Raw genomic sequence first — 57,671 nt, forward strand, 5'->3', positions numbered from 1 at the left:
TTTAAGTTTGTGGGATAAGTTTGTGCAAAATTCGATATTTGCTCATTTATAGTAAAAACAAAGAATAAGTAGTTTTGCATGGTAAAAATGGAGAGGGTAATTGTCGAAAATATAATTATTAATAGCGAAATACCATATGGATACGTGACCACATTTTTGCTTATTGAACAAAATAACATATACAGATAAAATGATGCTTGTAACAAGACAAGAACAATATAACGAGAAAGAAAGATGAATAGAATATGTCTGCAGAAAAAAATATTACTAGAAAAGATGTGGCAGAAAAAGCAGGCGTATCGGTGTCTGTTGTTTCAAGAGTACTTAATAACAGTGGATATGTCGACAAAGAAAAAAAGAAAAAAATTATTAAGATAGCAGAGCAACTGGGATATATTCCAAATCCGATAGCTATGGCTCTTCAAACAAGAAGAACATATCAGATAATATTTTTTTGCAATGATCTGACAGGTGCCTATTATAATCAAATGTATCATGGAATGGCGAAGACAGCGAAAGAAAGGGGATATCATCTTTTACTTCAAAAAGATTATGATTTTGAATCAGTAAAAAAAATCTTGGCAGATGGAATTATATTTCCGACAGAAAATGTAGCACAGGATTATGCTGAAACAGTAGGAAAAAATTATCGTCTGCCTACGGTAACAATATCTTTTGACCCGTCGGCGATATTTGCTAAACCAATGCCTTCGGTAGTTATTGAGAATCAAAAAATAATTAATGCCAGTATTGATTATCTTATACAGAAAGGACATAAAAAGATAGGAATGCTCCTTCCGTTTGATTACGGATATGCAAATTCCAGATATAAAGCCTGGAAGGAACGTATGAAGATGGAATCAATTTTTTTAGGGGGAGGGGTAGAGACTAACTATGAACACTATATTATAAACTGTGGAAAACCAGAAGAGGAAAACAAGAAAAAAGATTACAGATATTTAGGTCCTTATCAATCGGAATCAGAAGGATTTGTATATTATGATCTTTTCAAAGTTGGATATGAAGCAGCAAATTTGTATAAAAGTTCAAAGTATAAAGCAACGGCACTTATATGTTTTAATGATGATTTAGCTCAGGGATTTATTGCTGGCTTACAAGCAATAGGCTTGAGAGTGCCCGAAGATATATCGGTTATGGGAATTGATGGTATTTTTACAAGAAATCATTTTAAACCTAAGTTGACCACAATGTCCATTTATCCTGAAAGACAAGGAGCAAAATGTGTAGAAGTATTAATCGATATGCTGGAAGGGAAAAAATATAAATATATGAATTATTCTCCCTACGGTATTTTAGAGGGGGAGACAGTAAAGGACTTAAAGTAGAATATTTGCCGGAAAAAGCGCGCAGTTTCGGCTGATATAGAGAAAATAAACACTAGGAGGAAGGAAAATGAAGTTAAAAAAAGTACTCGCATTGACACTTGCAGGGATCATGACCGTAGGTCTGGCAGCATGTGGAGGAACCAAAGAATCTAGTGAAAAAACAGAAGCAGGAAAAGAAAAACAGAAACTTGTTATCTGGTCATGGGGAGCAGATGAGGAGAAGAAATCAAGGGAAGCAGCTGTTGAAGCATTTCAGAAAGCACATCCTGAGATCGAAGTGGAACATTCTGTCATTCCTACAGCCGATCATGTATGGGATCAGAAGATGACTGCAGCCCTGTCAGCAGGAACAGGTCCGGATGTCATCCAGATGTCACCGGATTATTACGGATTATACACCGATTATTATGAAGATTTAAATCCATATGTGGAAAAAGAAGGGGTGGATTTAGATTCTGTAGTTACAGAGGGCATGATGGATCCTTATTACCGCCCGGATGGAAAACTGGAAGGTATGCCTCTGCTCCAGAACTGTTTTGTACTGGCATATAACAAAGACATGTTCGATGAGTTTGGCGTAGAGTATCCGACAGCAGAATGGACATGGGATGATGTGGCGGAAGCAGCGAAGAAATTTGCCGGAGGCGAAGGCGCAGATGCTACATTCGGTATTGTTAACCACTGGATAGATCCGCCGCTGTCTATCATCTGTAAAGGCGGAAATGCATACTCAGATGATTTATCAACATGTGAGATCGATTCACAGGAAGTCAGAGATGGTCTGGATTTATTCGGAGATATGATCCAGAGCGGTGCAATGCCTGATGATACAGCAGCCAAGAGTCTTCCGAAAGAACAGCTTTTTGTATCCGGCCATGCGGCAATGTATACATTAGGCGGATTTGAGACAAAGCTGATTGCAGAAGAGATCGGTGAAAACTTTAACTGGGATGTTGTATCCATGCCGAAAGTTCCGGACGGTGGAAAAAACAATCTTTTATACGCAACAGGATATGCCATGCTGAAGGATTCTGAAAATAAAGATGCTGCATGGACATTCTTGAAAGAGGCATCTTATGAAAATGAAGACATGGCAAAGGAAACATGCCGTGCAGGAATGACAGCTTGTAAGAGCGTTGCAGAGGGTTACTATAAAGAACTGACATATGGTCCGATTGATAACAGCGCATACCTAGAAGGGCTTTCTGATGCAAAACTGAATATCTGGGGCGGTGCATATGCAGCACCTGGAGATGTATGGACCCAGATCTGGCAGGCAGTAACCATTGATGGTAAGAGTGCTGATGAGGCGATCAATGAATACTATCCGGCACTGGAAAAAGCATTTAATGAAGCAAATGGAAACTAAATGTTAAATCACAAGAAGGTGTTGCGAACGATATGCAGCACCTTCTTGTTCATTCAGCTACTGGCAGATTCTATTTACGGAGGCGAAGAAGAGTGAAAAAACCAAAAGGAAAAAAAGTATATTCAGCCATGAAACGGCGGGAGGCCAGAAATTTTTACTTATATACAGCACCATGGCTGATTGGATTTTTTGTGCTGACATTATACCCGATTGTATATTCTTTTTATCTGATGTTTACAGATATGAATTTAACCGGGGTAGGGAAGTTTATTGGATTAGAGAACCTGAAGTATGCATTTACGGATGATCCACTGTTTATAAAAGCATTTATAAATACCCTGAAATACGTGGTGATGTTTGTACCAAGTAGTATTATACTTGCTTTTTTTGTGGCACTGCTGCTTAGCAAGAAAGTAAAAGGACTGGGATTTTTCCGGACAGCATTTTACATTCCATACATCACCTCTGGTGTGGCAGTAACAATCTTGTGGGGATGGATATATCAGAAGGATTATGGAATTATCAACTACGTGTTATCACTGTTTGGAATAAAAGGTGTGAACTGGCTGGGAGATAAAAATATTGCAATGATATCAATCGTGATCCTGTCCCTGTGGACGATAGGAAATAATATCATCATCATGCTGGCGGGAATTCAGGATATTCCACAGTCTTATTATGAAAGTGCACAGATCGACGGCGCAGGTGCGATACGCCAGATCTTTTCCATTACCCTGCCGTTATGTACCCCGACGATCTATTTCAATCTGATCGTAACGATCATTGCAGCTTTCCAGGTATTCCAGCAGCCATTGATTTTGACTAATGGAGGACCGCTTAACAGTACTTATACAGCAGCGATACATATGTATAACAACGGATTCCTTTATGGAAAAATGGGATATGCATCCATGATGGCATGGAGCTTATTTGTTGTAATTATGGTGATTACACTGGTAGTGATTTCAACATCCAAGTACTGGGTGTTCTATGATGATTGATGAAAGGAAGAAATATATGCGAACAAGATCACAAAAACAAGCAAAACTTATAGGAAGAATTATCACATACACGATTCTGATTGCGGCAGCTATTGTTTGTTTGTTTCCTTTTATATGGATGATATCCACTTCTTTTAAAGAAACATCCGATATCTATAAAATGCCGCCGTCATTGCTGCCAGCGAATCCGACGCTGGAGAATTTCATCGAGGGATGGAAGGGTGCAGATTTTGGTATGTTCTTCCAGAACTCAGCAGTCGTAACATTTTTGGCTACGATAGGGACTGTATTTTCTTCCTCAGTAGTAGCGTATGGTTTTGCGAGATTTAAATCCAGATTATCACCGGTCTTATTCATGATTCTTCTTGGAACCATGATGTTGCCTTCCCAGGTGACTCTGATTCCACAGTATCTGCTGTATTATAAACTGGGAATGGTTGATACATTCTGGCCGTTGATTATTCCAAGTTGGCTGGGAGGGGGAGCTTTTAACATTTTCCTTTTTATTCAGTTCTTTAGAACGCTTCCGAAGGAATTGGATGAAGCGGCTAAGATTGATGGGGCGAATTCCTGGCAGGTATTTACGAAGATATTGCTGCCAGCGGTAAAACCGGTCATGCTGGCTGTACTGGTAATGGCACTGGTATATAACTGGAATGATTTCTTTAATCCATTGATCTATCTGAATTCATCTGAGAAATTCACGATAGCAGTGGGTCTGCAGTTCTTTAAGGGATCACAGGGAAATGTACAGATTGGACAGATGATGGCAATGGCACTGGTATCTTTGACACCGGTACTGTTTGTATTTGCAACCTGTCAGAAATACTTTATACAGGGTATTAAAATGTCAGGCTTGAAAGGATGATGTTACAGAAATGCCAATGAAAAAGACTATAGAGATTAAAAAAGATGAAAAGGGTTTTGGAACACTTTATGTAAATGATGAACCTTTTTTAATTCTTGGAGGTGAGCTTCATAACTCGAGTTCCAGTAATCTACAGTATATGGAAAAGCAAGTATGGCCCAGATTAAAAGAACTAAATCTAAACACAGTTCTTCTTCCTGTAGCATGGGAAAATATAGAAAAAGAAGAGGGAGTTTATGATTTTTCTTTGTTAGAAGAACTGATTTTCCAGGCGAGACGAGAAAAAATGAAGTTGATACTACTGTGGTTTGGCCTTTGGAAAAATGGAGAAAGTACTTATGTTCCAGGTTGGGTAAAAAGAGATAGCGGGAGATTTTTCAGAGCAAGATATAAAGGGGGAGAATTGTCTCAGACGATATCACCTCTTTGTAAAAATGCAGTAAAAGCGGATGCAAGAGCATTTACGGTTTTTATGAAAAAATTGAAAGATATTGATGCAGAATCACAGACAGTTCTCATGGTACAAGTGGAAAATGAAATTGGTTTTTTGAAATCAGATAGAGATTATTCAAAAGAAGCAGAGAAGCAATTTAGGAGTAATATCCCAGAAGAACTGGAAAAAATATATGGTATATCAGGGACATGGAGTGAAGTGTTTCAGTCGGATGCAGCAGAGATGTTTATGGCATGGAATTATGCACAGGCAGTAGAATACATAGCAGCAGCAGGAAAAAGGGCATATGAACTTCCGATGTATGTGAATGCCTGGCTGAATCAGTTTCCGGATAGACCTGGAAATTACCCATCAGGAGGACCTATAGCGAGAAATAAAAAAATATGGAGAAATATTGCAAAAAGCATAGATGTTTTTGCTCCGGATATATACCTTTCTGATTTTGAAGGGGTATGTAAAGAATATGCAACGGAAGGGAATCCATTGTTTATACCTGAGGCAAGGCGAGATCCGGTAACAGCTAGCAATGCTTTTTATGCTTTTGGGAAATATGGGGCAATTGGTTTTTCGCCTTTTGGGATAGAAGGACTTATGGAAGATACACGCCAAAAACAGGATAAAGAGCTTCTTGAACAACTTCAAATAGATGTACTGGCCTTCACAAGCATAGAAACAGGAAAATACCTCAAAGAAACATATAAAATTTTGAAAAATATGCAAAAATTATATTTTCGATTTAAAGGAACAGAAAATATACATGCATTTATGTGTAGAAATGAGCATGAAAGAGGTACGATTGTTTCTTTGTCTGGCTGCGATTTGGAACTGACTTACAGACCAAAAGGAAATGAAAGGCCAGGGTGTGCAGGGATGATTATAGAAGAAAATGAAAGTGAATTTTGGGCTGTAGGATATAATACTGACATTAGACTTTTGCCGAAAAAAAGTAGTCATGACTGTATTACCATTATATGTCTCGAGGAAGGTTTTTTTGATAATGGAAAATGGAGTTCTGGACGTGTGCTGAACGGGGATGAAAGAAGTATGTCTGGATTTGGACAATATGCAGAAGTACGCCATTATATTTATTGTAAAGAAACTACAGATGAGAAGGAGGGTTAGTAGTGGAAATCGGAGAATTAAAAAAACTATTTGACGATATGACAATAGAAGAAAAAGCTGGTCAATTGTTTCAGACGGTTGGTGCTATGTATGATGATGAGGCCGTAATATCAGGTCCTATGCAGGAAATGGGAATTACAGAGAAAGATATTCAGCTTGCTGGAACTGTGTTAGGTACTATGGGGGCGGAAAAGATAAAGAGGATTCAAAAAAAATATATGGAAGCTCATCCACACCATATTCCACTTGTATTTATGTTGGATATTATTAATGGGTATAAAACAGTATATCCAATTCCATTAGCTCAGGGAGCAACTTTTCAGCCGGATCTTGTGAAAGAATGTGCGGCTATGGCGGCAAAAGAGGGCGCTGCAGATGGACTTCATATAACATTTTCACCTATGGTAGACTTGGTAAGGGATGCTAGATGGGGCAGGGTAATGGAATCCACTGGAGAAGATGTATATTTGAACGGATTATATGCAAGGGCAATGGTGGAAGGATATCAAGGTGCAGACATCAGTGGCGGGGAGAAACTGGGGGCTTGCGTAAAGCATTTTGCTGGGTATGGCGGTGCAGAAGCAGGAAGAGACTATAATACAGTGGAAGTATCAGAAAGGACTTTTCGTGATTTTTATCTTCCAGCATATAAAGAGGCTGTGGAGGCGGGAAGTGCGTTAGTGATGACGTCTTTTAATACGATTAATGGAATTCCTGCAAGTGTAAATAAGTGGCTTATGAGGGATATCCTCAGAGAAGAGATGGGGTTTGATGGTGTATTGATTTCTGATTTTGGTGCCATTGGGGAGTGTGTAAACCATGGGGCAGCAGAAGACAGGGCAGATGCAACAAAAAAGGCTCTTGAGGCAGGAGTAGACATTGATATGATGTCAGGTACTTATCCGGAAAATATACCTGCACTTTTAAAAGACAAAAGTATTAGTGTGGAACTAATTGAAGAATGTGCGTGGCGTATTATGAAGTTGAAAAATGACCTTGGGCTTTTTGAAAATCCATATAAGGGTGCTGATGAAATTAAGGCTAAAGCTTGCATACTTAGTGAAGCACACAGAGAATTGGCTCAAAAAACAGCAGAAAATTCTTTTGTTCTATTAAAGAATAAAGATAATATTCTGCCATTGGATAAAAAGAAGAAAATTGCAATGATTGGACCGTATATAGACAGAAGATATATGTTGGGAGGATGGTCTTTTACAGGAAATCCGGAGGATGTAATAACAATAAAAAATGCGGCGGAAGAGAAACTTGCAGATTATGAAATTGTTTATGCTCAGGGATGCCCAATTCTTTCCGAAGATGTAAAATTAGAAGGGTTTGCAAATTATACAGAAGAAAAATTCTCACAGGAAGATTGTGAAAAAATGAAGGAAGAAGCACTGCGGGCGGCTAAAGAAGCAGATGTGGTTGTATTGGCTATAGGAGAACATTTTCTGCAGTCGGGCGAAGCTACCAGTAAAGGAATTATAGAAATTCCTAAGATTCAGCAGGAATTATTTGAGGCACTTTCGGAGGTGAATTCTGAAATTGCCGTAGTATTATTTAATGGAAGACCATTAGATATTCGCATATTGGAAGAAAGAGCGAAGGCAATATTGGAAGTCTGGATGCCCGGAACTATGGGAGGAGCTGCTATTGTGGAAGTATTAAGAGGTGCAGTTTCGCCTGCAGGAAAGCTGCCAATGAGCTTTCCATATTGCGTGTCACAGGTTCCTGTCCATTATGATGAGTTTCCTACCGGACGTAGACATCATCCTGGAAAAGATAAGGATCGCTATGTCTCGAAATATCTGGATATGCCGAATAAACCACTGTATTCTTTTGGATATGGCCTTACATATACCCAATTTGAAATATCAGATTTAGAGCTAAGTAAAACGGTTATGAAGCCGGGTGAATCTGTTACGGTATCTGTAAAAGTAAAAAATACCGGTGACAGAGAAGGTACAGAAACTTTGCAGCTTTATATTCATGACATTGCAGGAAGTGTAGTGCGCCCTGTAAAACAGCTGAAGGGTTTTGAAAGAGTAATATTAAATGCCGGAGAAGAAAAAGAAGTGTGCTTTACAGTGGACGAAAAAATGCTTCGCTTCCTAAGAGCGGACAATACATTTGGAAGTGAACCGGGAAAATTTGAGGTGTTTATCGGAAATAGCAGTGAAGTGGAAGAATGTAAAGTATTTGAATTATTGAAAGGTTAAAAAGAGGTGTATTATGCAATACAGAAATCCTATTATTTCCGGTTATAATCCGGATCCATCTATATGCAGAGTTGGAGAAGATTATTATATTGTGAACTCATCTTTTGAGTATTTTCCGGGAGTGCCGGTTTATCACAGCAAAAATTTAGTGAATTGGGAATTGGAAGGATATTGTCTGACGGATGAAGAACAGCTTCCGTTGGAAGAGAGCAGACCTTCAGGGGGAATTTTTGCACCAACGATTCGTTATCATGACGGAACATTTTTTATGATAACAACAAATGTTACATCAAAGGGAAACTTCATCGTACATACAAAAGATATGAAGTCAGGATGGTCAAAACCGGCATGGGTAGATCAGGGAGGAATAGATCCGTCGTTATTGTTTGATGGTGATAAAGTATATTTTGTATCTACAACTTCAGATGAACAGGGGGCTGGTATATTTTTATGTGAGGTAAATCCTTTTACAGGAGAAAAATTGACGGAGAGTGTGTGTATTAACCGTGGATGCGGTGGAAGATATCCAGAAGGACCGCATTTATATAAATGGTTTGGAAAATATTACCTTATGTTGGCGGAAGGCGGCACGGAATATGGACATATGGAGACAATGCAAAGAGCAGATAGTCCTTATGGTCCTTATGAACCATGTCCACATAATCCGATTTTATCTCACAAGGAAGACATGCGAGAGGAGATTTATTGTACAGGCCATGCAGACATAATGGAAGATCACAATGGAAATTGGTGGTTGGTGTGTCTGGCAGTGAGAACCTGTTCAGATGAAAATAGGAGGGTATTGCTTCATAATCTTGGAAGAGAAACATTTCTTACACCTGTCGTTTGGACAGAGGCTGGCTGGCCGGTTGTAGGAAATCATGGTTTGATTTCAACTGTTATGGATGGTCCGCTTCCGGGTGGAGAAGTGCAACCGGTAAATAGAAATTTCCATGATAATTTTTCGGATGGTAAATTTAAACTGCAATATAATTTTCTGAGAAATCCCGAAATGAAGAATTATAAATTGTATCCGGAAGAGAAGATGTTATGCCTGGAAGGTACAAAGGTAACTTTAAATGAAACTAAGAGCCCTACATGGATTGGAATTCGACAAAAGGGGTTTTATACTGAAACTGTAGTAAAAGTTTCAGCAGAAGATGTGCAAGGAATGAGAGCTGGATTGACAGCATTTTATAATGATTCTTATCATTATGAAATATATCTGACAAGGGAACAGGAAAAGTATAAAGTCTGTCTTGCAAAGCATATTCATGACATTTTTGTGGTTACAGCAAGTGCGGAAATTCCAAGAGGAGAAAATATTACGCTTAGGCTTGAAACAGATAAAACTTATTATACATTTTCATATAGTCTGGATGGAGAAAATTTCCAGATGCTAGGAACAGGATTAACGGTAGGACTCTGTACAGAGAGCACGAAAACCATGACGTTTACGGGAACATATATTGGTCTGTTTGCAGAGAATGGACGTGGTACCTTCCAGGAATTTAATGTGAAGGTATTGGATGAATAATTAAAAATAAAAACACAGCGTCGATTGTTAAGAAACAGTCGATGCTGTGTTTTAGTTTATAGAAGATTACTTGTTTAAGAGTCTTTCCATTTCCCTGGCAGATAAGTAAGTGTATTTCGTATCATCTCTTTCAGAAGAAGATCGCCTTCCTTCTCTGTAATTCTGCTATAGAGCGTCATGGATTTTGGTACGGTGACAGTATGGACAGTGATCAAAAGATTTTTATTCGGATGGATTGCGGCCGGAGGTCTGCTGGTAATTGTCAGTTGTGTGAAGTACAGAGAATTTATCATTACGGCATTTTTAAATAATACCTGGGCATGGATCAATGCACTGATGCCTGTGGTGATTATTCTGGTTGGGATAAGATATATGATCAGGGCAGTATTGAAATAAAGGGGGGATGCCATTTATAAAAAAACAGTAAATTCGCCCACTTAGGACTAGCCGCCGCGGCTGTAGATTGATACAATAAAAGAAATAGGAAATATCGATTTTTTACATGGGAGGAACACGGCGACATGGCGGGATATGTGAGTCTTCAGGATGTAACCAAGACCTATCAAATGGGTGAGGTTACGATCAAGGCTGCGGATGGGATCAGCTTTGATGTGGAAAAGGGTGAGTTTGTGATTGTGGTCGGACCGAGCGGTGCGGGGAAGACGACGGTGTTGAATATCCTCGGTGGAATGGATACGGCGACTTCGGGGAAGGTGCTGGTGGACGGAGCGGAGATCAGCAAGTACCGCGGCAAGAATCTGATCCAGTACCGGCGGGAGGATATTGGGTTTGTTTTTCAGTTTTATAATCTGATGCAGAACCTGACGGCGCTCGAGAATGTGGAGCTGGCGATGCAGATCTGTAAGCATCCGCTGGATGCGTCGGAGGTACTTGCGGAGGTTGGACTGGAAGAACGGATGAATAACTTCCCGGCGCAGCTTTCGGGCGGGGAGCAGCAGCGTGTGGCGATTGCGCGTGCGCTGGCGAAAAATCCGAAACTGCTGCTCTGCGATGAGCCGACCGGCGCGCTCGATTATGTGACGGGAAAAGCGATCTTAAAGCTGCTGCAGGATACCTGCCGGGAGAAGGGGATGACGGTCATTGTCATCACTCACAACTCGGCGCTGACACCGATGGCGGACCGCGTGATTAAAATCCGAAACGGGAAAGTGGCGGGCATGAAAACAAATGAGAACCCGACGCCGGTGGAAGAGATAGAATGGTAGGTGGATGATGAGAGCATTTCGAAAAGACTTTATCCGGGAAATCACAAAGAACAAGGGGCGGTTTCTGTCAGTCTTTTTCATCGTGCTTCTTGGCGCGGCGTTTTTCTCGGGCATCCGGTCGGCGGAAGGAGATATGAAGGTTTCGGCGGACCGGTATTATGATGAAGTAAATTATATGGATTTGAAAGTTCTTGGAACGCTGGGGCTGACGGACGATGATCTGGCGGATATCGCGAAGACGGACGGTGTGAAAGCGGTTTACGGCGGAAAGACGGTGGAAGTGCTGCATGACATCGGCGAGAGCGAGCAGGTTGTGAAACTGATTGCGCTGACGGACGGTGTGAATGAGCCGCGCGTGGTCGAGGGACGGATGCCGGAGAAAGAGGATGAAATTCTTGTTGATACGCAGTTTCTGAAAAGTTCCGGCTGTGAGATCGGGGATCAGGTAACGTTCACTTCCGGAACGGAGGATCCGCTCTCAGATTCGCTGACCGGGGATACGTTTACGATTGTTGGTTCGGCGACGCTCCCTTATTATATGGATCTGAACCGCGGAACGGGCTCGATTGGAAATGGAAGCATCAACAGTTTTGCACTGCTGCTTCCGGAGACATTTACCTCGGATCTCTATACAGAGATTTACGTCCAGGCGGACGGCGCACAGGAAGAGGCGAGCTACAGCGATGCATATGATGAGACGGTGAAGGCTGTACAGACGAAGATTGAAGCGCTCGAGGATGCGGCGTGCGACCGGCGGTATACGGCAGTCAAAACCGAAGGACAGGAAAAGATTGATGATGCAAAACAGCAGGTCGCTGATGCAGAGCAGAAATTAGCGGACGCAAAAACAGAGCTGGATGACGGTGCACAGCAGCTTGCCGACGCGAAAGTGACGATTGCGGACAAAGAGCAGGAACTTCTCGACGGCGAACAGACGTTAAAGGACAAAGAACAGGAGCTTCTTGATGGAAAGCAGACGATTGCTGAGAAAGAACAGGAACTCCTTGACGGAAAACAGACCATTGCAGACAAAGAGCAGGAACTTCTCAGTGCGAAAACAACCATCGCCGATAAAGAGCAGGAACTGGCATCCGGCAAGGCAACGCTGAAAGACAAAGAGGCGGAACTTGCGAGCGGAAAAGCGACGCTGGAAGCAAAGGCGGCAGAGCTGGAAAGCGGAAAAGCGGAGCTGAATCAGAAAGCCGATGAACTTGCAAGTGGAAAAACCACACTTGAGGCAAAAGCGAAAGAACTTTCCGACGGAAAAGCACAGCTTGCAGAGAAAGAAACAGAACTGGCATCCGGCAAAAAAGAGTTAGAGGAAAAAATGACGCAGCTTTCGGCGGCAAAAACCGAACTGACTCGGAAGCAGACAGAGCTGAATACTGCAAAAGAGCAGCTTTCCGAAAAAGAAACGGAATTGAATATTGCAAAGGAGCAGCTTTCCGCTGCACGCGAGGAACTGGACAACAAGAAAGCAGAAACCGCTGCAGGACGCACACAGTATGAAGCGCAGAAGGCAGCGTATGAAGAACAGAAGAGTCAGTATAAGACAGCCAAGGATCAGTTAGCCCAGATTTCCAGTCAGCTTCCGATGGTGGAGGCTGCGCAGACAGAAGTGACTGGTCAGATCGAGGTGATTGAGGCTCAGCTTGACGGACTGACGGAGGAAGATGAAGCATATGTATCTCTGTTGGAACAGAAAACTGCACTGGAAGCAAAGCAGACAGAGTTAGCACAGCAGCTTTTCACGATGCAGGAGCAGAAAACATTTCTGGAACAAAACATCGCAGCGTTTGAAGCAGCAAGCGCTGATGCGGAAGCCCGGCTTGCGGCTGCAGAAGCTCAGATTACCGACGCAGAAAGTCAGCTTGCCGCTGCAGATGCACAATTAACAGAAAAAGAGCAGGAATGCACCGCAGGCGAGGCACAGATTGCTTCTGCAAAAGAAGAACTGGAAAGCGGCGAAGCTCAGATTACAGAGGCTCTTGCCCAGCTTCAGGATGGAGAAGCACAGGCAGAAGCTTATCAGAAACAGATTGAGGATGGCGAAGCCCAGCTTGCATCCGCCAAAACAGCGATTGCCGACGGAGAAGCTCAGATTGAGACGAACCGCAGTAAATTAAAAGACGGAGAAACTCAGCTTGCGGCTGCCAGAGCCCAGCTTGCTGATGGGGAACAGCAGATTGCATCGTACCGACAGACGATTCAGTCGGGTGAGGCCCAGCTTGCCGCTGCAAAGCAGACAATTTCCAGTGGAGAAAGTCAGCTCGCCGACGCGAAACAGACGATCGCCGACGGCGAAACCCAGTTAGCAGAAGCAAAGCAGACGATCGCCGATGGAGAAAGTCAGCTCGCCGAAGCAAAGCAGACGATTGCCGACGGTGAAACCCAGCTTGCCGACGCGAAACAGGAAATCGCCGACGGAAAAATCTCCCTTGCGGATGCGAAACAGGAAATTGCCGATAAAGAAAAAGAACTTGAGGACGGCAAAGCCGAATACGAAAAAGCAAAAGCCGACGCCGAACCAGAAATCACGGATGCGAAGCAGGAAATTGCGGACGGTGAGAAAACACTCGCAGACCTGAAAAAACCAACGTGGTACGTCTGGGGACGGGATAAGGTAACGTCAACTGAGAGCTTCGGTCAGGATGCCGGCCGTATCTCGAATATCGGAAAATTCTTCCCGGTTATCTTCTTCCTCGTGGCTGCTCTCGTCAGCCTGACGACGATGACACGAATGATCGAGGAACAGCGTCAGCAGATCGGAACGTTAAAAGCCCTCGGTTATTCCGACGGCGTGATCGCCTTTAAATATTTCGCATACGCGATGCTCTCCACCGTATCCGGCGCTCTCGCGGGCGTGGTGGTTGGAGAAAAAATCCTGCCCTGGGTTATTATGAATGCCTACGGCATGCTGTATACCGGACTCCCGTATTACATGACCCCGCTGAATTGGGAGCAGGGAGGCCTTGCGATTCTGGCGAGTGCAGCCTGCACCGGCGTGGCGACGATCGCGGCATGCTACAAAGAACTCGCCGCAGGTCCGGCAGAGCTGATGCGGCCGGAAGCACCGAAAAACGGCAAACGGATTTTCCTGGAACGTATCGGCGTACTCTGGAAACATCTGAACTTTACGCAGAAATCAACCGTGCGGAATCTGGTACGGTATAAAAAACGATTCTTCATGACCGTTATCGGAATCGGCGGATGCATGGGTCTGATCCTCGTCGGTTTCGGCCTTCAGGATTCCATCACCGCGATTGCGAAAAACCAGTTCGTCAGCCTCTTCACCTATCAGGCGAATGCTGTGCTGAATTCAGATGTGGATGAATCCGAAAAAGAAGCATTGCAGACCGATCTGGAAAACCACAGCGGCATCGATGAGCTGCTGGAAATGTACTGCCAGAACATCGAACTGCAGACCGACAAAAAGACCGTGGATGCAGTGCTTGAAGTGCCGAAAGAACTGACGAATTTCAATGACTTCTATGCCTTCCGAGACCGGAAAAGCGGAGAAGTTTACGAATTCCCGACCGACGGCGGCGCAGCCATCAGCGAAAAGACAGCAACGATGCTCGGCGTAAAAGCAGGCGACACGGTTCAGCTGAAAAAAGGCGACGATATTGTGGACGTAAAGATTTCGATCATCGTCGAAAACTACGTGCGCCATTATCTGTATCTGGCCCCGGATCTCTACGAGGAGCTGTTCGGCGGAGCGCCGGATTACAACCAGCTTCTGATGAAATATCAGGACACGTCGAGCAATTATGAGACAGCACTCGGAGAAAAAATCATGACGTACGACGGTGTAGCGGCAATCTCGTTCACATCCGACCTGATTGATCAGATTGACAACATGCTTCGTTCCCTCGACATCGTCATCGTGGTGCTGATCGTATCGGCGGGCCTGCTGGCGTTTGTGGTGCTGTACAACCTGAACAACATCAACATCACCGAACGACAGAGAGAGCTGGCAACGCTGAAAGTGCTCGGCTTCTTCGACGGCGAGGTGGCATCGTACGTGTACCGGGAAAACATGGTGCTGACACTGTTCGGCGTTATCGCGGGCATGGGAATTGGAACGTTTTTACATCATTGCGTAATTCAGACCGTCGAGGTCGATATGATGATGTTCGGACGAAACGTGTTCCCGCGGAGCTACGGCTGGAGCGCCCTGATTACCCTGGCGTTTGCCCTGTTCGTCAACTTTATGATGTTCTACCGGTTAAGAAAAATTGATATGATTGAATCGCTGAAAAGCGTGGAGTAAACAACAGAAAAAGGCCGTCCGCGGTGATGCAGAGAATCTGCAGAAACCGTGGGCGGTTTTTTTATTTTGAAGTGAAATATGAGCCGGAATGCTTGTTTTTTCAGACATTTCGTTGTATAAAAAAGATAAGGGTTTTTATCAGAACAGAATCAAAAAACAAAGAGTAAAGGGGATTTTTACAAATGGGAACAACAGAAACGAAAAAAATGAGAGTCGGCGTTGTCGGCTGCGGAGCGATCAGTGATATTTATCTGACGAACATGATTCATAACTTTGAGAATCTTGAGGTAGCAGCATGCTGCGCAGGCCATCTTGAACATGCGAAAAAGAAAGCAGAGCAGTATGGCATCAAGGGCTGTACCTACGAGGAAATTCTGGCAGACCCGTCGATTGAAATGGTAGTCATTCTGACACCGGCACCGACCCACGAGGGGCTGATCCGTCAGGCACTGGAAGCCGGAAAACACGTTTACACTGAAAAAACAATGACCCTCGCACCGGAAACGGCAGCGAAACTGATCGAGCTGGCAGAGGAGAAACATCTCTATCTCGGTTCCGCACCGGACACCTTCCTTGGATCGGCACTGCAGACCGCAAGAAAAGCGATCGACGACGGGCTGATCGGCGAGGTGACATCTTTCGAAGCATGCGCAAACCGCGATCTTGATTTGCTGGCGAGCATCTTCCGTTTTCTGCGGATGCCGGGAGGCGGTATCTGCTACGATTTCGGTGTTTATTATCTGACCGCCATCGTCAGCCTTTTCGGCCCGGTGGACCGTGTCGTTTCCTCCGTGCGCAACCTTGCGCCGAAGCGCGTCAATGTCGTCCCGGACAGCCCGGAATACGGCCAGGAATTTGACTACAGCAATGAGAGCCAGGCTTTCACGATTCTGGAAATGAAAAACGGCGTGACCGGCACATTCTGTGTCAATGGCGACAGCACCATCAACGATCAGGCGGTATTCACAATTTACGGCAAAAAAGGTATTTTAAAGCTGGTGGACCCGAACAATTTCGGCGGCGATATCGTCTACATTCCGGGCGTGAAGGACTGGACACAGCAGGCAGTTCCGGAAGTGCTGGATTATGGCTTTGCCTACAGCGAAAACAGCCGCGGCCTCGGTCCGTCCGAGATGGCAGAAGCAATTGCAGAGGGCAGACTAAACCGTGCGAATGCCAAAATGGCATATCACGTACTCGATACGATCGATCAGATTATGAAGAGTGCGGAAACGGGTGCATTTGAGAAGGTTCCATCCACCTGCGAAAGACCGGAGGCCATGCCGAATTCATAGCCTATTTCTGATAGGATTGCAGGTACATCTGACGGAAGTCGGTAGGGCTTACATTTTTTGATTTCAAAAAGACTCTGTTAAACGTAGAAATACTGTTAAAACCGGATTCGAGCGACACTTCGGTGATCGTGAGATCCGGTTTTTTTAACAGGTTTTCGGCGATATGGAGCCGTTCCCTGGTGACGAAATCCGTGAAGGAGAGGCCGGTGTATGCGCGGAACAGCTTGGAAAAATGGCAGCGGGAGAATCCGGCGACCTTTGATGCTTCTTCCAGGGAAACCGGTTCGGTGCAGTGACTCGAGATCCAGGTACATGCAGCAATCATCTGGCGGTGTACCTGTGCGGAATGGCCTGTTTTTTGCGGTGCGGCAGTTTCGGTCGGCACGGAGAGATTTTCGCCGAGCAGAATAAAAAACTGATACAGCAGAACGCATCCGCGCAGCTCGGAAAAACTGATACCGGAGAGGGAGAGCCTGCGCAGCTCTGTCAGAAATCCGCGGAGTTTTTCGATTTCCGGGAAGTTGTTCTGATTTAGAAGACGGATCTGATAAAAAAGATAAGCAACAGACTGGAAATCCACGCGTTTTTCCAGAAAATCTGCATCGAGCTGAAGCATGATCAGGCGATGTTCTCTGTTGATTGTGGAAACAGCGTGCAGCTCGCCGGGCCAGATAAAAAGAAGATCACCGGGCTTTAGCGGAAAGGTTTCTCCATTTACTTCATAGATAATGCCGTCATCCTGTGCAAGCACAATTTCAATATAGTGATGCCAGTGCAGACCGAAATAGGCGGGGACATGCGAAATAGAGATATCGTAAACATAGCTGTTAGCAAAATGATTGTTTTCGAAAAAAGAAGTCGAATCGTTTTTCATGGCAAAAGAATCCTCCGTATCTGATAAACGGTATTATACAACAGAAGAGAGAAAAAATATAGAAAAAATCGAAACATCTGGGCAATGATCGGCAATATATAAGTAGTGTTTTACTAGGATCTGTATTATGGTTAAGATATGAAAATTGTGAAGAACGGCAGAAATCGGAAAAAGAGTGATGTGATTTTGGCGAAAATTCACAAAAAACAATAAAAGTTTATGAAGAGTGAAGAAGTGAGAGGTAAGCGAAAAATGCAGATTTATGTAGATGGAAATGCTGTGCGAAGCGGAAATGGGCAGAAGGAATATCCATTTCGGACGATTTCCGAGGCGGCAAAAATTGCAAGGCCCGGCGACGAGGTGCTTGTAGCGCCTGGCGTATATCGGGAATATGTAGATCCGGCGAATGCGGGATGTGAGGATGCAAGAATTGTGTACCGTTCTGTGGAACCGGGAAAAGCTGTGATTACCGGTGCGGAAATTGTGGATAACTGGGAGCATTTGGAAGGTGATGTGTGGACAGCGCGCGTTTCGAACGGATTGTTTGGGGATTACAATCCATATACGACACTGGTCAGCGGTGACTGGTTTATCGCATCCTACACGGCACATACCGGAGAAGTGTATCTGAATGGAAAATCCATGTATGAGGTGACAAGTCTGGATCAGGTGAAAAAGCCGGAGATCTATAAAAAATCCTGGGATCAGGCATTCACGGTTTACACCTGGTATGTGGAGCAGGACGAAGAGAAGAATGAGACCGTTTTCTATGTGAATTTCCAGGGGAAAAACCCGAATGAGGAAACGGTGGAAATTAATGTGCGCGAGAATTGCTTTTATCCATCGAAGGAGGGCATCGGTTGTATCACGCTGTCCGGCTTTGTTGTAAAACAGGCGGCAACCCAGTGGGCTCCGCCGACGGCATATCAGGAAGGAATGGTCGGCCCGCACTGGTCAAAGGGATGGATCATCGAGGATTGTGAGATTTCAGATTCGAAGTGTTCGGGCATTTCCCTTGGAAAATACAGACAGCCGAACAATGACAATAAATGGCTCAAATGGAAATTCAAAGATGGTACACAGACGGAGCGTGACTGTATCTGCCAGGCGCAGCGAGAGGGATGGACAAAGGAAAACATCGGAAGCCACATCATCCGCCGGTGCAACATCCACGACTGTGGACAGACGGGTATTGTAGGCCACTTAGGTGGTGTGTTCTCGATCATTGAGGACAATCATATTCACCATATCAACAACAAACAGAACCTTGCGGGTGCGGAGATCGGCGGCATCAAGATGCATGCGGCGATCGATGTGATCATTCGAAGAAACCATTTCCATCACTGTACGAGAGGCCTCTGGCTTGACTGGCAGGCACAGGGCACACGTGTTACGCAGAACCTGTTCCATGACAATACGCTGCCGAACGAGGAGAATGCAAATCCGGAGGGGATGGACGGCATCGGCGAGGATATCTTTATTGAAATTTCCCACGGACCAACGCTGGTGGACAATAACGTACTGCTTTCGGACCGCGCGATGAAGCTGGCAACACAGGGTGTTGCGGTAGTACATAACCTGATCGCGGGATCGTTTACTGCTGTCGGCCGAGGTGTCAACAATGGCTCCGACAAGCTGCCGTCGCCGCGCTACACACCGTACCATGTGCCGCATCGCACAGAGATCAACGGATTTATGACGGTTCTTCACGGTGACTGCCGGTTCTACAATAATATCTTCATCCAGAAGCCGGTTCGTGCGGGAATGGAAGAAATCCGTAAACTGACCGGAGATAATGAGTGGGATGACGGAAATCTGACAGCAGGAACCGCACCGTACAGCGGATATCCGACGCTGGAGGAGTACGTGGCAAGATTTGAGGGCTACTGCGGAATGGGCTCCGGAAAGTCGCCGGATCTGTATTACGAGAAGCTGCCGGTATGGCTTGGCGGAAACGTTTACTTCAATGGGGCGAAGCCGGCGGAGCAGGAACAGGACGCTGTAGTGGATACCGAGCATGAAATCACCATCGGTGTAAAAGAAGAGAACGGAAAATGGAAACTGGAGACCAATGTTTACGATTATCTGCCGCAGAATGCCTGTGCAGTGATCTCAACGGAGACGCTTGGCATGGCATTTGAGCCGGAACAGAAATATGAGAATCCGGATGGAACGCCGATCGTGTTCCGATATGACTACTTCGGAAACCGTCAGGGCATTCATCCGCTGCCGGGCCCGTTTGCATCAAAAGAGGCTGCGGAAGAAGCATTATCATAAAGAAATTCTATAGACCCGCAAAAAAATAGCGTAAAAAATTCAGCGCCGCAGAGAGTGAATGATTGCGTCACAGCCTTTTTTGCAGGGTTTTCGGGTTTTACTATAACAAAAAGGAGTATAGAGAAATGATTTACTATGTCAATAATTCCGCTCCGAAGAATGGAAACGGAACAAAAGAGATGCCGTTCAAGTTCATCAACGATGCGGCAAAAATTGCAAAGGCAGGAGATGAAGTTCTGGTTGCACCTGGTATCTACCATGAATATGTCGATCCGGTCAACGGCGGAACCGAGGATGCGAGAATCGTCTATAAGAGTGAGAAGCCGCTCGGCGCAAAGATCACCGGTGCGGAAACGATGAATGACTGGGAGCATTACAAAGATAATGTGTGGGTATGCCGTGTAGACAACGGAGTTTTTGGCAATTATAACCCATACACGACAATGGTCGGCGGTGACTGGTATTTTGCACCGGTGGTACGCCATACCGGCGCGGTTTATCTGAATGACCGCCAGTTATACGAGGCAGAGACGCTCGAGGAGTGTATCAAAGGCGAGGTTTATGCGCCGTCCTGGGAGCCGGAGTGGTCGGTTTACAAATGGTATACCGAGCAGGACAAAGAGAAAAATCAGACGGTCATCTACGCAAACTTCCAGGGTAAAAACCCGACGGAGGAAAAAGTAGAAATCAACGTGCGCCGGAACTGCTTTATGCCGTCGAAAACAGGCGTAAATTACATTACGTTCAGTGGATTTGATGTCAGCAAGGCAGCAACGACATGGGCGCCGCCGGCTGCTTATCAGGACGGTATGATCGGCCCGCACTGGTCGAAGGGATGGATTATTGAGGACTGTGAGGTCAGCAACAGCAAGTGCTGCGGTATTTCGCTCGGAAAATATTACGATCCGGAGAACGACCATTACTTTACCAGAAAACACGTAAAAAGCCCGACCCAGATGGAGCGTGATGCTGTCTGCCGCGGCCAGTATCATGGATGGACGAAGGAGAACATCGGAAGCCATATCATCCGCCGCTGCCACATCCATCACTGTGAGCAGACCGGTATTGTCGGACGGATGGGCGGTGTGTTCAGTATCATTGAGGACAACCACATTCACAACATCAACAATATGCAGCAGCTTGGCGGAGCCGAGATTTCCGGTATCAAGATGCATGCAGCGATCGATGTTGTGATGAGAAGAAATCACATTCATCATTGTACGATGGGCATCTGGTGTGACTGGGAGGCACAGGGAACACGCCTGACCCAGAACCTGCTGCACGACAACTGCCCGCCGGAGGGAACACCAAAGGCAGAGGGCGCAATGATGAGTCAGGATATTTTCATCGAGGTTGGCCATGGTCCGACACTGATCGATAACAATATTATGCTCTCACCGGTCAGCGTTCGTATGGCGACCGATGGTATTGCCTGCGTACACAATCTGATGCTTGGCTCATTAACTGCAGTTGGCGGCGGAACAGGAGACCGTTACACGCCGTATCACATCCGTCACCGTACCGAGGTTGCCGGATTCATGACATTCCTGCATGGCGATGACCGGTTCTACAACAACATCTTTATCCAGAATTACCCGGTTGAGGAAACAGAAACGGTTGAGGACATGGGCTTCAAGATGGAGGATAACCAGGAGGTCGGAACGCATGTGTTCGACGAGTATCCGACCTATGACGAGTGGATCAGCCACTTTGAGCTGGACAAACCGGCCGACATGAGCAAGCTGGAGCCGTATCACAATAAATGTCATCTGCCGGTTTGGGTAAACGGAAACGCTTACTTTAACGGAGCAAAGGCGTGTGTGAATGAAAAAGAGAATCTTGTGGATAACGAGAACCAGGTTAAGGTGGAACTTGTGGAAAAAGACGGCCACTATTCCATCAAGACGAACGTGTATGAGTTCCTGAAGGATTTCCGGACGGGAATTATCAACAGTGATATTTTAGGATACGCCTTCGAGCCGGAGCAGAGATTCGAAGATCCGGACGGAAGCACGATTATCTTCGATCAGGACTATCTTGGCGAGCACCGCGGCGTGGCAGCAATGCCGGGACCGTTTGCGGATGGAGCTGAGGCAGAGAAGATTCTGTGGTAGAAAAAATCAGAACTTACCGGTTGATATGAAAAAAACAGGGCGCTGTGCAGGAAATGGCACAGCGCCCTGTTTTGGTAAAAGGAAAGTCAGGATGCCTTTGCAGAATCTTTTGCCGTCGGCATTTTCGCGTATAAGATTTTCAGCATAATCGGTGTTGCAATACTCGAGAAGAGAATCAGCAGAATCACAGCACTGAAGAAATCGCCGGATAAAAAGCCTGCATTCAGACCCTTTTGCGCAACGATCAGACAGACTTCACCACGGGTCATCATACCGACACCGATTTTCAGGCTGTCGCCCCAGGTAAAGCCGCATCCCTTTGACATCAGGCCACAGCCGATGATTTTTGCGGCAAGGCCGACGATGACGAAACAGATGGCAAAGAGTACGAATTTCTCGTTCATGCCGCTGAGCGTTGTTTTGAGTCCGATACTTGCAAAGAAAATCGGTCCGAAAATCATATAGGAGCTGATATCCATTTTTTCTTCGATGTAATCGGAAGAATCGAGGGAACACAGGATAACGCCCGCAACGTATGCACCGGTAATATCGGCGATGCCGAAATATTTTTCGGAAATGTAGGACAGTCCGAAGCAGAGCGCAAGACCCAGAATCGGAAGACGGCGGGTGTGCGGAAATACGGAGTTCATGCGGTTGAACAGCTTAAAGCAGAGAAAACCGAGCACAATCGCAAGGGCAAAAAACAGAATGGTGGAGGCTGCTACTTTCAGCGGATTGGATGTCGGATCTTTAAAACCGATGACAACAGTCAGCACAATGATACCAATGACATCGTCGATGATGGCTGCATTTAAGATGGTTGTTCCAACCTCTGTTTTCAGCTTGCCGAGTTCTTTCAAGGCCTGTACGGTGATGCTGACCGATGTCGCAGTCAGAATAACACCGATAAAAACAGCGTGGTAAAATTCTTCCGTTCCGACAGCAGAGAAGCCATAAAAGCTCATGTATAAGATGGCTCCAAGAACGAGAGGAACAAAAACACCGGCACAGGCGATCAGCAGGGATTTCACTCCGGTGCGGAGCAGATCCTTCAGGCTGGTGCCAAGACCTGCGGAGAACATCAGCAAAATGACACCGATCTCAGCCATCTGTGCGAGAAAGTCAGACTGCTGAACAAGTCCCAGCACACTGGGTCCAAGGACAATACCGGCAATCAGCTCGCCCACAACCTGCGGAGCCTTGCATTTTCTGGCAAGAATACCAAACAATTTTGCGAATACGATAATGATTGCCAGGTCTTTTAAAATGACATACGTATCCATGAAAAAGATACCCCCTTTTATGAAGTTTATGTATGTGTCGGCAGCTTGAAAGAGCAATGCCGGAGTTTGATACGCATACATTTTCAGTATAACAAAAATTGAGAAAAAATACTATCGGCAAGAAAGAAAAAATAAAGTAAAACGGAAAAAGAGATATAGAAAAGAGCATGTAGATATAGTATGATCAAAGCAGCAAATAAATTTTACATGGAGTTCAAAAAGCGGGATCAAAAAAACGAAAGGGGAAATAAAAAATGAGAGTTGGGAACGTGAAAGAAATTGTATTTTCCAAAGATCCAAAACAGATGAACTGGCTGCGGGAGGATTTCCCATACGCCGAGGTGAAATGCCCGCCGGAGTTTTCGGCTGAGGTGCAGAATGAGAAAGACGGAGATGTGCTGACAACGAAGATTGTGGTTTCTTACAACGGTGCGCATCCGTATTTTACAAATGCCGGAAGTATTGGGGTTTCATTTCCGTTGCAGGATCGCTACACGGACAGTGTGACCTGCCGGGATTACCGGTGCCATGCACATATTTTCTGCGGGGAAAATACCAGTTATATCATGGCACTCCGCATGGGCGGTGCGGCTCCGCATCTGGGAATGGTACTCACAAAAGGCAGTCTTTCTGCTTACAGTATTGAGCGCGATCTGAAACTGCAGAGCAATGACAGAGGCTGCTTCTGGCTGCACCCGTCCGCACAGGAATTTGCGCCGGGAGACACGATGACGCTGGAGTGGAAAGTATTTCCGCATCAGGGACGCGAAGATTTCCGGGAGAAATTAAGAGCATTTTCCCAGGTGATTCTGGTGGATGCGGAGCAGTATGTGATTTATCCGGGAGAGACGAGTAAGGTAACCATTGAACCGGTATTTCCGGCGGAAAAAGTGACGGTAAACGGAACATCGCTGGAAAAGACGGAAAATGGTGTTTATGAATATCTGTTTGAAAATGAAAAAACAGGGGAGTATGTACTTTCGATCTGTGCCGACGAGGTGAAAACCACCTGCCGTCTTCTCGTGCAGGAGCGGCCGGAAACACTGGCGGCAAAACGGTGTGCGTTTATCGTCGATCACCAGCAGTATCATGGAAAGATCAAAGAACTGCAGGGTGCCTATCTGCCGTATGATAACGAAGAAAAAATTCTCGTCTGCACGCCGGAAAACGATTTCAATGCCGGACGGGAGCGTACCGGTATGGGTGTGCTGATTGCACGGGCACTGCAGCAGAATCTTTTAAAAGACCGGGAAAAAGCGGAGCAGAGTCTTCGTGAGTACCATGCATTCTATCTTCGCGAGCTGGTAAATGCAGCAACAGGTCTTGTTTGCAACTGTTCCGGAAAGGACAACAGCTATTTCCGGCTTTACAACTACCCATGGGCAGTGACATTCTTTCTTGAATGCTGGAAGCTGTGGGGAGAAAAAGAAAATCTGAAGACAGCAGTTCGTATCACAGAAAAATTTTATGAACAGGATGGATTCCGTTTTTATCCGATTGAAATGCCGATTGTGATGCTCTGTCAAGAGCTGAAAAAAGCAGGAGAACAGGAGGATCTGAAAACAGTAAAAGATCTGTTCCGACGTCATGCCGACCAACTGATTGAGATCGGAACGGCTTATCCGGCTTCGGAGGTAAATTACGAGCAATCGATCATACAGCCGGCGGCCGAAGTCATTCTTCAGGTTTACGAGGTGACCGGGGAAGAAAAATACCTGCGCGGAGCCGAGCAGCAGATCGCCGTCCTCGAACTCTTCGACGGCCAGCAGCCGGACTACCATCTGCATGAAATTGCAATCCGCCATTGGGACGGCTACTGGTTCGGAAAACGCAGAGTCTTCGGAGACACCTTCCCGCACTACTGGAGTGCAGAAAACGGTCGAACCTTCAAGCGTTACGCTCGCCTGACCGGAAACGAAGAATATAATATCCGCGGTGAGCATTCCCTGCGCGGCGTGCTGTCCATGTTCTTTGAGGATGGAACAGCGACCTGTGCGTACCTGTATCCGTATTCCGTCAACGGACAGAAAACCGATTTTGCCGATCCGTATGCCAATGACCAGGATTGGGGATTATGCATGAACCTGGAATAAAGAATGACCAGAACCTTCAAACTGAAATCATACAGAGTGATTCAGTTTGGAGGTTTTTTGAAGGTTCAGATTGCAGCACGGAATCTGGCGGATGATTTGCAGAAGATATTACAGGCCAAGGCAGTTTTAAAAGAAGAAACCGGCGCGGAACTATTTATGTAATCTATGATTTCTGCCGCTTCGCAGGCGTTTCCCCATGGTATTACTGAGCAGATGTGCCGATAAAAGAAAAAGAAGAACTTTGCCGGAAAGAATCGGATGTGCGGACAGATTTTCCATCGGTAGAATACAGGAGCGTTTTTATCAAGGATAAGGAAGAACCGGAGCACTGGGCGCAGCTTCATATGAAGGAAGATACCATGGATTGTATGTGACAGAGAACGACGATTAAAGAATTTGAAAAAGCAGAAAACAGACACTTGAAAATAAGAAAAAATTTTAAAATAGCGTATGAAATTTTTGCGATTTGGAGTAGAAAATTTCATGCGTTATTTTTAATAATATCCCAAAACACATTAATCCAGTGGTCACAACCTTAATTTTGTGGTGTGTTTTTCGGCACTATGACGGAGATATAATAAAACCACAAAGAAAAAGAAACAAATTCACGGAACTATTGAGAATCAGATATGGCAGCGAAATGTTTTTTGCGGAACTCCTGATTCGGAATAGGAAAGAAAGAGAGGGAGAGCTGTAATGAAAAAAGCAGGAAAAGGAACGGCGTTGAAGCAGAAGAGAACCTGGAAGCAGGAAGTTCAGCATAACTGGCCGCTGTATGTACTGATTTTACCATCGTTCGTGCTGGCAATTATTTTTTGCTATGTGCCGATGGGCGGTCTGGTGATGGCATTCCAGGATTACAAGCCGTGGCTTGGCATCACCGGTTCACAGTTTGTAGGAATGGATAACTTCCGACAGATCTTCGAATTCAAAGAATCGTATCAGGCGATCATCAATACGCTGATCATCGCTGTCAGCAAAATTATTCTGGGACTGATTGTTCCGATTATCATGGCACTGCTTCTGAATGAAGTACATAACATAGGACTGAAAAAAGGAATCCAGACGCTGGTTTACCTGCCGCATTTCCTTTCCTGGGTTACTGTAGCCGGAATGCTCCGCGATATCCTCGGAACCGACGGTATCGTCAACATGGTACTTCAGAAATTCGGTATTGATCCGATTTTCTTCCTCGGCGAGGCGGGCATGTTCCGACAGATCGTCGTTGCGTCCGACCTGTGGAAGGGCTTCGGATTTGGAATGATCGTTTATCTGGCAGCCATCTCCAACATTGACCAGAGCCTCTACGAGGCAGCCGAGATGGACGGCGCTAACCGCTGGAAACAGACATGGCACATTACACTTCCGGGCATCATGCCGATGATCATCGTCATGGCAACGTTAAGCCTTGGAAACGTCCTGAATGCCGGGTTCGACCAGATCTTCAACCTGTATTCCCCACTGACTTACAGCACCGGTGATATCATCGACACCTACGTTTACCGTCAGTCACTGATCAATGGACAGTACAGCTTTGGTACCGCCGTCGGCCTGTTCAAATCGGGAATCAGTCTGCTGCTTACTGTTGCTTCTTACCGCATCGCCTATAAGGTAGCGGGATATCGAATTTTCTAAGAGGGAGGACATAAACATGCGTCATACATCGACAAGCAGAAAAGTATTCGTTGTCTGCAATACGATTTTTCTGGTAACCATGGCACTGCTTTGCATCCTTCCGCTCTGGAACCTGCTGGCAATCTCTTTCAGCGGAAAGAGTGCTGCAAACAGCGGAGCCGTTACCTTCTGGCCCATCGATTTCACACCGCTGGCCTATGTAAAAACTTTTAACAACAATAACTTCATCCGGTCCATGATCATTGCATTCCTCCGAACCTCATTTGGAACACTGCTCAGCATGTTCGTCATCACGACAGCAGGCTATGCACTTTCCAAAGAATTCCGCGGCAGAACACCGCTCATGTGGTTCTTCGTATTCACGATGCTGTTCGGCGGCGGTTTGATCCCAAGCTACATGGTCAATGTTTCTTTAGGACTGAAAAACAACTTCCTGGTTTACATTCTTCCGGGAGCGTTCGGATGCTACAACCTGATTCTGATCATGAACTTCTTCAAGTCGATTCCGAAATCCCTCGAAGAGGCGGCACTGATCGACGGAGCGAGCTTCTTTACCGTACTTCGAAAGATTTACCTTCCGCTCTCCAAAGCAGGTCTCGCAACCGTAGCACTGTTCATCATGGTTGGTTACTGGAACGAGTGGTTCACCGGAATCCTTTACATGTCCGATACGAAAAACTATCCGCTGGCATCCTTCCTGCAGGTGATCGTTGTGCAGGGAAACAATCAGGATCTGTCGCTGGATCCGGCATCTGCGCTGGCTATGTCGGAACGTACCATTAAAGCGGCACAGGTATTTATCGGAGCGCTTCCGATTCTTCTGGTTTACCCGTTCCTGCAGAAATACTTCGTAAAAGGTATCGTTATGGGAGCAGTCAAAGAATAATTTTATGAGAGAGATTTTTCTGAAAAAATCCGGTTTGAAAAACGTGCTGTAACATTATAAAATAAATGATGGAGGAAAAGAGGCATGAAAAGAAAACAGAGTACAGTAATCTTATCAGCGGCAATGGCAGCAATGATGTTGATGAGTGGGTGCGGCAAGGATGGTGGATCTGCGCAGCAGGAAACCGCAACGAAAAATGCAGATGGAAAGTACGAGCCGACACTGACAATTACCATTGCAAAACAGCTGGACGAGAACACAGGAAGATATGGTGATGGAGAGGACATCAACAATAACCCGATGACGCGTCTGACCGAGGAAAAACTGGGATTAAAGATGGAAACAACGCTTCTCGGCGGAGATGCCAGCAACTATGACACCAAGCTGCGTCTGGCACTGACAGGTTCTGAAAAACTTCCCGATATATTTCCTGTTTATGGAACACAGATGATTTCCGATATGATTGAATCCGGACAGGTCAAAGCAATTGATGACGATATCGAAAAATATATGCCGGATCGTCTGAAAGAGATCTATGATAAATATCCGGAAACCTTCTATCCGGTTACGAAGGATGGAAAAACGTATGGAATTGCCTGCACACCGTGCATGGATGCAGAAGAAATCATGGTCATCCGTCAGGACTGGCTGGACAATCTGGGGCTTCAGGCACCGACCAATCTGGACGAGTTTGAAGCTGTCATCAAGGCGTTTACAGAAGACGACCCAGATGGAAACGGCAAAGATGATACGTATGGATTCACCTATTCCGGAAATGATATTTACAATACCGGATGGGTTTCTGATCCGGTCAACGTGTTCTCTGCGTATTCCGGGAAATTCATTCCGGGCGTATGGCAGGAAGATGAAGATGGAAATTTGCAGTATGGCTCCATCAACGAGGAAAATAAAGAAGCACTGACCCGTATGGCCGAATGGCATAAAAATGGCTGGATTTTCCAGGAAGCTGCAGCAACGGGTGCGTGGGATGCCATGACACAGTTTACCGAAGGAAAAGCAGGTATCTTTGTTGGAAGACCGTGGACAATTAACTCTGTTGCAGATGTTACTTCTGCTGATCCAAATGCGGTTGTAAAAGGATATCCGAATATTCTGCAGGAGAATGGTGAGCCGACTTATCAGATGGGACAGATCCACGATGGCTGGCTGATGTTCAACAAAAATTTTAACAACATGGAAGCCTTCTTTACTTATTATGATTGGTTGTATGACGCTGTATTCGGCACAGGAGATTTTGTGAATGGCTATCTGGAAGGTTATGATTACGATATTGTAGACGGTGAAGTTGTGTATGATACAACCAAATTTGATCCGCCGGTGACAGATCCATTTATGCCTGGAAAATCTACTGTACTGAAAAATTCACCTGGTGAAAGCGTAGAAATGTATCTGAAGCTTCAGGCAGGGGAAGAACCGACAACAGGTGCTGAGAGAACGGCATTATCGTATTTTGAGAGCGCACCGGCGATGGCAGAAGGTTATGTTATTGCAGCAGAGCATCAGGATGAACTTCTGACCAGTCTGTTCAATGCGGCTCCGACCGATACTATGAAGAAAAAATGGGAGCAGCTCCAGACCATGGAGAAACAGGTTTACACAAACATTATCTATGGAAAAGAAGATCCGTCTGCATTTGATCAGTTTGTAGAAGACTGGAAAGCACAGGGCGGCGATGATATCACAAAAGAGGTTAATGAGTGGTATCAGTCGGTAAAATAAGAGCTGCCTGATCGAAAAGATCCGAAAAGTCAAAAATAAAAAGCAGGGAGTTGTCAAAACATGGCGATTCCCTGCCTTTGCATCTCACAATGGTTTGCGTCAGCAGAAAAATTTGATAAAATAGGGGCAGAAAATGAGAGGGGAAGCATATGAAAAGAGTACGTTCAATTTTTGGAATTTTTACCGTTTTTCTGTTGATCATTCTTGCCAGCTTTCTGCTTCTGTCCTGGCAGAGCACGGCAAATTTGAAAGCATCTTTGATTCAGACGGCACAGCTTCAGACAAAATATGCAGCAACGCTTCTGGAACAAAAGGGGAAAGAGATTGAAATTGAAGCAGATGGTATTTTATATGGAGAAAATATGCAGAATCTCTATGCGGCAATTGAAAACAACGATGTTTATGAATATGTACAGCAAATTAATAAAATGAAAAGCTTTTTTCAGGAACGTCAGGGAAGAACGGTCGGAATGAGTGGTATGACGCTGTACTGGCCGAAATCCGGGCGGGAGATCAGCACGCTGCGGCAGGGATATTTTGAGGATTCTTTCTGGGAAAACAATAAGGAAAGTCAGTGGAAATCAGCCAATAAACAGGAAATTTTTTATATGCGAAGACGAACTGTGGAATGGAGGGGAGAAGATCAGGAGGTCTGGCTGGTGCTCCGAATGGATCAGGATTTTCTGTATGAAATCAAGGAGATGGCTGCGGGAATGGACCAGGGAGGCAGTATTTTAATGTTTGGTGGAGAAATCAATGTGCTTTCGCAGAAATCTGTGGAGCAGAATATTGCAGGAATCATACGACAGAGTAATGAAAAAGTCTGCGAGGTGCGTGTGGGAAAACAGAAATATCAGATTGTGCGTTCAGATGAAACAAAAAATGGAATGCAGCTGGTTTCCTATTATCCGACAAGGCAGATGATGCGGCAGGTGCGGAATATTATGACGATCTCAGGCATTATGCTCGGGGCAATTCTGATTTTTGGAATGATTTACATTTCTCTGTTTGTAAAAAATATTTTGATGCAGATGAATCTGCTGACTGAAAAACTGAAACAGGTGGAAGTGGGAGATTTGACCGTGCAGATTTACAAAATGCCGAAAAATGAATTCGCCTATGTATTTCGTCAATTTAACCATATGGTGCGCCGCACGCATGAATTGCTGGAGGCAACGGTAAAAGAACAGGAACTTCGAAACGAAGCAGAAATGCGGCAGTTGCAGCTTCAGATCAACCCGCATTTTCTGTACAACAGCCTTTCCTTCATTGTCACCGCGGCGGACAATCCCGATGCCGTGACAGAGATGGCAGTGCATCTGTCGCAGTATTACCGTTATTGTACACGGAAAAAGTCAATTACGACGATTCAGGAGGAAATTGACTATGCGCGGTCGTATCTGGAAATCATGGCGATGCGAAAAAACATCGAGTATGAAATAGAATCCGATCCAGAACTTGCTGCATGTAAAATTCCACCGCTGATTCTGCAGCCGATCATCGAAAATGCAATTGAGCATGCGATCGAGGAGCGGGAAAATGCAAAGCATATTTATGTAAAGGTGTATCAAAAAGTAAAAGACGAAATTTGTTTCGAAATATCAGACGACGGGAATGGACTGACAGAGGAACAGATTGCGGCACTGAAAGAACGGCTGGCAAGGAAAAACCGCGATGAAAAAGAGGGTGTCGGCCTCTGGAATGTAAATCAGCGGCTTGTCAATTATTATGGGGAACAGAGCAGCCTGCAGTTTGGAGGAAGTATTTGGAAGGGATTGTGCGTTTCCTTTGTGATTGACGGGAAAGAAAGACTGTAAAGAGGCTGTGAGAATCTGGAGTTTTTGCGGAGAAAAAAACAAAAGGTTCCGGAGCACAGAGAAAAAGATGGGGGAATTACCTATGAAAGTATTGTTGGTGGACGATGAGTCCTATATGACCGAGTATCTCAAAAAACTGGTGGACTGGAAAAGCTATGGCTTCGAAGAAGTACTGACGGCGTCGGGCGGCTCTATTGCGCGCGATCTGATTGAGCAGAAAAAGCCGGAACTTCTGGTGACAGATATCCGCATGCCGCGCGTGTCAGGGCTGGATCTGGTGAAGTATATTGACGAGAAAAATTATCCGACGAAAACAATTATTCTGTCCGGCTACAGTGAATTTGAATATGCTCAGCAGGCGCTCCGCTATGGAGTGACAGAATACCTCGTAAAGCCTATCCTGAAAAAGGATTTCCAGATATCACTGGAACATGTGATGGAAAAATTTTTCGAAAAAGAAGAAAGTTTTCCAGACGACGGTATTTCGGCCGTGAAAAAGTATATCGCAGAGCATGTGGGCGAAGATCTCTCACTGGAAATTTTAGGAGAAGTGGCGCATCTGCATCCGGCGTATCTGTCAAAAACATTTAAAGAAGAGACAGGGAAAAATCTTTCCGCGTATATTACGGATGTGAAGATGGAAAAAGCGGCAGAACTGCTCAGCGGAACAGATCGATGGGTACATGAAATCATGGAAAGCGTAGGATATCAGAAGAGCCAGTATTTTTCAAAAATTTTTAAAGAAAAATATGGCGTGACGCCGAATGAGTACCGGCGGACGCACAGAGGATAACAGAATGAAAGAAAAAATATCTTTATTTTTTTACCGTACGACGGAGAGAAATATGGTTCCCTGCAATGCCGTTGAGCTGACCGAATTCGAAACGGTGGGACCTGAAATATCGAATTTCGTTTTTCGCGGCGGAAAAATTCACGGTACGATTTGTATGAAAAACTGCAGAAATATCCAGTTTACAGATGCAAAAGAAAAGGAGAGATAAGATGTTTAAAAACGGAACCTTATGGAATGATATTGATGGAAACCCGATTCACGCGCACGGAGGATGGATGCTTTCATACGGCGGCTATTTTTACTGGTACGGTGAGGACCGGAGAGAGAATTATTATGTGAGCTGCTACCGTTCGAAAGACCTGCGGAACTGGGAATTTCGGAACCACATTCTGACGACGGAATCGAAAATGGAGCCGTACCGCGTGCGAACGAAACTGCAGCTTATAAGCGAGACTGGCGGAAAAGTAAATCTGGAGCGGCCGAAGGTGCTCTACAACAAAAAGATGGAGAAATTTGTATTATGGGTACATTTTGAAAACGGAAAAGATTACACAGACGCTGCCATCGGAATCGCAGAGTGCGACACACCGGACGGAGATTTTGTATACCATGGTCACTTCAATCCATATGGCTATATGTCGCGAGACTGCACACTGTTCCAGGAAGAGGACGGCACCGCGTACTTCATTTCCGCAGCACGCGATAACGCGGATCTCCACGTATACCGCCTAAGTGAGGACTATTTAAACGTCGAAAAACTCGTCCACCGTCTATGGCAGGGCGAATACCGCGAGGCACCGTCAGTCATCAAAAGCGAAGAAAAATACTACATGATCACCTCCTTCTGCACCGGCTGGGCGCCGAACCAGGGAAAATACGCCGTAGCAGACAGTATGGAAGGCGACTGGGGCATGTTGAAAAAAATTGGCGACGAAACTACCTACCAGAGCCAGGCAGCATTTCTGCTGAACTTAAACGGACAGCTCCTCTACATCGGAGACCGCTGGAATGCGGAAAATTACTTCGAATCGGGGTATGTGGCATATCCACTGAAGGTGGAAAACGGGGAACTGGTGATGGAATATTGTGAGGAAACTGATTTAGGAAAATATCTGTAGGAATACAGGAAAGACAGGTTGCATGGGCGCATGGAATTTCTACCAATCCAATCGTTTACCACGGAATGCGTTTTCTGCCGGAGGATTTCTGACCGTCAGAGGAAGGGGATGAAATCCAGACATGAAAGAGCTGCATTATTCGGTTTTTTCCGCAACTGCAGCGAAACCCTGATTTCATCGGATGTAAATCGGGAAGGATATGCCTACCGTGCGATTGAATCGGCAAAAATTGACGGAGCAGGAGAATATACCATTTTCTTTAAAATGGTTCTTCCATTGTCCAAACCGGTTATTTCTGCACTGGGTATTTTTACCGCAGTCGGAACATGGAACGATTATACCCAGACGTTGTATTATACAAAGTCTGCAGATATTCAGACACTGTCGTATTATATGCTCTCGATTACCAAGGCAAGTGCTTCTGCAGCATCTCTTGGGGAGACCATGAGTGCCGGCGCATCGAGTGTCCTGACAACCATGTCAAATTCTGCGGCAAACTACAAAACCATTGAGCTTGCCTGCATGGTTCTGTCAGCATTGCCACTGATTATTGTGTATCCGTTTGCACAGAAATTCTTCGAAAAAGGTGTGATGGTCGGAAGCGTAAAAGGCTGATCGACTGGTCTGTGATCATTTGAAAAGCCCGCTTGGTTGCCGCTGTATCTGTGGTATGCCAGCGGGATTCTTTTTTTCGGCGGTCAGCGATTCGAAGTCCGTGCCTGCACGCGAACTTGCGGAACGTTGCCATAGGTGCTGAAAAATTGACAAAAACAGATGAAAATATTCCATACCCAAAAGAGAGTGAAACTTTTAAAATAGAAACAAACAGAAGAGTTTGGATGACAGTTTTCCGGAAATCCATAAATCAGAAGGAATTTTGAACGTGAAAGGGAGAAACAAAACAATGAACATAAAAGCAGAGCAGAAACAAAAAGTCACATTACCATCCCCGTTATTCCGGGATCCGATTTACGACTGCCCAACCGATCCGACGGTCATCTGGAATGAAAAAGAAGAACAGTGGTACCTGCTTTACACCCAGCGCCGTGCCACGGATGTTCCGATCGGTGTGTCCTGGGTGCATGGAACAGCCCTTGGCGTTGCAACAAGCCGGGATGGCACAAAATGGCTGTACCGCGGAACACTTGAGGGACTTGATATTGAGCCGGGACACAATACGTTCTGGGCACCGGAGATCATCGAGGCAGAGGGTTTGTATCACATGTATGTCTCCTACATCACCGGCATTCCAAACGATTGGGAGTATCCGAGATGGATGCTGCATTATACTTCGACAAACCTCTGGGACTGGAGATTTGAAGGACGGGTTGATCTCGATTCCGAGCGCGTGATTGATGCCTGCGTTTATGAAATTGCACCGCATACATACAAGATGTGGTACAAGGACGAGGACAAGGAAAGCAGGACATACGCAGCAGTCAGCTACGATTTGTATCATTGGGATGCAGTTGGAGAAGAGGTTGCGGACTGCGGTCAGGAAGGACCGAATGTGTTTGAACTCGGCGGAAAAATCTGGATGATTTCGGATTTCTGGAACGGGCTTGCAGTTTATACATCGGAAGATTATACGCACTGGACACGGTGTGAGGATATTTTACGGGAATCCGGCACAAGAGCGATGGACACCGGAATGGGACATCACGCGGATGTTCTCGTGAAGGATGGAAGAGCGTTTATCTTTTATTTCTGTCATCCGTATGCCGGTGAAAATGAAGGCGACTTTACAGACGAAGAGAAAGCACGTTTTACGGAGCGCGATCGAAATAAAGCGGTTGTACAGGTGGCGGAACTGAAAGTAGAAGGAGAAAATCTTGTCTGCGACCGCAATGCAGCAGTAACATGGGAGATGTGAGAAAAATTTTAAATACCTTAAAAGAGTGGACAGAATCTTAAAATTTCGGTGTAGAAAAAAAGTACGCGGGTTCTAAAATGAAGGTAAAACAATGTAGCGATGACAGTTCAGGCAGTAGTAAAACACTTGCTGCCTGGCTGCGTGAAAAGTGATTCAGATATAGAAGATTAACCGGAAAGAGAGGGACGGAAAAATGAGTTTTTGTATTGGGAAAGACAGACTGACAAACGGCGCAAAAATTCTGGAGACAAACGACAGAGGTGCGCTGCTGGAGCTGGACAAAGAGGGAGCCGGCATTTTGATCCCGGAGTTCCTTTCCAGAAAAGAACGATATTTTATATTTAAAGTAAAAGTACTGGAGGAACATAGTGTTTCCATGAATCTTCTCATTTACGGAGAGGATCCGGCGGAGCCGGTCATGAACATCCGATTTGGTATTCTGCCGAAGTTGGAAACACAGATGTGCATTGACCGCACATGGTTTGAAGGCAACGTTCTGTTCCCGGAAAACCTGGCGGGCGATTTAAAAATTGTGTGTCACGGACGAAGAATTGCGCAGGAAGAGATCACCAGAGTAGAACTTTCTTCTTTGCAGGCGTTTCATAATCAGAAGATTGTGTTGACAGATCTGGACTTCGTAAAAGAAGCGCCGGAGGTGAATCTGACGGATGAAAAGCTGGTAGATGCCTTCGGACAGAACAAGCGGAAAGAATGGAAAGAAAAAATTCATTCGGAAGAGGAATTAAAAGAGAAAATGAATTGCCAGCTTGCGGAACAGGGAAAACCGTTCCCGTTTGCGGACTGGTCAAAATACGGTGGTTGGACGCGCAAAAAACTGACGGAGGGAACCGGTTTCTTTTCAAGGATCAAAGAAGACAACGGCAAGTGGTGGCTGGTTGATCCGCTTGGCTATGCATTCTTAAGCATTGGTCCGGACTGTGTCGGCCCTGAAATTGACTGTCGGATCGATGGTCTGGAAAAAAATCTCGACTGGCTGCCGTCCGAAGACGATAGTGACTACGGAGTGTTTTTTCAATCCCAGCATGTGATCCCCGGAAGAAGACGGAATTTTAAGAGCTTTTCGTATTCTAAAGCAAATCTGTACCGCGTCTGGGGAGAAAAATGGAAAGAAAACTGGCGACCAATGATTGTTGGACAGCTGAAAGCCCACGGAATGAATACCCTTGGCAACTGGAGTAGCGATGAGCTGTTCGGAACAACGGAAATTCCTTATGTAACATCACTTCCGGAATTCCCAACAACAAAGCAGAACATTTTCCGTGATTTCCCGGATGTGTTCAATGAGGAATACGAAGAGACGGCAAAGAAAAATGCACAGGAATTAGCACCGCGTGCCAACGATCCGTGGATGATCGGTTATTTCCTGCGGAATGAGCCGAGCTGGGCATTCGTTGACAATCTGGTACTGGCAGATGAGACTCTGTACAATCCGGCGCGCACCAGCTGCAAAGAAAAGCTGATTGCGCGGATGGAAGAAAAATATCAGTCCATCGATGCTTTAAACAAGGCATGGAACACCGATTTTGTAAGCTTCGCCGATCTGTACCGCCCGCAGAAAGAGATTTCCAAACGGTCTGATGCGGCAAAAGAAGATATGCGGGCATTTTCAAGAGACATGCTGCGGCGCTATGTGGAAATTCCGGCCCGTGCCTGCAGAGCAGTCGATCAAAACCATATGATCCTCGGTATGCGCTGGGCCTGGATTTCTGATCCGGATCTCGTAGAAGGATGGGAGAATTTCGATGTCTTTTCGATCAATTGCTACGCGGTTGACCCGACGAGCGCGATTCAGAACATTGTAGACCTTGGTGTGGATCTGCCGGTGATGATCGGAGAGTTCCATTTTGGAGCGCTCGACGCAGGACTTCCGGCAACTGGTCTGGAAGGCGTACTTTCACAGAGAGATCGTGGAATTGCCTACCGCCATTACTGTGAAAAAGCTGCGGCTCATCCAAACGGTGTCGGCTGTCATTATTTTCAGTGCTATGATCAGTTTGTGCTGGGACGTTTTGACGGAGAAAACTATAACATCGGCCTGTTTGACATCTGCTCACAGCCATACCCGGATATGATGGAACAGATTAAGCTATGCAGCAGCGAAATCTACGAAGTCGCAGACGGACAGAAGGAGCCATGCGAAGAAAAAGCAGATTCAATTCCGATGATTGCATATTAAAAAAGAGAAAAGAAATACAAGGAAATAAGAGTAAGAAAAAGCAAGGAGTGATGTGCTATGAAAAACATGAACATTTATTTAAATACACCAGAAGATGCTATCAATTTTGTTTCCACTGTGTCGAAAGTACCGTACGAGGCAGATTTATCTTATGGACACTGTATGGTAGATGCGAAATCTATTTTAGGAGTGCTTGGCATGGCAGTTCGTAAAAAGGCAAAGCTGACTATTTACGGAGAAAAAAATATGGATGAAGTAGCGAAAGAGCTGAAGAGGTATGCGGCTTAAAATAAGTAGCAGAGTATTGTTTTTGTGCTTACTGTGTATAAATGACTGAAATCATGCGCAAAGAAAGCGCAATTCCCTTAATTCATAGAAATTCTCTTTTTGAATTTATCTTGGAAAGGGCTTTGAGTGCAGTTATTAGCGCGACAACTTGTACAGATGTTGATTCCGTTGTCGAAGCCGGCACTTGCAGCAGTTACCCTTTTTTGTATTGTGAATCACTGGAATAGCTTTTTTGACGGAATGATTTTGATTGATACGCCGGAAAAATTTCCACTGCAGACCTATATTTAGTCACTGGTTATTTGTATTTCCGATATGTCTCAATCAGGACTGTCTACAGAACAGCTGGCAGGGAGAATGTCATAAAGAACCTTCAATGGATCCAAAATAGTTATTTCTACCGCTCCGATTTTAATCATTTATCCATTTTTGCAGAGATACTTTGTGTCAGAAATCACCTTGGGATCTGTAAAGGAATGAGCAACAGAAAGTTTGAAACCGTAGGACGATCATTTTGAAGTGTGGAGGAACAGGAGTATGAACAGAAAGTGGACAGAACAAGAGATATGGAGTTGGTTCCGTGAACATGAGTGGATTTCCGGATTCAATTTTGTGCCAAGTACACCGGCAGGCGGCGTTTATGCACTGCTGCAGGAGTATGATCATAAAAATGCGTTTCAGGAGGCAGCAAAAGAAATTTCATTAGCGGCTTCACTTGGATTAAACAGTGTGCGCCTGTTTTTGCCGTTTGAATTATGGAGACAGCAGCACGATAGTTTTATGAAAAATCTGGAGGAGTTTATTTCACTGCTGGATTTTTATCATATGACAATCATGCCGGTTTTATTCAATGATTGTACCGTTGCAAAACAATTTTACAAAGAACCAGTTCCGGGACCACAACCGGAACCTGTGGAGGGCTTTTTTGGGGGGAACCAGTGATAATTCTTTTGACGAAGAAACACAGACAGGGATCACGGTAGGTTATAGTATTACAGATGATGAAGAGATGACACCTGAAATTGAGAAATATGTAAGAGAACTGGCAAAACGTTATGGTCAGGATGACAGGGTTATCATTTGGAATATCTGGAATGAACTGGGAAATTCAGGAAGAGGAGAAAAATCACTTCCGATGGCTAAAAAAGTAATAGGATGGTTAAGGGAGGAAGACGTAAAGCAACCATTGACAATAGAAATGTGGGGAGCGCAGGTAAAGGGAAACTATTATGAATGGCTAAACAACCCATGTTTTCATGGTGAGGTGGGGTGGATCGGGAAAACATAGAACTCTCGGACATTATTACATTTCATTTTTATGGTGATTATACGCATGCACGAAGAATGGTAAAGTTTTTGAAACAGTTTAATCGTCCGCTGATTAATACAGAATGGATGCATCGCCCATTTCAAAGTCTGATTCAGACGCACCTGCCGCTATGGAAAAGAGAAAAAATAGGAAGTTATTTTTTCGGTTTGGTAAATGGAAAGACACAATTTCATATTGCATGGGATTTTATTAAAGAATATCCGTCTGTAGATACTTCCGTATGGATGCATGATTTGTATCATGCAGATTTTACTCCGTATGATCAGGAGGAGTTGGATATACTAAAGAAGTGTAATGAAGATAAGAATATCTGGAAATAAGGAACTAGGAGAAACAAAAATATTGACGAAAAGAAAGAGATTTGATAAACTGGAAAAATAAAAGGGAGTAGCTAGCCAACCGTGTTCACTTCTTCGTCAGTACAGCTATTGATATTCAATAACTCGGAAAGTGATTAAATAGCGAGACTTTTACTGTAGATGCAGTAGGAGTCTCTTTTTTATGCCTATAACACCTGCTGCAAAGAATGCAAAAGAAAGAGAGGAAGATACGTATGATGTTACAGGCAGGGATTTTGATAGTGGGTTTCCTTTTTCTGGTAAAAGGAGCAGACTGGTTTGTGGAAGGGTCTGCAAGCATAGCAAGAAAGTTTGGAATTCCCCAGCTGATTATCGGACTTACCATTGTTGCAATGGGAACGAGTATGCCGGAGGCCGCTGTAAGTATTACCGCAGCGATGCAGCAGAACGCAGGAATTACGATAGGAAATGTGGTTGGAAGCAATATTTTGAATATTTTTATTATTCTCGGACTTACGGCATTAATAACAAATGTGGCAATACAAAGGTCTACCTTGTTTTATGAAATACCGTTTATGATGTTTGTTACGGTAGTTTTAATGATATGCGGAATGACAGGAGGAAAAGTAACGTTTGCCGAGGGCATAGTCTTATGGGTACTGTTTCTTGTATATCTTGGCTATTTGTTTGTAATGTCAAAAAAAGGGGAAAATCCGGAAGAAGAGGAAGCGAAAAATTATCCTGTCTGGAAATGTCTTCTTTTGATGGTGGCAGGCGGCGTCCTGGTTGTAAAAGGAAGTGATTTTGCCGTCAGCGGGGCAACCGAGATTGCACGATACTTTGGAATGAGTGAGCGTTTTATCGGACTGACGATTGTTGCTCTCGGAACATCCCTTCCGGAGCTGGTAACATCTGTGACAGCAGCAAAAAGAGGGAATGCAGGAATTGCAATCGGAAATATTGTCGGAAGCAATATTTTTAACATTTTATTTGTAATTGGAACAGCCGCACTGATCTGTCCTGTGCCATTTGAAACTAAATTTATTGTAGACACAGGAATCGCAATTCTGGCAGGTCTGGTTTTATGGATTGGGACGTACAAGAACAGGGAATTACGGAAAACGTGTGGTGTCGTTATGCTTTTATGCTATGCAGGATATTTTGCATATTTATGTGTGGTATAGGATGAACCATTTTTGATGAAACCATTATTTAAGCACCGACCATTTGGCCGGTGCTTTTGAAGTGCATTCAAAGCTATGCGAAACGGAAGAAAAAATCAAGAATCATGCTAGAATCTAGTACATCGTTTTGTAAATAACTATACCAATCACGCAGGATGCAGATTCGAGTGTGCAGGTATAAAAATGTAGGCGTAGCGGGCTACGCCGAGGCTTTTATGCCTGTGCAATCAGATTTGCAGACAAGTGAGTGGTATAGTTATTTCGAAAACGATGTACTAGCTTCGGAAGGCGGAAAACAGTCCCAAAAAGTGCAACAATTTTCTGGAAAATATGCTATAATCTGATCAAAGTAGAGAAAAGCGGAGAGTAGAAATGAAAAAATTACCAGAATCAGAACAGGAAATTATGATGATTATATGGGAATATGAGGAACCTGTCAGTCGATTTCAAGTTGAAGAAAAGTTGAATGTAGAGAAAAATGTTGCACCGAGTACCATTTTAACATTGCTTACTCGTTTGGAAAAAAAAGGATTTATTCAAAAAGTGAGGAACGGGAAATCAAATCTTTATGTACCATTAGTAGAAAAAGAAAATTATATAGGCACGGTTGGAAAAAACATGTTAGATAAAATGTTTCAAGGGTCATTAGCAAAATTCGCATCGGCACTGTATGATGGAGAAAAACTTAGCTCAAAAGAGGTTAAGCAATTGCAGGAATTTATTGACAGACAAAAATAGAAAAAGTGGTGTAGAGGATATAGTTACAGATGGCATTTATCATAAAGTGGAATCTTTCAATAGGCATAGTCGCATTTATGGCATATGTTGTACAAAAAATAATGGGGAAAAGGCTCGGTCATTACTGGAGAAAGATAGTCTGGATACTTCTGACACTTAAAATGTGCTTTCCATTTTGGAGTGTGACAGAGAAATTTCGGCAACATCCTTTTATGATTTCTATGCCGGCATATTATATCGGGGAACAAAATCAAAAGACCGCGATCATGACGAAAATGGGAAACGTTTCAATTCGAAGGTGGATGTCAGGCGAAAAATTTTTGCTGTATATATGGATTGCAGGGATGATTTTATGTCTTTTGTTTCACGCAATACAATATAGAATATGGAAAAAAAGAATATTTGCAGAATGTAAAAAGATGCAAAAAAATTCCGTATTAGAAGCTCTAAAAAAAGCAAGCGAAGTTTGTAAAATAAAAAAAACAGAAATATGGGTCTGTGAAAATCAAGATTTTTATTCTCCTATGTTGTTTGGTGTACGAAATACAAAAGTATTGATTCCACAAGAAATGCTGGAAACGGAAAATTACTCCTATGAAGAATGGTATTTGATTTTTTTACATGAATTGACACATCAGAAAAAACACGATTTATGGTATAAAAGGTTTCTTCAAATTATAAGGGATGTTTATTGGTTTTGTATCCCAATGCTGTGGGTGCAAAAAATGGCAAATATAGATATCGAATGTGTCTGTGATGAGACTGTTACAAAACATATGAATCTGACGCAACGGAAAGATTATTGCAATGTTATTTTAAAAGTGGCTTCAAAACAAACGAAAAAAGAATTGTCTGGAGTTGTTTCAATGGTATCAGAAACAGAGATACTGAAAGAACGATTTTACAATGTGTTTTTAGCAAGAAAAAAACTTCGAATATACGTCACTGTTTTTCTTTTTGGAATAATTATTTTGAGTTTTTCGGAAATGCAAATAGCGCGACAAATATGGTCATCATCGCATATAGAAAATTGTCCCAAATGCAAAGCTGCGGTACAAGGAGAAGTGGTTTGGAATGCATGGGAAAATGAAAAAAATGTAGTATGTACACATCAATATGCATGGGGAGATGACTTACAGAAAGCCAGATATGGAGTAGAAAAAATCAGGTGTAATGAATGTGGAAATTTTTTTGAGATAAAGATCAGGCAAGAAAAAATAGTCTGCCATGGGTATAATGATTAATTAGACAAATGTAGAAAAAAGATTGACAAAAAGTAGGAAGTATGGTATTTTTTGTTATACAAATGTAGAACGTACGTTGACAGGTATAATAAATTTTTAAGGAGAAAAGTATGAAAGCGGTAAAGAAAAAAATTTCCATTTTTCTAATGACCTTAATGTTGGCCAGTACATTTTCTGCCAATGTAACAAAAGCGGATGTTATCGAAAGTAAGAATATTTTTGCGTATGAAGAAATTATGCCGTATGCTGCAGTTTGCCCGAGATGTGGAGGAAGAATAACATCGTCAACCGTATGGGGAAGCTGGATAAGCAGTGGTACAGTTACATGTACTCATGGTCACGCATGGGGAACTGATTTGAAGCAGTATAGAACAGGAATAAAAACTACAAAATGTTTAAATTGTAACGCAGGAAATACTGCTAATGTGAAAGAAACAAGAACAATTTGTCACGGATATGATAATTAATGGTTAAAACACAAGGCTGTTGTATGATATGTAAAAAAACAGAAGTCATGCAATAGCCTTGTGCTATATAGAAACATAGGGGGTAGCATAATGATGGGAAAAAGGTTGAAAGAAATTTTTGGTTTGATTCTGATTAACATCACATTAGTCAGTGGGAGCTTAAATGCAGAAACGGTATATGCAGATACACAAGCCAAGATTGAAATTGAGAAAACGGAAATGCCATTAAAAATTTGTGTTGATGAAGAAAATAAAAAAACGGTACTTCAAATAGTGGCAGCCTGGAAGAAAATATATAAAAATAATGGAGTGGAACTAATGGTAATCCCATCAGGGCAACAGGCTTCGGAAGAAAAAGTACAGGAGATCCAGAATGAAATTACGACAGGAGAAGGGCCGGATGTATTTTTGGCAGAAGGGCCGAATCCGACCTGGAGTGAGCAAAGAGCAGTTGTTTTTGAGGACCCCAAAAAAGAAATGTATCAGGGAACCTTTCTTTCGTTGAAACCATACATGAAATATTTTGATATAGATATTTTAGAAGAGAAGATTTTGTCTGCAGGTATGGCTAATGAGGAACAAATACTGATTCCTATGACATACGATTATTTTCTATATGCATTTACAACACAGGATTTACCGGAAAATACAGAAATATCAAGAAATTGGCTGGAATTAGCCAGACAAAAAGAAAAAGCAATTCAACAGATTGTAGGGCAAAGAAGTGGGGTTCAATTTTTTGATACATTTAGTGAGGTAGTTGATTATAAGAAAAAAACACTTCTATATTCGGAAGAGCAGATAAAAAAAGTTTTGGATGAAACAGTAGCATTAAAAACAAGATCATTAGCTTTAAACTGGAAAATAAAAGATACAGGAGTAGTAAGTCTAAATGATTTGGAAGAACTTGGAGGTGAAAAAACAGTTCATACGGTATTTGCAATGCCGAATCAGGAAGGCGGATTCACTGCAAATGTTACACTTTATGCAGGAATTAATAAGAACACAAAGCAACCTTTAAAAGCAGTCTCCTTTTTACAAATGCTATACAGTGAAGAAGTTTTATCAGGAAAAGGAATAGAGTTAGAAGATAGAAGAGAGGCAAGCAATATAAGATTTCCGCAAGGGGTTTCTATTTACAAAAAGGAACTAGAAAAACGAATGCGGAGTCTTTCGAGACAAGATCAAAAACAAATCAAAACGATACAGGAAGAAGTAAACACCGTTCGATTTTATTCGGTATGGGACAGGGAACTTAATTCCTTATTATCTAAGTATGAGGCACAGGAAGATGAAAAGCAAAAAGAGCATGTCTTCATAAAAACAATACAGAAATGGAAGGGAAAAATACAGAAATGACATAAAAAATCAGCCCTGTGGAGTGAGAGTTGCAAGAAACAGATTTTCCGGAGTACTGTGGAACAGTCTGTAAAGCTAAAGCGGATATTCGCAATCCGCTTCGTTACTTGCTCATAACTGAATAGCTGCTTCACCGCTTATCAGGACTTGGTTGATTCGGTTAAATTCTTTTAGGGTTTGTCAAGGGTGATGAGGAGCTTTAAAAACAGGCTCCTCTTCACCCTTAATTTATATATCGGTTAATGATCTGTGCGTTTGAGAAATTGATTCGTATATATCAAGACACATATGACAGAGCATTACTTTTGACAGGAATTTTTAGAAACAATAACCTTTGTCGGTCGATACAGTTTTTCTCCGAAGAAGTAGCCTTTCTGTATTTCCTCGACAACTCTGTCTTCTTCCACCCGGTCGGTTTCTTCGATGTGCACTGCATCATGGATATGAGGATCAAATATTGTACCATTTGCTTCCATCGGTAAGACATTCAGCTGATATAAATTCTGCGCCAAAGCTGTACGGAAATCCATCATAAGAAGCTTTTCATCCATATAGGCCCAGCGATTCGTCGTTCGTTCCGAACTGACAATTCCATATTCGAGATTGTCTTTTACAGCCAGCAGCTTTTCAATCCATGTGCTGACTCGGATATTTGTATCTCCGTCATGACAGTCTGCAAATACTTCTTGTGTCTGTCTGGCGATCATCTGGATTCTCTTTCCAATTGCAGAAGCCTTCGTTGTGGGGTTCAGATTTTCCGCCCCCAGGCAAAACTCTTTTCCGGCCTGAAGTACATTTGCGAGAAGCTGTTCCGGTACGAAAACGGTATTTATCGGGAAGCGTTTCGGCTTTTCTTCTGTGAATTGACTCAAATCTATCTTTGCAAGATTCTCTCCTGATTGCAGTATCAGGGTAAAATCGCCGCATTCCATTCCAACCTCGATCCATGCTTTCAGCCGGCTTGCATCCTTTGGAAATTCAGGACAGATCTCCTCCATTTTCTAGGTTCTGACTTTCCTTTTAGAATCCTTTGATTTCAGATACAGGTTCAGACCTTTTCCTTTGATTCCGGAATCCAGCAAAATGTCGAAACCATCTGTTCGCATGGGAATCATGTGTCGTTCTTCGTTAAGCCAGGTTAATGGAATGCATTCCTTTCCCCATTGGATGGTTGAAATTTCAATTCCGGCGGTCCATGGGAAAAGTACAAGCATGGTAATAGGCTTCGCGGTAGGATTGGTAAGTCTGGCTCCCTGGGCTGCAGTTCTATCCGCGGCCACAACGGAAAGATCCTCGTATCCGATTGTTTCCTGACCCAGTGTTTCTCTCGATTTCGTATCACTTAGATAATAGTACGTCATATTTGGAATCATTTCTGGAGTATTCTCTCCGATGGTATATTCCAATCCTTCCAGCATATTAGTTTGATCTGTCCATGCTGAAAATTCTGCCAGCAGATTTTGCTTTTTACAATTTGAAATCACACGAACCCCAAATTGCTGGTCATGTTTCATATCTTGTGCTTTTGAAAGGGCACAAGCATCTGTCGCAGTCATAACCCTTATTACATGAAAGCCTGCTTTTTCCATGGCGGTCCGTACATTTTTCTGCGTTATAATTTCCGGTATAGAAAGGGCAAGCACACAATCGCTTATCTGTGCAAATGCAGTTTTTTGAAGCTCCATTTTCAATTCCTTCATCAGAGCAATACAATATCGAATCGAACAAGGCTCCAGGGTAGAAGAAACTGCGCTTTCTGCTTCCTGCATAAAGTCTTCTTCGTCTGTGTTTCTCTCGTGAAGCATCCGTAATATCCGCCTGACTCATAACGGTGAAGATACGGAGCAGTTACTTTTTATCAAGGGTTCTCGCGCATTACGCCGACCAGTGCATGCGGGACATATGGCTCTTCGAGATAAGCAGTCTCATCCGGTGTCAGCTGTACACCGATGGCTTTGACGCCCTCTTCAATATGCGATACCTTTGTCGCCCCGACAACCGGAGCAGTTACTTTTGTGAGCAGCCATCCGAGCGAAATCTGGATTCTCGTCAGCCCCTTCTTCTTTGCAAGTTCACCGACGCGGTCGATAATGATGGCGTCTTTTTCTTTCGTCGCATCATACTTTCCTTTTGCGTACGTATCTTCCTGCAGCCGTTTGGAAAGCTCCGACGGTTTTTTTGCCAGGCGGCCGGAAGCCAGCGGGCTGTACGGTGTCAGTGCAATATTCTGATCCTTGCAGAACGGAACCATCTCGCGTTCCTCCTCGCGGAATAGCAGATTGTAATGTCCCTGAATCGAAACAAATTTGGCCCAGCCGTTCTTATCCGCAATATAATTTGCTTTTGCCAGCTGCCATGCGAAGCAGTTAGAAATACCGATGGCGCGTACCTTTCCTGCAACGACAGCTGAATTTAATGCCTCCATCATTTCTTCTACCGGTGTGTGATAGTCCCACATATGGCAGATATAAAGGTCAACATAGTCCATGCCAAGATTCGTAAGGCTGCGATCGAGAAGACCTAAAATATGATCTTTTCCGCTCACCCCGTCTGCAATTTCCTGCGGGCTGCGCGGGAAAAATTTTGTTGCGACAACGACTTCATCACGTTTTGCAAAATCGTTCAGCGCGCGTCCCAGATACTGCTCGCTGGTGCCGCTCTGATAACCGGCAGCGGTATCAAAAAAGTTTACACCAAGTTCCAGACCGCGTTTTAAAATCGCGCGGGAATGCTCCTCGTCCAGTGTCCAGGAATGTATGCCGCTTTTTGCATTTCCAAATCCCATACATCCCATACAGATTCTCGATACCTTTAAATCCGAATTTCCAAGTTTTGTGTATTCCATGAAAAAATCTCCCTGTGCGATGATGTACTCCCAGAGTACATGATTTCGTGCTTTTCTAAGATACTTCCATTGTAAAATCGGAATACAGATTTGTCCAATACTTGATGCAAAAAGAAGGGTATGTTCAAAAAGCATGAAGAACGAGAGAAAGAACAGGAAAAACATGTGAAGGAACATATACAAAATCAAGTGAAAGTCAGTTTTCTAAAAGTAAAAAGTCAAATCAGAACATTTTTTTTCATCCCGGAGTATGCTAAAATTTTTTTATAAGACAAAGACAGGATGTGCGAAAGCATGTTGCAGGGGTTTTTACGCACAATCCGGAAAAGAGGAAACATGAAGAAACAGTATTACTGCAATCCATTAAACATGGACTACCGTTACCAGTTTATCGAGGATATGAGAAGCGGCGAGGACAAGATTTCCCGCGAGGCCGCCGATCCGTCGATGATTTTATTTCAGGGAAAATATTATATTTTTGCATCCATGACTTTGAGCGTCTGGGTTTCGGAGGATATGGTTCACTGGGAGAGCCACCGTCTGCCGGACAGCCTGCCGCTGTATGACTATGCGCCGGATGTGCGCGTGGTCGGCGATTACGTGTATTTCAGCGCATCCCGTCGTGGCACGATCTGCGATTTTTACCGCACGAAAGATATCTTAAACGGTCCGTTTGAGCGTATTCCGGGAACCTTCGATTTCTGGGATCCGAACCTGTTTCTTGATGATGACGGAAAGCTCTATTTTTACTGGGGATGCAATAACGTGACTCCGATCTGGGGTGTGGAGCTTGAACCGGAGACGATGGTTCCAAAGACCGAGAGAAAAGAACTGATCTACGGTCAGCCGGAAAAAATCGGATACGAGCGCGTCGGAGAAAATCATTCCAAAATGCCGCTGAGTGAAGAAGAAGCTGTTGAAAAATTCAAAGAATTTCTGAAAGTACAGGGAAAAGATGCGGATCATCTGACGGAGGAGCAGATCGGGTTTGCCAAAATTATGTTCAGCCAGAGACCGTTCATCGAGGGCGCATGGATGACAAAGCACAATGGAATCTATTATCTCCAGTATGCCGGCCCGGGAACGGAATACAACGTTTACGGTGACGGTGTTTACGAGAGTGATTCCCCGCTTGGCCCGTTCCATCTGGCAAAGAACAATCCATATTCCTATAAACCGGGCGGATTCCTGCGCGGTGCAGGCCACGGTTCGACGATGGAAGACCGCTATGGAAACTGGTGGCATACCGCGACAATGCAGATCAGCAAAAACCACGATATGGAGCGTCGTGTTGGCATCTGGCGGGCAGGCTTTGACGAAGATGGTGTCCTGTTCTGCAATCAGCAGTTCGGCGACTGGCCGATGGCAGTGGAGCAGGAAAAAGAAGATCCATGGGCAAAACCGGAGTGGTATCTCTTAAGCTATCAGAAAGCAATGAGTGCATCGTCCTCTGAAGAAGGCAGAGAACCGTCGTTTGCGGCAGATGAAAATATCCAGACCTGGTGGCGCGCCGCCGGAAATCAGCCGGGCGAGTGGATTTCGATGGATCTTGGTGAGGTAAAAGATGTCCGCGCCGTACAGATCAATTTTGCGGATGATAAAATCGATGTACCCCTGCCGGGCGAGCGTCAGGGCGAACGATATATCGACCCGAGTCAGCATAAAACAAGATGGCTGCTTGAGGCATCCGCCGATGGAACAAACTATTTTGTCCTGGCAGACAAATCAGACGCAGAAACTAATCTGCCACACGATTTCGTTGTAAAAGAAGAGGGTGTACAGATCCGCTATCTGAAACTTACTGTTTTTGAAGTACCGTACAATCAGAATCTATGCATCTCCGGCTTTCGTGTCTTCGGACTCGGCAACGGCGAAAAACCATTCGCACCGCAGTATCAGGCAGAACGAACCGGAACCATGGATATGCGCATCACCATTGAGCCGCAGACAGACGCCGTCGGATACAACGTCCTCTGGGGTTTTGATCCGGACAAGCTGTATCACAGCTGCATGACCTTTATGCCGGAGCAGAATATTGGCGCGCTGGTCGAAGGCGAAACGGTATATGTGAGAGTCGATGCGTTTAATGAAAATGGAATTACGGAAGGAACCGTAAGGCCGCTTGTATGATACAATTATATTGAAAAAGCAGAAAAACAGCTCAGGTGCTCTTTGGAGAAATGAACATTAGAAATAGACAGATCAAACATAAGGAGTAATCATGGAAATAGATAAATTGCAGCAATTGCTTTCAGAAATGTCTTTGCAGGAAAAAATAGGACAGATGGTACAGCTTACCGGTGTATATTTTGACAAAGAGGCAGTGCTTACCGGTGTTGTTGGCGAACAGTTACCACCGGAATGGATCATTCAATATGCCGGTTCAGTGCTAGGAGTGATCGGTAAAGATAAAATTTATGATATCCAGAGCAGATATATGGAACAGCATCCCCATCATATCCCGCTTCTCTTTATGGCAGATGTTATCCATGGATGTCGGACGATTTTTCCGATTCCGTTGGGGCAGGCGTGTTCATTTCATCCGGAACTGGTGTCTGAGGCGGCTTCTATAGCTGCCTTGGAGGCATCTTCAGAAGGGCTCAGAGCAACATTTTCTCCTATGATTGATGTTTCAAGAGATCCCAGATGGGGAAGAATGATGGAATCCTTTGGAGAAGATCCATATGTAAATGGGATCATGGGAAAAGCAATGGTAGATGGCTATCAGCAGAAGGATGATACTGGAATAGCGGCATGCCTGAAGCATTTTGCGGGGTATGGGGCAGTGAATGCAGGAAGGGAATATAATGATGTTGAAATATCTCGGCGGACATTTCTGGAACAGTATGTAAAACCTTTCCGTATGGCATTAAAAGCAAAGCCTGCTATGGTCATGACAGCTTTTAATGCTATTGACCGTAAACCGATAAGCGGAAATAAGGAACTTCTTAAAGGGCTTCTGCGGGATAAGGAAGGATTTGAGGGAACTGTAATTTCAGATTGGGGCTCCATAGGTCAGCTGGAAGAACAGGGAGTGGCAGCTAATATGGAAGAAGCAGCAATCCAGGCTTCAGAAGCCGGTGTAGACATTGATATGATGAGTCCTGCTTATATGCTGTGTCTGGGAAAACTGGTAGAAAGCGGAAAAATACCGGAAGCGTTTGTTGATGAAAGTGCATTCCGGGTCCTGATGATGAAAAATCAGCTTGGGCTTTTTGAAAATCCGTTTGCCGGTCTTGGAAAGAGTGGAAAACTGACTATGCATAACCGGGAAAAAGCATATCAGCTGGCTGGCGAAAGCTGTGTCCTTTTGAAAAATGAAAAGCTGCTGCCATTAAGCAGGAAGAAGAAAGTTATCTGGGCAGGTCCTTATACAGCGTCAAGAGAATTCTTAAGCCGCTGGTCGATTTTTGGAGAACATGAGGCAGTTGAAACAATAGAAGATATTTTACAAAAAAAGCAGATAGAAGCAGAATGTATTACAGGATGCAATATTCTTTCTGATGAAGAGTGTAAGATATGGCAGGTGGAACAGGAAGTGTCTGACAAGCCAAGGGATGAGCAGTGGCTGGAAACGATAACCCATGAAGATACGGTTGTATGTGTACTTGGGGAACATGAGTCCCAGTCAGGAGAGGCTGCCAGCAGGGCATTCCTGACTTTGCCGGAAGAACAGCAGGTGTTATTTGAAAAAATAGCAGAACGTACAAGTAATATTGTGACTGTGGTAATTACAGGAAGACCATTGGACCTGTGGAGGATATCAGAAAGATCCAAGGCTGTCATTATGGCATGGAGACCCGGCACTATGGGAGCTGAAGCAATCATAGATCTTGTGTATGGCAGAATAAACCCTTCCGGCAAATTAGCTGTGAGTATCCCATGGTGTGTGGGACAGGTGCCCATAAGCTACTGGGATGTAAAAACCGGGCATGTGCTTACTGCAGATAACCTGGAGAACCGTTTCACCAGCAGATATATGGATATTCCCAATACACCATTATATCCATTTGGTTTTGGATTATCCTATACAGAGTTTGATGTTTCGGATGTTGAAGTTCGGATGGAACAGGACAAAAGAGTGCATGTACATTGTAAGGTAAGTAATACAGGCAATATTGCGGGGGCAGAGGTCGTTCAGTGTTATTACGAAACATTACATGCATCTGTGGTGCGTCCGATGAAAGAGCTTGTCCGTTTTCAGAAAGTCTTTCTGGATCCGGGAGAAAAGAAGGATGTAGATTTCTTTATTGACCAGGAAGAATTCTCATATTATGGCAAAAACATGGAAACCGTCAGCAGCGGAATGAAACTGCGTATCAGTATTGGAAACAGTAGTGACCACCTTGTTTCTGAGAACATTATACAAGCATAGGAGAAAAGAGACATGAAAGATTTTGAAAAGGATTTGATTTATGGCGAAACGGTGTATGTGAGAGTCGATGCGTTTAATGAGAATGGAATTACGGAAGGAAGCGTAAGGCCGCTTGCATGATGCAATTATAGTTGAAAAAGCAGAAAAACAGCTCAGGTGCAGAAATGCACTTGAGCTGTTTTGACGTTAGGCATATCAACGTCTAGCGTAAAAGCCTTTTTCAGACACGCTCTAGGATACGGAGAAACGTCGGTGCAGTATTAGAAGAACCACATGCCTGCACGTCAGAAGAAAAAAATCAGTCATTGGAGTGATGCACTTTTTTGTGCTCGTTGCATTGGTCCCTGTATTGTTTTGGCGTGAGTTCGTTTACTTTTTTAAACATTTCAATAAAAGCGCGGGAACTGGAAAAACCACTTTCTTCTGAAATATCAGGAATAGAAGAAGTCGTAGTTTCAAGGAGATGGGTCGCATGGTCTAATCGGAGCGAAGAAAGATAGACATTAAAATTGCGACCTGTTTTTTTGGCAAATATTCTGGAAAAATAGGTCGGATTGAAGCCAAAATGTTCGGAAACACTTTCCAGAGTGATATGTTCTCTATAATGTGCTGCCAGATATTCGGTAAAAGAAATCGAATCCTCTAATTTGGATCGGGGGGGGGTAGTACAAGTCGGAGCAGCCATGCTTTCAGAGAGAAGGATATGAAAAATTTGGAGAACACAGGCATTCATCCCAAGGAGATCAACCGGTTTTTCGGATCGTGAATATCGGTAGATATCCATAAGAAGTTCTATGATTTCTTTCCGATGTCTGTTCACAACATCCTGTTCTATAATAGGGTAGTTTTTACTATCTGGGTTAAAAAAAAGCTGTATGATAGAGACAGGAACAAGCACTGCAAATCCTAGAAAGGAGGCAGAAACTTCAAGTGACTTATGAATAACATTTGGGTTCACAAAAAGAAAATCATTATCTTTTGCATATGTCATAGTAGAGCCGATTTCACAGCGCAGTGTTCCAGAAATAGAACAGTTAAATTCAAAACTGTTATGCCAGTGAAAATGCGGTGCTGAATTTACATCTTTAGGTTTTTCTAACTGAATCCAGTCAGAATGAAATACCTTGCAAAAGCGTCCGTCATACAAATTGATTGGTTCATATTCGATAATTTCCATATGCTTTGCCCTCTTTTGAATTGTAGATTAACCATGAATAAAAAAGGAAAAATGATCACATACCATAAAGATTGCACAATAACATATTAATCGAAATTCGTTAAAAAGTCTATAAAAAAGTGATATAAAGTAAAAATACTGTATAGATTAGATAAGAAAGCGTCTTGAGAAAAGATAAGAAAAAGTATAAAAATAGATTATAACAAAAACGAACTTTTCTAAAGGAGGAAAAGAGATGAAAAGAAAAACATTAGCAGTTTCACTATCAGCAATCCTTGCAGCATCCGTGCTTTTTGGATGTGGAAGCAATTCCAAAAGTGGGGATACGAAGAGTTCTTCTAACAATGGTAGTGCCAGTGCCAGCGCATCTGATACATCCAACACGGGCTCAGATACTTCTGGTTCAGGTATCCAGTACGATGGAGACGATGTAACGATTACCTATTGGCATACACATGGTGATTCAGAGGAAGAGGTTCTTGTAGATACCATTATTCCTGAGTTTGAAAAACAGTATCCAAATATTCATGTTGATGCTGTAAGAATGCCATACGATGGATTGATGCAACAGATTATTACCAGCCTTTCCAGTGGAACAGGCCCGGATCTGATGCGAATGGATATTATCTGGGTTCCAGAACTTGCTGAGATGGGAGCACTTGCAGCAGTTGATGATCTGGAAGGATTTGCAGATCTGAAAGATAATCTGTACGAAGGACCGCTGAGTACTAATTATTACAATGGAAAATATTATGGATTGCCATTGAACACAAACTGTCTGTCAGGCGTTTACAGTAAGACCATGATGGAGGAACTGAATATTGACAGTATTCCGACAACTTACGATGAAGTTGTTGCATTGAAGGACAAGCTTGGCTCAGATCAGTATCTGATCGCATGCGAGGGGGCAAACTCTTGGGCTATGGCTCCATTGTTTCATTCTCTGGGCGGCGTTTATACCAATGAGGACTATACGAAAACATCTGGTTATGTCAACAGTGAAGATAGTGTAAAGGCACTGGAGACTATCGTTGAGTGGTATGATGAAGGAATTATTGGACCTTGCTTCACAGGTGGAAAGCCGGATGCAGCAAATGGTCTTTACGATGGAAATTATCTGTTTAGTTATCAGGGTCCATGGTTCTTCACAAATGATGATGAAGAAAATCTGGCAAAAGTAGAAGTAGGACTTCTGCCGGCTGGTAAAGCCGGATCTCTTACCGTTAACGGTGGCGAGGATCTGGTTATGTTTGAGAGTAGCGATAAGAAAGAAGCATCCTGGGTATTTGCAATGTTCTTAATGAGTGAATTCTCTCAGACAGCACAGGCTGTAGGCGGTGGACATCTGATCCCGACTGTAAAAACAATTGCCGAATCTGAAGAAGTACAAGCAGTACCGAATATGAGTACGTATATTGAACAGCTTGAGGGAGCTGTATCCCGTACCCCATCTCCGGCATGGGAGAAAATTTCAGATAAACTCTCTGCAGCATTCCAGAGCGCAGTTCTTCATGAGGATACGGCACAGTCCGCACTCGATAAGATTGCTCCGGAACTGGATGCATTGCTTGCAGGTGAGGCATCATAATTCAAGAAAGATGAAACAAATTTCCACAGGCTTTCTTGCCTGTGGAAATTGTTTATAGGGCGATAAAAAGCAGCCCGGAAAGGTATCTGTTATGAAAAAACCTTTATCAGAAAGATTTTCCAAAGGTCTGAAACAATGGTTGGCCGTTTTGCCCTTCCTTGCAGTGGGAATGACCTTATTTATTGTCTTTGTATTATATCCACAAATTAAGAATATTTATATTGCACTAACAAATTATAGCATTATGCCAGGTTCGGAAAATACATTTGTTGGAATAAGTAATTTTGCTAAAATGTTCAAAGATATTTCAACAAAAGGATCTGATGCCTATTTTTTCTGGATTGCATTTCGAAATAATATTTTAGCAGTTCTGGTTACTGTGCCAGGACAGTTGGTTCTTGGCCTGATCGTTGCTGTTTTGATTCATAACCTGAAAACAGGAAAAAATGTATATAAAGTACTCTTATATATTGCAGTTATTTGTGACTGGGTTGTTTTCTGTAATATCATTGATTATATTTTCCAACCGGATGAAGGAAGTCTTGTAAACTACTGTCTGACTACCATCGGAATCTTAAAAGAGCCGGTAGCATGGTTGAAGAATACATGGACAGGAAACTTTGTTATCTGGATCTGCTCAATCTGGAAGGGCTATGGCTGGGTTATGATCATTTACACCGCCGGTCTTCTTGGAATCCCATCAGATCAGTATGAAGCTGCAACGATGGATGGAGCCAATGCGGTTCAGAAATTCTTCCACGTTACACTTCCTGGATTAAGAGGAACTACGCTTTATCTACTGATTAATCTGATTAACGGTGCAATGAATATCTTTATTCAGGTGTTCCTGTTGACAAAAGGAGATCCGCTCGGAACAACAGATGTTGTTATGGATTATATTTACCGGAGGGCGTTCAATTATTTCGATTTTGGGTATGCGGCCGCTTGTGGTATTGTCATGGGTATTGTTGTATTTGTTATTTCCATGGGACTGAAGAAATTCCTTCGCTATGGTGAAAATCTTTAAGGAGGAGAGCAGCAATGAAGAAAAAGAAAATAATTAGTCAGATCTGTATTCATGTGATTTTAGTAGCGTTGACAGCAATATGCCTTCTTCCTTTTTTGTCAATGATTTCGACTTCATTTATGAAGGTAAAAGGTGTTTTGCCGAACGAGCCAATTTTATTTCCGAATTTTCCACTTTATCTGGAAAACTATGTAAAAGCGTGGACTGCAAACCATTTTCAGACGTACTTTTTCAACACACTATACGTGTCTGTAGTGGGCCTTATCGTAAATCTGTTAATTTCGATCACGATGGCATATTCTTTCTCACGATTCCAGTTTCCAGGAAAGGAGCCTATTTTTAACTTGCTGTTGCTCACAATGATGATTCCGGCACAGCTGGCTATGATCTCCCAGTACACTGTTTTAAACGGATTGAAACTGATTGATACCTATAAAGGAATTTGGCTGCTGTGGGGAGGCACTTGTGTGGCAGGAAACACCTTCTTCTATAGAGGTTTTTTTGAAGCAGTGCCGAAAGAGCTGGAAGAGTCCATGTACCTTGATGGTGCAACCAGGTTTCAGACCTTGTTACATTGCATTATTCCGTTAAGTAAACCGGCAATTGCAACACAGGCAGTATTGGCGTTTAATGGATACTGGTCGAACCTATTTGATATTCTTACCTTTACAAAATCGACAAACAAGAGAACACTTTCCGTTGCACTGCAACTGTTCCGTGGACAGTATACGACGAACTATGGCCTGATGTTTGCTGCCAGTGTTATTGTTATTATTCCGATTATTGTATTGTTTGTTATTTTTCAGAAACAGTTTATGCAGCAGGGCATTACGGACGGTTCCATAAAAGGATAATATCGGATTCTCTGCAAAATTTCAGCCGGGAGGTGAAGTATGATTACAACTAGAAAAAAACAGTCGTTTGGTATTGCAGCAGTTGAACTTGGTGCACCGGTTTCGGCAGTACCTTCCATTCCTGTGAATTTAAATGAATGGGAACATGCGGTGTTAATGGACACATTTTACAGTGCAGGCGGAAGAGAGACCGTTTCAAGTACAAATCTACGGATGATGTGGGATCAGAAAAATCTGTATCTGTATCTGATTTGCTATGAAAAAGAGGCAAGGGTTTCCCGTCCGTCTGATGAAAATGTGCTGAAAACAGAATGGATGCTTCGCAAAGATAAGATAGAAATTGCATTGAGCAGCGGAAATTTTGGAGAGCGAGACTACGCAGTATTTTGTGCAGACACAGAGAAACAGGCGGGAGCCAGGACGGAAAAGGGAATGACCTATTTCGGTGGCGATAAAGCAATTTTAAATGATTACTTTACCGAAAAAAATGATGCGGTAAAAACAGAAATCCCATCATGGAAATATACATGCAAAATCGCTGTAGAAAAAAACTGTTGGCGTGTCATGTTTGGAATCCCATGGGAGCTGTTCGGTGGATTTCCGGAAAAATATTTTAAGTTTCAGGTTTACCGGAAAAAGAATCAGACCAGTGAAGTGTTGGCTTTGAATCCGTTGGATTTAAATGCAAATTACGAGTCCAGATTTGATTTTGATCCGGAAAGCTTTATTGAGTGCACACCTGGAGGAACACCGCAGGTTATCTATTCCAACAGTGCTTGCGTGATCCTACCGGATGGAACGATGCATTGGCAGCGGCCGGCGACACTGGAATGGCCATCTATAAATGAGCGGGCTGAGATTATGCATTTGCAGAAATCGCTGACATCGACAACACCGGATGAATTGCCAGATCGGATTATAACCGTACAAAGATGGCAGGATGTGTTAATGTTGGAAGGAATGGATTTCTTCCCAAATGCAAGATGTGAAAACTCTTTTGATAAAGTGGATCCTTGGGTACAGAGACGTCTCTGCAACGAAGCACTTCGAAAAGGAGATACTGCGACAGCCTGCAGAGAACTGGATGTCTTGATTGGCTATTTCCGAACGCTCACGGCATGGTGGTATGCAGATCATACACTTGGAGATGCAGACGAAGACAACTGGATTGGATTCACACATTTGAAATCTGTTTCAGATCAGGGGAATCAGATCGTATTAAAGTACGAATATGGTTTGAACACCTACGATGCCGTATTGATTCCACAGAATCGTGGTTTTCGCTTTTATACAAGAGAAAAAGGAGATTTTGACAGCGAAGCAGTTTCGTATACATTTTCAGAAATAGAGGGAGAATATCAGATCAAAACAGCACATTCTGTGATTGTGATTACAGCGGGAGAAGATTGGAAGATCTGTGCAGATGAAAAATTTGTATTGGATGCAGATAACTTCAAGCTCTATGATTATGCAGGAAGCAAAGGTT

At 43.8% G+C, this 57,671-nt stretch carries 45 protein-coding genes (1 of these 45 running past the window's edge); 39 read left to right on the top strand and 6 right to left on the bottom strand.

Annotation, left to right across the window (positions count from 1 at the left end; translation table 11 throughout):
• Positions 1 to 245: 245 nt before the first annotated feature.
• The 11 genes from DWX26_RS11700 (at position 246) to DWX26_RS11750 (ending at position 16,710) form a co-directional block, all read left to right on the top strand.
• Positions 246 to 1,346, top strand: coding sequence for a LacI family DNA-binding transcriptional regulator (locus DWX26_RS11700; protein ID WP_118601474.1), 1,101 nt, complete (start codon positions 246 to 248; stop codon positions 1,344 to 1,346).
• Between the two features lie 67 nt (positions 1,347 to 1,413).
• Complete coding sequence (locus DWX26_RS11705) at positions 1,414 to 2,715, top strand: ABC transporter substrate-binding protein (RefSeq protein ID WP_022461257.1); 1,302 nt, start codon at positions 1,414 to 1,416, stop codon at positions 2,713 to 2,715.
• Between the two features lie 92 nt (positions 2,716 to 2,807).
• Positions 2,808 to 3,716, top strand: a complete 909-nt coding sequence (locus tag DWX26_RS11710) for a carbohydrate ABC transporter permease (RefSeq protein WP_022461256.1) — start codon at positions 2,808 to 2,810, stop codon at positions 3,714 to 3,716.
• Positions 3,706 to 4,584 (top strand): carbohydrate ABC transporter permease, encoded by an 879-nt coding sequence (locus DWX26_RS11715; RefSeq protein WP_238061562.1) that lies wholly within the window; start codon positions 3,706 to 3,708, stop codon positions 4,582 to 4,584. Before DWX26_RS11710 ends, DWX26_RS11715 begins: the two co-directional genes overlap by 11 nt.
• Before the next feature lie 10 nt (positions 4,585 to 4,594).
• Positions 4,595 to 6,160 (top strand): DUF5597 domain-containing protein, encoded by a 1,566-nt coding sequence (locus DWX26_RS11720; RefSeq protein ID WP_022461254.1) that lies wholly within the window; start codon positions 4,595 to 4,597, stop codon positions 6,158 to 6,160.
• Between the two features lie 2 nt (positions 6,161 to 6,162).
• Positions 6,163 to 8,379: a beta-glucosidase BglX gene (gene bglX, locus DWX26_RS11725; RefSeq protein WP_022461253.1), complete on the top strand. Its 2,217-nt coding sequence runs from the start codon at positions 6,163 to 6,165 to the stop codon at positions 8,377 to 8,379.
• A gap of 13 nt (positions 8,380 to 8,392) precedes the next feature.
• Positions 8,393 to 9,916, top strand: coding sequence for a glycoside hydrolase family 43 protein (locus tag DWX26_RS11730; RefSeq protein WP_022461252.1), 1,524 nt, complete (start codon positions 8,393 to 8,395; stop codon positions 9,914 to 9,916).
• Between the two features lie 192 nt (positions 9,917 to 10,108).
• Positions 10,109 to 10,312 (top strand): hypothetical protein, encoded by a 204-nt coding sequence (locus DWX26_RS11735; RefSeq protein ID WP_147345116.1) that lies wholly within the window; start codon positions 10,109 to 10,111, stop codon positions 10,310 to 10,312.
• A 125-nt stretch (positions 10,313 to 10,437) separates the two neighbouring features.
• Positions 10,438 to 11,142 carry an ABC transporter ATP-binding protein gene (locus DWX26_RS11740; protein WP_022461251.1) on the top strand — a complete coding sequence of 235 codons (705 nt, stop codon included), beginning with the start codon at positions 10,438 to 10,440 and terminating at the stop codon, positions 11,140 to 11,142.
• Between the two features lie 4 nt (positions 11,143 to 11,146).
• On the top strand, positions 11,147 to 15,415 hold the full coding sequence (locus tag DWX26_RS11745) for an FtsX-like permease family protein (RefSeq protein WP_118601475.1): 4,269 nt from the start codon (positions 11,147 to 11,149) through the stop codon (positions 15,413 to 15,415).
• 182 nt (positions 15,416 to 15,597) lie between these two features.
• Positions 15,598 to 16,710 (top strand): Gfo/Idh/MocA family protein, encoded by a 1,113-nt coding sequence (locus tag DWX26_RS11750; RefSeq protein WP_022461249.1) that lies wholly within the window; start codon positions 15,598 to 15,600, stop codon positions 16,708 to 16,710.
• A gap of 1 nt (position 16,711) precedes the next feature.
• On the opposite strand, the gene DWX26_RS11755 is transcribed toward DWX26_RS11750, so the two are convergent.
• On the bottom strand, positions 16,712 to 17,584 hold the full coding sequence (locus DWX26_RS11755; protein WP_022461248.1) for an AraC family transcriptional regulator: 873 nt from the start codon (positions 17,582 to 17,584) through the stop codon (positions 16,712 to 16,714).
• A 252-nt stretch (positions 17,585 to 17,836) separates the two neighbouring features.
• Between DWX26_RS11755 and DWX26_RS11760 the strand changes: the two genes are divergently transcribed.
• Positions 17,837 to 19,861, top strand: a complete 2,025-nt coding sequence (locus tag DWX26_RS11760; RefSeq protein ID WP_118601476.1) for a right-handed parallel beta-helix repeat-containing protein — start codon at positions 17,837 to 17,839, stop codon at positions 19,859 to 19,861.
• A 125-nt stretch (positions 19,862 to 19,986) separates the two neighbouring features.
• Positions 19,987 to 21,975, top strand: coding sequence for a right-handed parallel beta-helix repeat-containing protein (locus DWX26_RS11765; protein ID WP_055220364.1), 1,989 nt, complete (start codon positions 19,987 to 19,989; stop codon positions 21,973 to 21,975).
• 86 nt (positions 21,976 to 22,061) lie between these two features.
• Here the strand turns inward: DWX26_RS11765 and DWX26_RS11770 are convergent, their stop codons facing one another.
• Positions 22,062 to 23,258 (bottom strand): cation:proton antiporter, encoded by a 1,197-nt coding sequence (locus DWX26_RS11770; protein WP_118601477.1) that lies wholly within the window; start codon positions 23,256 to 23,258, stop codon positions 22,062 to 22,064.
• A 254-nt stretch (positions 23,259 to 23,512) separates the two neighbouring features.
• On the opposite strand from DWX26_RS11770, the gene DWX26_RS11775 reads away from it, so the two are divergent.
• The 20 genes from DWX26_RS11775 to DWX26_RS11865 all read left to right on the top strand — a co-directional run bounded on the left by DWX26_RS11775 (position 23,513) and on the right by DWX26_RS11865 (position 44,319).
• Positions 23,513 to 25,351: a six-hairpin glycosidase gene (locus DWX26_RS11775; protein ID WP_118601478.1), complete on the top strand. Its 1,839-nt coding sequence runs from the start codon at positions 23,513 to 23,515 to the stop codon at positions 25,349 to 25,351.
• Positions 25,352 to 25,566: 215 nt separating this feature from the next.
• Entirely contained in the window at positions 25,567 to 25,725 is a 159-nt protein-coding gene (locus DWX26_RS16965; RefSeq protein ID WP_178735224.1) for a hypothetical protein, read from the top strand.
• Between the two features lie 322 nt (positions 25,726 to 26,047).
• On the top strand, positions 26,048 to 26,986 hold the full coding sequence (locus tag DWX26_RS11780) for an ABC transporter permease (protein ID WP_118601479.1): 939 nt from the start codon (positions 26,048 to 26,050) through the stop codon (positions 26,984 to 26,986).
• Positions 26,987 to 27,002: 16 nt separating this feature from the next.
• Complete coding sequence (locus tag DWX26_RS11785) at positions 27,003 to 27,872, top strand: carbohydrate ABC transporter permease (RefSeq protein ID WP_118601480.1); 870 nt, start codon at positions 27,003 to 27,005, stop codon at positions 27,870 to 27,872.
• Positions 27,873 to 27,956: 84 nt separating this feature from the next.
• Complete coding sequence (locus DWX26_RS11790) at positions 27,957 to 29,612, top strand: extracellular solute-binding protein (RefSeq protein WP_243030650.1); 1,656 nt, start codon at positions 27,957 to 27,959, stop codon at positions 29,610 to 29,612.
• 149 nt (positions 29,613 to 29,761) lie between these two features.
• On the top strand, positions 29,762 to 31,429 hold the full coding sequence (locus DWX26_RS11795; RefSeq protein WP_118601481.1) for a sensor histidine kinase: 1,668 nt from the start codon (positions 29,762 to 29,764) through the stop codon (positions 31,427 to 31,429).
• Positions 31,430 to 31,511: 82 nt separating this feature from the next.
• Positions 31,512 to 32,222 (top strand): response regulator transcription factor, encoded by a 711-nt coding sequence (locus tag DWX26_RS11800; RefSeq protein WP_158580606.1) that lies wholly within the window; start codon positions 31,512 to 31,514, stop codon positions 32,220 to 32,222.
• Positions 32,223 to 32,431: 209 nt separating this feature from the next.
• On the top strand, positions 32,432 to 33,340 hold the full coding sequence (locus DWX26_RS11810) for a family 43 glycosylhydrolase (protein ID WP_158580607.1): 909 nt from the start codon (positions 32,432 to 32,434) through the stop codon (positions 33,338 to 33,340).
• A gap of 108 nt (positions 33,341 to 33,448) precedes the next feature.
• Positions 33,449 to 33,955, top strand: coding sequence for an ABC transporter permease subunit (locus DWX26_RS11815; RefSeq protein WP_227094123.1), 507 nt, complete (start codon positions 33,449 to 33,451; stop codon positions 33,953 to 33,955).
• A 289-nt stretch (positions 33,956 to 34,244) separates the two neighbouring features.
• Positions 34,245 to 35,213, top strand: coding sequence for a glycosyl hydrolase (locus tag DWX26_RS11820; RefSeq protein ID WP_118601485.1), 969 nt, complete (start codon positions 34,245 to 34,247; stop codon positions 35,211 to 35,213).
• Positions 35,214 to 35,406: 193 nt separating this feature from the next.
• A complete protein-coding gene (locus tag DWX26_RS11825; protein WP_118601486.1) occupies positions 35,407 to 37,410 on the top strand; it encodes a beta-galactosidase in 2,004 nt (667 codons plus the stop codon).
• Positions 37,411 to 37,467: 57 nt separating this feature from the next.
• Positions 37,468 to 37,698, top strand: coding sequence for an HPr family phosphocarrier protein (locus DWX26_RS11830; RefSeq protein ID WP_118601487.1), 231 nt, complete (start codon positions 37,468 to 37,470; stop codon positions 37,696 to 37,698).
• Between the two features lie 537 nt (positions 37,699 to 38,235).
• Positions 38,236 to 38,640 carry a hypothetical protein gene (locus tag DWX26_RS17245; RefSeq protein ID WP_243030652.1) on the top strand — a complete coding sequence of 135 codons (405 nt, stop codon included), beginning with the start codon at positions 38,236 to 38,238 and terminating at the stop codon, positions 38,638 to 38,640.
• Entirely contained in the window at positions 38,624 to 38,986 is a 363-nt protein-coding gene (locus tag DWX26_RS17250; RefSeq protein ID WP_243030654.1) for a cellulase family glycosylhydrolase, read from the top strand. The genes DWX26_RS17245 and DWX26_RS17250 overlap by 17 nt, the downstream gene beginning before the upstream one ends.
• A 68-nt stretch (positions 38,987 to 39,054) precedes the next feature.
• On the top strand, positions 39,055 to 39,348 hold the full coding sequence (locus DWX26_RS17255) for a hypothetical protein (protein ID WP_243030656.1): 294 nt from the start codon (positions 39,055 to 39,057) through the stop codon (positions 39,346 to 39,348).
• A gap of 233 nt (positions 39,349 to 39,581) precedes the next feature.
• Positions 39,582 to 40,511 (top strand): calcium/sodium antiporter, encoded by a 930-nt coding sequence (locus tag DWX26_RS11840; RefSeq protein WP_022461243.1) that lies wholly within the window; start codon positions 39,582 to 39,584, stop codon positions 40,509 to 40,511.
• A gap of 372 nt (positions 40,512 to 40,883) precedes the next feature.
• The gene (locus DWX26_RS11850) at positions 40,884 to 41,249 is read left to right on the top strand and encodes a BlaI/MecI/CopY family transcriptional regulator (protein WP_022461242.1); all 366 of its coding nucleotides are present in this window, start codon (positions 40,884 to 40,886) and stop codon (positions 41,247 to 41,249) included.
• Between the two features lie 29 nt (positions 41,250 to 41,278).
• A complete protein-coding gene (locus DWX26_RS11855; protein WP_022461241.1) occupies positions 41,279 to 42,493 on the top strand; it encodes a M56 family metallopeptidase in 1,215 nt (404 codons plus the stop codon).
• A gap of 110 nt (positions 42,494 to 42,603) precedes the next feature.
• Positions 42,604 to 42,960, top strand: a complete 357-nt coding sequence (locus DWX26_RS11860; RefSeq protein WP_022461240.1) for a hypothetical protein — start codon at positions 42,604 to 42,606, stop codon at positions 42,958 to 42,960.
• 90 nt (positions 42,961 to 43,050) lie between these two features.
• Positions 43,051 to 44,319, top strand: coding sequence for an extracellular solute-binding protein (locus DWX26_RS11865; RefSeq protein ID WP_022461239.1), 1,269 nt, complete (start codon positions 43,051 to 43,053; stop codon positions 44,317 to 44,319).
• A gap of 299 nt (positions 44,320 to 44,618) precedes the next feature.
• Here the strand turns inward: DWX26_RS11865 and DWX26_RS11870 are convergent, their stop codons facing one another.
• The 3 genes from DWX26_RS11870 to DWX26_RS11880 all read right to left on the bottom strand — a co-directional run bounded on the left by DWX26_RS11870 (position 44,619) and on the right by DWX26_RS11880 (position 47,164).
• Positions 44,619 to 45,317, bottom strand: coding sequence for a nucleotide exchange factor GrpE (locus tag DWX26_RS11870; RefSeq protein WP_022461003.1), 699 nt, complete (start codon positions 45,315 to 45,317; stop codon positions 44,619 to 44,621).
• A 3-nt stretch (positions 45,318 to 45,320) separates the two neighbouring features.
• Positions 45,321 to 46,088: a hypothetical protein gene (locus DWX26_RS11875; protein ID WP_147398126.1), complete on the bottom strand. Its 768-nt coding sequence runs from the start codon at positions 46,086 to 46,088 to the stop codon at positions 45,321 to 45,323.
• Positions 46,089 to 46,177: 89 nt separating this feature from the next.
• Positions 46,178 to 47,164 carry an aldo/keto reductase gene (locus DWX26_RS11880; protein ID WP_117801808.1) on the bottom strand — a complete coding sequence of 329 codons (987 nt, stop codon included), beginning with the start codon at positions 47,162 to 47,164 and terminating at the stop codon, positions 46,178 to 46,180.
• A 336-nt stretch (positions 47,165 to 47,500) separates the two neighbouring features.
• On the opposite strand from DWX26_RS11880, the gene DWX26_RS11885 reads away from it, so the two are divergent.
• The gene (locus DWX26_RS11885) at positions 47,501 to 49,294 is read left to right on the top strand and encodes a family 43 glycosylhydrolase (protein ID WP_118601488.1); all 1,794 of its coding nucleotides are present in this window, start codon (positions 47,501 to 47,503) and stop codon (positions 49,292 to 49,294) included.
• A 91-nt stretch (positions 49,295 to 49,385) separates the two neighbouring features.
• Complete coding sequence (locus tag DWX26_RS11890) at positions 49,386 to 51,539, top strand: glycoside hydrolase family 3 N-terminal domain-containing protein (RefSeq protein WP_118601489.1); 2,154 nt, start codon at positions 49,386 to 49,388, stop codon at positions 51,537 to 51,539.
• A gap of 298 nt (positions 51,540 to 51,837) precedes the next feature.
• Here the strand turns inward: DWX26_RS11890 and DWX26_RS11895 are convergent, their stop codons facing one another.
• Positions 51,838 to 52,716: a helix-turn-helix transcriptional regulator gene (locus DWX26_RS11895; protein ID WP_055267222.1), complete on the bottom strand. Its 879-nt coding sequence runs from the start codon at positions 52,714 to 52,716 to the stop codon at positions 51,838 to 51,840.
• 235 nt (positions 52,717 to 52,951) lie between these two features.
• Between DWX26_RS11895 and DWX26_RS11900 the strand changes: the two genes are divergently transcribed.
• The 4 genes from DWX26_RS11900 to DWX26_RS11915 all read left to right on the top strand — a co-directional run.
• Positions 52,952 to 54,304 (top strand): extracellular solute-binding protein, encoded by a 1,353-nt coding sequence (locus DWX26_RS11900; protein ID WP_118601490.1) that lies wholly within the window; start codon positions 52,952 to 52,954, stop codon positions 54,302 to 54,304.
• A 91-nt stretch (positions 54,305 to 54,395) separates the two neighbouring features.
• Positions 54,396 to 55,331: a carbohydrate ABC transporter permease gene (locus tag DWX26_RS11905; protein ID WP_117801811.1), complete on the top strand. Its 936-nt coding sequence runs from the start codon at positions 54,396 to 54,398 to the stop codon at positions 55,329 to 55,331.
• A gap of 14 nt (positions 55,332 to 55,345) precedes the next feature.
• Positions 55,346 to 56,185: a carbohydrate ABC transporter permease gene (locus DWX26_RS11910; RefSeq protein ID WP_117801812.1), complete on the top strand. Its 840-nt coding sequence runs from the start codon at positions 55,346 to 55,348 to the stop codon at positions 56,183 to 56,185.
• A gap of 861 nt (positions 56,186 to 57,046) precedes the next feature.
• Positions 57,047 to 57,671 carry the 5' end (the start) of a TIM-barrel domain-containing protein gene (locus tag DWX26_RS11915; protein ID WP_158580608.1) on the top strand. 1,940 nt of this gene lie beyond the right edge of the window, so 625 of the gene's 2,565 nt are visible here — the first part of the coding sequence; it begins with the start codon at positions 57,047 to 57,049; its stop codon lies off the right edge, out of view.

The sequence above is a fragment of the Blautia sp. AF19-1 genome (genome assembly GCF_003479155.1).
Lineage (GTDB): Bacteria > Bacillota > Clostridia > Lachnospirales > Lachnospiraceae > Fusicatenibacter > Fusicatenibacter saccharivorans.

What these genes read in the sequence shown, in the direction of transcription:
- DWX26_RS11885 (WP_118601488.1), top strand. Translation starts at nt 47,501, where the DNA reads ATGAAGAAACAGTATTACTGCAATCCATTAAACATGGACTACCGTTAC.
- DWX26_RS11875 (WP_147398126.1), bottom strand. Translation starts at nt 46,088, where the DNA reads ATGCAGGAAGCAGAAAGCGCAGTTTCTTCTACCCTGGAGCCTTGTTCG.
- DWX26_RS11825 (WP_118601486.1), top strand. Translation starts at nt 35,407, where the DNA reads ATGAGTTTTTGTATTGGGAAAGACAGACTGACAAACGGCGCAAAAATT.
- DWX26_RS11855 (WP_022461241.1), top strand. Translation starts at nt 41,279, where the DNA reads ATGGCATTTATCATAAAGTGGAATCTTTCAATAGGCATAGTCGCATTT.
- DWX26_RS11715 (WP_238061562.1), top strand. Translation starts at nt 3,706, where the DNA reads ATGATGATTGATGAAAGGAAGAAATATATGCGAACAAGATCACAAAAA.
- DWX26_RS11810 (WP_158580607.1), top strand. Translation starts at nt 32,432, where the DNA reads ATGTTTAAAAACGGAACCTTATGGAATGATATTGATGGAAACCCGATT.
- DWX26_RS11830 (WP_118601487.1), top strand. Translation starts at nt 37,468, where the DNA reads ATGAAAAACATGAACATTTATTTAAATACACCAGAAGATGCTATCAAT.
- DWX26_RS17245 (WP_243030652.1), top strand. Translation starts at nt 38,236, where the DNA reads ATGAACAGAAAGTGGACAGAACAAGAGATATGGAGTTGGTTCCGTGAA.
- DWX26_RS11760 (WP_118601476.1), top strand. Translation starts at nt 17,837, where the DNA reads ATGCAGATTTATGTAGATGGAAATGCTGTGCGAAGCGGAAATGGGCAG.
- DWX26_RS11755 (WP_022461248.1), bottom strand. Translation starts at nt 17,584, where the DNA reads ATGAAAAACGATTCGACTTCTTTTTTCGAAAACAATCATTTTGCTAAC.
- DWX26_RS11890 (WP_118601489.1), top strand. Translation starts at nt 49,386, where the DNA reads ATGGAAATAGATAAATTGCAGCAATTGCTTTCAGAAATGTCTTTGCAG.
- DWX26_RS11800 (WP_158580606.1), top strand. Translation starts at nt 31,512, where the DNA reads ATGAAAGTATTGTTGGTGGACGATGAGTCCTATATGACCGAGTATCTC.
- DWX26_RS11900 (WP_118601490.1), top strand. Translation starts at nt 52,952, where the DNA reads ATGAAAAGAAAAACATTAGCAGTTTCACTATCAGCAATCCTTGCAGCA.
- DWX26_RS11750 (WP_022461249.1), top strand. Translation starts at nt 15,598, where the DNA reads ATGGGAACAACAGAAACGAAAAAAATGAGAGTCGGCGTTGTCGGCTGC.
- DWX26_RS11745 (WP_118601475.1), top strand. Translation starts at nt 11,147, where the DNA reads ATGATGAGAGCATTTCGAAAAGACTTTATCCGGGAAATCACAAAGAAC.
- DWX26_RS11895 (WP_055267222.1), bottom strand. Translation starts at nt 52,716, where the DNA reads ATGGAAATTATCGAATATGAACCAATCAATTTGTATGACGGACGCTTT.
- DWX26_RS11860 (WP_022461240.1), top strand. Translation starts at nt 42,604, where the DNA reads ATGAAAGCGGTAAAGAAAAAAATTTCCATTTTTCTAATGACCTTAATG.
- DWX26_RS11880 (WP_117801808.1), bottom strand. Translation starts at nt 47,164, where the DNA reads ATGGAATACACAAAACTTGGAAATTCGGATTTAAAGGTATCGAGAATC.
- DWX26_RS11700 (WP_118601474.1), top strand. Translation starts at nt 246, where the DNA reads ATGTCTGCAGAAAAAAATATTACTAGAAAAGATGTGGCAGAAAAAGCA.
- DWX26_RS11910 (WP_117801812.1), top strand. Translation starts at nt 55,346, where the DNA reads ATGAAGAAAAAGAAAATAATTAGTCAGATCTGTATTCATGTGATTTTA.
- DWX26_RS11850 (WP_022461242.1), top strand. Translation starts at nt 40,884, where the DNA reads ATGAAAAAATTACCAGAATCAGAACAGGAAATTATGATGATTATATGG.
- DWX26_RS11790 (WP_243030650.1), top strand. Translation starts at nt 27,957, where the DNA reads ATGAAAAGAAAACAGAGTACAGTAATCTTATCAGCGGCAATGGCAGCA.
- DWX26_RS11780 (WP_118601479.1), top strand. Translation starts at nt 26,048, where the DNA reads ATGAAAAAAGCAGGAAAAGGAACGGCGTTGAAGCAGAAGAGAACCTGG.
- DWX26_RS11775 (WP_118601478.1), top strand. Translation starts at nt 23,513, where the DNA reads ATGAGAGTTGGGAACGTGAAAGAAATTGTATTTTCCAAAGATCCAAAA.
- DWX26_RS11795 (WP_118601481.1), top strand. Translation starts at nt 29,762, where the DNA reads ATGAAAAGAGTACGTTCAATTTTTGGAATTTTTACCGTTTTTCTGTTG.
- DWX26_RS11840 (WP_022461243.1), top strand. Translation starts at nt 39,582, where the DNA reads ATGATGTTACAGGCAGGGATTTTGATAGTGGGTTTCCTTTTTCTGGTA.
- DWX26_RS11870 (WP_022461003.1), bottom strand. Translation starts at nt 45,317, where the DNA reads ATGGAGGAGATCTGTCCTGAATTTCCAAAGGATGCAAGCCGGCTGAAA.
- DWX26_RS11865 (WP_022461239.1), top strand. Translation starts at nt 43,051, where the DNA reads ATGATGGGAAAAAGGTTGAAAGAAATTTTTGGTTTGATTCTGATTAAC.
- DWX26_RS11720 (WP_022461254.1), top strand. Translation starts at nt 4,595, where the DNA reads ATGCCAATGAAAAAGACTATAGAGATTAAAAAAGATGAAAAGGGTTTT.
- DWX26_RS11815 (WP_227094123.1), top strand. Translation starts at nt 33,449, where the DNA reads ATGAAATCCAGACATGAAAGAGCTGCATTATTCGGTTTTTTCCGCAAC.
- DWX26_RS11730 (WP_022461252.1), top strand. Translation starts at nt 8,393, where the DNA reads ATGCAATACAGAAATCCTATTATTTCCGGTTATAATCCGGATCCATCT.
- DWX26_RS11905 (WP_117801811.1), top strand. Translation starts at nt 54,396, where the DNA reads ATGAAAAAACCTTTATCAGAAAGATTTTCCAAAGGTCTGAAACAATGG.
- DWX26_RS11820 (WP_118601485.1), top strand. Translation starts at nt 34,245, where the DNA reads ATGAACATAAAAGCAGAGCAGAAACAAAAAGTCACATTACCATCCCCG.
- DWX26_RS11770 (WP_118601477.1), bottom strand. Translation starts at nt 23,258, where the DNA reads ATGGATACGTATGTCATTTTAAAAGACCTGGCAATCATTATCGTATTC.
- DWX26_RS11785 (WP_118601480.1), top strand. Translation starts at nt 27,003, where the DNA reads ATGCGTCATACATCGACAAGCAGAAAAGTATTCGTTGTCTGCAATACG.
- DWX26_RS11765 (WP_055220364.1), top strand. Translation starts at nt 19,987, where the DNA reads ATGATTTACTATGTCAATAATTCCGCTCCGAAGAATGGAAACGGAACA.
- DWX26_RS11705 (WP_022461257.1), top strand. Translation starts at nt 1,414, where the DNA reads ATGAAGTTAAAAAAAGTACTCGCATTGACACTTGCAGGGATCATGACC.
- DWX26_RS11740 (WP_022461251.1), top strand. Translation starts at nt 10,438, where the DNA reads ATGGCGGGATATGTGAGTCTTCAGGATGTAACCAAGACCTATCAAATG.